Origin of the sequence: Citrobacter sp. CK198 (genome assembly GCF_030333295.1) — a bacterium.
GTDB lineage: Bacteria > Pseudomonadota > Gammaproteobacteria > Enterobacterales > Enterobacteriaceae > Citrobacter_B > Citrobacter_B koseri.
This window is the reverse complement of record NZ_JAOWGE010000027.1, coordinates 115,344-173,014: the sequence shown is the minus strand read 5'-3', so window position 1 is coordinate 173,014 and position 57,671 is coordinate 115,344. Positions and strand designations below refer to the sequence as shown.

The 57,671-nt window shown below is 54.1% G+C and carries 49 protein-coding genes (2 of these 49 cut by a window edge); 34 read left to right on the top strand and 15 right to left on the bottom strand.

From position 1 onward, the window contains the following. The 3 genes in view from flgK to OGY62_RS05820 are tightly spaced (at most 22 nt apart) and all read left to right on the top strand, a layout consistent with a single transcriptional unit that may run on beyond the window. Positions 1-770: the 3' portion of a flagellar hook-associated protein FlgK gene (flgK, locus tag OGY62_RS05830; RefSeq protein WP_012133692.1), read on the top strand. It extends 616 nt beyond the left edge of the window; only the last 770 of its 1,386 coding nucleotides appear in the window; its start codon lies off the left edge, out of view; it ends in the stop codon at positions 768-770. A 22-nt stretch (positions 771-792) separates the two neighbouring features. Then, positions 793-1,710 (top strand): flagellar hook-associated protein FlgL, encoded by a 918-nt coding sequence (flgL, locus tag OGY62_RS05825; RefSeq protein ID WP_075203780.1) that lies wholly within the window; start codon positions 793-795, stop codon positions 1,708-1,710. Between the two features lie 5 nt (positions 1,711-1,715). Next, positions 1,716-2,720, top strand: a complete 1,005-nt coding sequence (locus OGY62_RS05820; protein ID WP_115615036.1) for a hypothetical protein — start codon at positions 1,716-1,718, stop codon at positions 2,718-2,720. Positions 2,721-2,760: 40 nt separating this feature from the next. Here OGY62_RS05820 and OGY62_RS05815 read toward each other — a convergent pair whose 3' ends face one another. The 3 genes from OGY62_RS05815 to OGY62_RS05805 all read right to left on the bottom strand — a co-directional run bounded on the left by OGY62_RS05815 (position 2,761) and on the right by OGY62_RS05805 (position 5,713). After that, the gene (locus tag OGY62_RS05815) at positions 2,761-3,231 is read right to left on the bottom strand and encodes a hypothetical protein (RefSeq protein WP_248623437.1); all 471 of its coding nucleotides are present in this window, start codon (positions 3,229-3,231) and stop codon (positions 2,761-2,763) included. Continuing rightward, the gene (locus OGY62_RS05810) at positions 3,203-4,156 is read right to left on the bottom strand and encodes a winged helix-turn-helix domain-containing protein (protein ID WP_248623438.1); all 954 of its coding nucleotides are present in this window, start codon (positions 4,154-4,156) and stop codon (positions 3,203-3,205) included. The genes OGY62_RS05815 and OGY62_RS05810 overlap by 29 nt, the downstream gene beginning before the upstream one ends. Positions 4,157-4,450: 294 nt before the next feature. Then, a complete protein-coding gene (locus OGY62_RS05805; protein WP_000608644.1) occupies positions 4,451-5,713 on the bottom strand; it encodes an IS1380-like element ISEcp1 family transposase in 1,263 nt (420 codons plus the stop codon). 847 nt (positions 5,714-6,560) lie between these two features. On the opposite strand from OGY62_RS05805, the gene OGY62_RS05800 reads away from it, so the two are divergent. The 14 genes from OGY62_RS05800 (at position 6,561) to OGY62_RS05735 (ending at position 17,470) form a co-directional block, all read left to right on the top strand. Further along, positions 6,561-7,439, top strand: a complete 879-nt coding sequence (locus OGY62_RS05800; protein ID WP_024130628.1) for a flagellin N-terminal helical domain-containing protein — start codon at positions 6,561-6,563, stop codon at positions 7,437-7,439. A gap of 43 nt (positions 7,440-7,482) precedes the next feature. After that, positions 7,483-7,617, top strand: coding sequence for a hypothetical protein (locus OGY62_RS05795; RefSeq protein WP_269779992.1), 135 nt, complete (start codon positions 7,483-7,485; stop codon positions 7,615-7,617). 69 nt (positions 7,618-7,686) lie between these two features. After that, positions 7,687-8,580, top strand: coding sequence for a flagellin N-terminal helical domain-containing protein (locus OGY62_RS05790; protein ID WP_058668671.1), 894 nt, complete (start codon positions 7,687-7,689; stop codon positions 8,578-8,580). A 204-nt stretch (positions 8,581-8,784) separates the two neighbouring features. Further along, positions 8,785-10,113, top strand: coding sequence for a flagellar filament capping protein FliD (gene fliD / locus OGY62_RS05785; RefSeq protein WP_286459317.1), 1,329 nt, complete (start codon positions 8,785-8,787; stop codon positions 10,111-10,113). Positions 10,114-10,135: 22 nt separating this feature from the next. Beyond that, positions 10,136-10,528 carry a flagellar export chaperone FliS gene (gene fliS, locus OGY62_RS05780; RefSeq protein WP_012133681.1) on the top strand — a complete coding sequence of 131 codons (393 nt, stop codon included), beginning with the start codon at positions 10,136-10,138 and terminating at the stop codon, positions 10,526-10,528. After that, on the top strand, positions 10,525-10,830 hold the full coding sequence (locus tag OGY62_RS05775; RefSeq protein WP_012133679.1) for a hypothetical protein: 306 nt from the start codon (positions 10,525-10,527) through the stop codon (positions 10,828-10,830). The genes fliS and OGY62_RS05775 overlap by 4 nt, the downstream gene beginning before the upstream one ends. After that, positions 10,830-11,903 (top strand): flagellar hook-length control protein FliK, encoded by a 1,074-nt coding sequence (locus tag OGY62_RS05770; RefSeq protein ID WP_115609571.1) that lies wholly within the window; start codon positions 10,830-10,832, stop codon positions 11,901-11,903. The genes OGY62_RS05775 and OGY62_RS05770 overlap by 1 nt, the downstream gene beginning before the upstream one ends. Before the next feature lie 13 nt (positions 11,904-11,916). Then, a complete protein-coding gene (locus OGY62_RS05765) occupies positions 11,917-12,387 on the top strand; it encodes a flagellar basal body-associated FliL family protein (RefSeq protein WP_012133676.1) in 471 nt (156 codons plus the stop codon). A gap of 19 nt (positions 12,388-12,406) precedes the next feature. Further along, the gene (locus OGY62_RS05760) at positions 12,407-13,102 is read left to right on the top strand and encodes a FliA/WhiG family RNA polymerase sigma factor (RefSeq protein WP_012133675.1); all 696 of its coding nucleotides are present in this window, start codon (positions 12,407-12,409) and stop codon (positions 13,100-13,102) included. Positions 13,103-13,109: 7 nt separating this feature from the next. Next, on the top strand, positions 13,110-13,973 hold the full coding sequence (gene motA, locus OGY62_RS05755) for a flagellar motor stator protein MotA (RefSeq protein ID WP_012133674.1): 864 nt from the start codon (positions 13,110-13,112) through the stop codon (positions 13,971-13,973). Next, positions 13,973-14,920: a putative lateral flagellar export/assembly protein LafU gene (gene lafU / locus OGY62_RS05750; protein WP_012133673.1), complete on the top strand. Its 948-nt coding sequence runs from the start codon at positions 13,973-13,975 to the stop codon at positions 14,918-14,920. Before motA ends, lafU begins: the two co-directional genes overlap by 1 nt. Positions 14,921-14,936: 16 nt before the next feature. Next, positions 14,937-15,749 carry a C40 family peptidase gene (locus OGY62_RS05745; protein WP_308385075.1) on the top strand — a complete coding sequence of 271 codons (813 nt, stop codon included), beginning with the start codon at positions 14,937-14,939 and terminating at the stop codon, positions 15,747-15,749. Between the two features lie 43 nt (positions 15,750-15,792). Next, a complete protein-coding gene (gene parM, locus OGY62_RS05740) occupies positions 15,793-16,827 on the top strand; it encodes a plasmid segregation protein ParM domain-containing protein (protein ID WP_196491298.1) in 1,035 nt (344 codons plus the stop codon). Beyond that, the gene (locus tag OGY62_RS05735; protein WP_146235382.1) at positions 16,820-17,470 is read left to right on the top strand and encodes a hypothetical protein; all 651 of its coding nucleotides are present in this window, start codon (positions 16,820-16,822) and stop codon (positions 17,468-17,470) included. Before parM ends, OGY62_RS05735 begins: the two co-directional genes overlap by 8 nt. A gap of 80 nt (positions 17,471-17,550) precedes the next feature. On the opposite strand, the gene mtr is transcribed toward OGY62_RS05735, so the two are convergent. The 4 genes from mtr to OGY62_RS05715 all read right to left on the bottom strand — a co-directional run bounded on the left by mtr (position 17,551) and on the right by OGY62_RS05715 (position 22,925). Next, complete coding sequence (gene mtr / locus OGY62_RS05730) at positions 17,551-18,795, bottom strand: tryptophan permease (protein ID WP_024130622.1); 1,245 nt, start codon at positions 18,793-18,795, stop codon at positions 17,551-17,553. A 136-nt stretch (positions 18,796-18,931) separates the two neighbouring features. Then, a complete protein-coding gene (tnaA, locus tag OGY62_RS05725; RefSeq protein ID WP_012133668.1) occupies positions 18,932-20,320 on the bottom strand; it encodes a tryptophanase in 1,389 nt (462 codons plus the stop codon). Between the two features lie 125 nt (positions 20,321-20,445). Beyond that, complete coding sequence (tnaC, locus tag OGY62_RS05720) at positions 20,446-20,541, bottom strand: tryptophanase leader peptide (RefSeq protein WP_024130621.1); 96 nt, start codon at positions 20,539-20,541, stop codon at positions 20,446-20,448. 221 nt (positions 20,542-20,762) lie between these two features. Beyond that, positions 20,763-22,925: a TonB-dependent siderophore receptor gene (locus tag OGY62_RS05715; protein WP_286459314.1), complete on the bottom strand. Its 2,163-nt coding sequence runs from the start codon at positions 22,923-22,925 to the stop codon at positions 20,763-20,765. Positions 22,926-23,374: 449 nt separating this feature from the next. Between OGY62_RS05715 and OGY62_RS05710 the strand changes: the two genes are divergently transcribed. The 10 genes from OGY62_RS05710 to OGY62_RS05665 all read left to right on the top strand — a co-directional run bounded on the left by OGY62_RS05710 (position 23,375) and on the right by OGY62_RS05665 (position 35,820). Beyond that, a complete protein-coding gene (locus tag OGY62_RS05710; protein ID WP_058668675.1) occupies positions 23,375-24,202 on the top strand; it encodes an ABC transporter ATP-binding protein in 828 nt (275 codons plus the stop codon). Further along, positions 24,199-25,212, top strand: coding sequence for a FecCD family ABC transporter permease (locus OGY62_RS05705; protein ID WP_286459312.1), 1,014 nt, complete (start codon positions 24,199-24,201; stop codon positions 25,210-25,212). The genes OGY62_RS05710 and OGY62_RS05705 overlap by 4 nt, the downstream gene beginning before the upstream one ends. Beyond that, the gene (locus OGY62_RS05700) at positions 25,209-26,261 is read left to right on the top strand and encodes a FecCD family ABC transporter permease (RefSeq protein ID WP_286459310.1); all 1,053 of its coding nucleotides are present in this window, start codon (positions 25,209-25,211) and stop codon (positions 26,259-26,261) included. Before OGY62_RS05705 ends, OGY62_RS05700 begins: the two co-directional genes overlap by 4 nt. Positions 26,262-26,276: 15 nt before the next feature. Further along, a complete protein-coding gene (locus OGY62_RS05695; RefSeq protein WP_012133661.1) occupies positions 26,277-27,224 on the top strand; it encodes an iron-siderophore ABC transporter substrate-binding protein in 948 nt (315 codons plus the stop codon). 2 nt (positions 27,225-27,226) lie between these two features. After that, positions 27,227-28,120 (top strand): MurR/RpiR family transcriptional regulator, encoded by an 894-nt coding sequence (locus tag OGY62_RS05690; protein WP_012133660.1) that lies wholly within the window; start codon positions 27,227-27,229, stop codon positions 28,118-28,120. A 188-nt stretch (positions 28,121-28,308) separates the two neighbouring features. Beyond that, on the top strand, positions 28,309-28,875 hold the full coding sequence (locus tag OGY62_RS05685) for a TetR/AcrR family transcriptional regulator (protein ID WP_047458599.1): 567 nt from the start codon (positions 28,309-28,311) through the stop codon (positions 28,873-28,875). Positions 28,876-29,035: 160 nt separating this feature from the next. Then, positions 29,036-30,157, top strand: a complete 1,122-nt coding sequence (locus OGY62_RS05680; protein ID WP_012133656.1) for an efflux RND transporter periplasmic adaptor subunit — start codon at positions 29,036-29,038, stop codon at positions 30,155-30,157. After that, positions 30,157-33,264: an efflux RND transporter permease subunit gene (locus OGY62_RS05675; protein WP_286459309.1), complete on the top strand. Its 3,108-nt coding sequence runs from the start codon at positions 30,157-30,159 to the stop codon at positions 33,262-33,264. The genes OGY62_RS05680 and OGY62_RS05675 overlap by 1 nt, the downstream gene beginning before the upstream one ends. Before the next feature lie 3 nt (positions 33,265-33,267). Next, positions 33,268-34,632: an efflux transporter outer membrane subunit gene (locus OGY62_RS05670; protein WP_286459308.1), complete on the top strand. Its 1,365-nt coding sequence runs from the start codon at positions 33,268-33,270 to the stop codon at positions 34,630-34,632. Between the two features lie 18 nt (positions 34,633-34,650). Further along, a complete protein-coding gene (locus OGY62_RS05665; RefSeq protein WP_114847688.1) occupies positions 34,651-35,820 on the top strand; it encodes a multidrug effflux MFS transporter in 1,170 nt (389 codons plus the stop codon). Here OGY62_RS05665 and OGY62_RS05660 read toward each other — a convergent pair. Continuing rightward, positions 35,786-36,418, bottom strand: coding sequence for a LysE family transporter (locus OGY62_RS05660; protein ID WP_047458585.1), 633 nt, complete (start codon positions 36,416-36,418; stop codon positions 35,786-35,788). The two genes, OGY62_RS05665 and OGY62_RS05660, sit on opposite strands and share 35 nt — an antisense overlap. A 198-nt stretch (positions 36,419-36,616) precedes the next feature. Here OGY62_RS05660 and yahO point away from each other — a divergent pair, with 198 nt between their 5' ends. Beyond that, complete coding sequence (yahO, locus tag OGY62_RS05655; RefSeq protein ID WP_012133651.1) at positions 36,617-36,892, top strand: DUF1471 family periplasmic protein YahO; 276 nt, start codon at positions 36,617-36,619, stop codon at positions 36,890-36,892. 108 nt (positions 36,893-37,000) lie between these two features. On the opposite strand, the gene prpR is transcribed toward yahO, so the two are convergent. Next, positions 37,001-38,587 (bottom strand): propionate catabolism operon regulatory protein PrpR, encoded by a 1,587-nt coding sequence (gene prpR / locus OGY62_RS05650; protein WP_058668678.1) that lies wholly within the window; start codon positions 38,585-38,587, stop codon positions 37,001-37,003. Positions 38,588-38,852: 265 nt separating this feature from the next. On the opposite strand from prpR, the gene prpB reads away from it, so the two are divergent. From prpB to prpE, 4 genes are all read left to right on the top strand, one after another. Beyond that, positions 38,853-39,731 (top strand): methylisocitrate lyase, encoded by an 879-nt coding sequence (gene prpB / locus OGY62_RS05645; protein ID WP_024130618.1) that lies wholly within the window; start codon positions 38,853-38,855, stop codon positions 39,729-39,731. Positions 39,732-39,869: 138 nt separating this feature from the next. Beyond that, positions 39,870-41,039 carry a bifunctional 2-methylcitrate synthase/citrate synthase gene (gene prpC, locus OGY62_RS05640; RefSeq protein ID WP_047458582.1) on the top strand — a complete coding sequence of 390 codons (1,170 nt, stop codon included), beginning with the start codon at positions 39,870-39,872 and terminating at the stop codon, positions 41,037-41,039. 39 nt (positions 41,040-41,078) lie between these two features. Beyond that, positions 41,079-42,530 (top strand): bifunctional 2-methylcitrate dehydratase/aconitate hydratase, encoded by a 1,452-nt coding sequence (locus OGY62_RS05635; protein ID WP_071259950.1) that lies wholly within the window; start codon positions 41,079-41,081, stop codon positions 42,528-42,530. A 33-nt stretch (positions 42,531-42,563) separates the two neighbouring features. Beyond that, positions 42,564-44,450, top strand: coding sequence for a propionate--CoA ligase (prpE, locus tag OGY62_RS05630; RefSeq protein ID WP_286459307.1), 1,887 nt, complete (start codon positions 42,564-42,566; stop codon positions 44,448-44,450). 96 nt (positions 44,451-44,546) lie between these two features. On the opposite strand, the gene OGY62_RS05625 is transcribed toward prpE, so the two are convergent. Both OGY62_RS05625 and OGY62_RS05620 read right to left on the bottom strand, forming a co-directional pair. Then, on the bottom strand, positions 44,547-47,624 hold the full coding sequence (locus OGY62_RS05625; RefSeq protein ID WP_286459305.1) for a beta-galactosidase: 3,078 nt from the start codon (positions 47,622-47,624) through the stop codon (positions 44,547-44,549). A 121-nt stretch (positions 47,625-47,745) separates the two neighbouring features. Then, on the bottom strand, positions 47,746-48,828 hold the full coding sequence (locus OGY62_RS05620; protein ID WP_060815881.1) for a LacI family DNA-binding transcriptional regulator: 1,083 nt from the start codon (positions 48,826-48,828) through the stop codon (positions 47,746-47,748). Positions 48,829-49,249: 421 nt separating this feature from the next. Between OGY62_RS05620 and mmuM the strand changes: the two genes are divergently transcribed. After that, positions 49,250-50,176 carry a homocysteine S-methyltransferase gene (gene mmuM, locus OGY62_RS05615; RefSeq protein WP_286459303.1) on the top strand — a complete coding sequence of 309 codons (927 nt, stop codon included), beginning with the start codon at positions 49,250-49,252 and terminating at the stop codon, positions 50,174-50,176. A gap of 260 nt (positions 50,177-50,436) precedes the next feature. Further along, positions 50,437-52,233, top strand: a complete 1,797-nt coding sequence (locus OGY62_RS05610; RefSeq protein ID WP_286459302.1) for a hypothetical protein — start codon at positions 50,437-50,439, stop codon at positions 52,231-52,233. 468 nt (positions 52,234-52,701) lie between these two features. Here OGY62_RS05610 and fbpC read toward each other — a convergent pair whose 3' ends face one another. The 4 genes from fbpC to uhpC form a co-directional block, all read right to left on the bottom strand. Then, positions 52,702-53,748: a ferric ABC transporter ATP-binding protein gene (fbpC, locus tag OGY62_RS05605; protein ID WP_286459301.1), complete on the bottom strand. Its 1,047-nt coding sequence runs from the start codon at positions 53,746-53,748 to the stop codon at positions 52,702-52,704. Between the two features lie 11 nt (positions 53,749-53,759). Next, on the bottom strand, positions 53,760-55,838 hold the full coding sequence (locus OGY62_RS05600) for an ABC transporter permease (RefSeq protein WP_114847695.1): 2,079 nt from the start codon (positions 55,836-55,838) through the stop codon (positions 53,760-53,762). A 68-nt stretch (positions 55,839-55,906) separates the two neighbouring features. Then, complete coding sequence (locus OGY62_RS05595) at positions 55,907-56,938, bottom strand: ABC transporter substrate-binding protein (RefSeq protein WP_012133638.1); 1,032 nt, start codon at positions 56,936-56,938, stop codon at positions 55,907-55,909. After that, positions 56,935-57,671, bottom strand: partial view of an MFS transporter family glucose-6-phosphate receptor UhpC gene (gene uhpC / locus OGY62_RS05590; protein ID WP_024130613.1) — the 3' portion only. Its footprint extends 568 nt past the window's final position; only the last 737 of its 1,305 coding nucleotides appear in the window; the start codon falls outside the window, past its right edge; its stop codon occupies positions 56,935-56,937. The genes OGY62_RS05595 and uhpC overlap by 4 nt, the downstream gene beginning before the upstream one ends.

The following is a 57,671-nucleotide window of genomic DNA, read 5'->3' as shown; positions in this document are numbered from 1 at the left end:
TAAGTACGCTGGCGGACGTGAAGGTGACGGACGATGGTTCCAGCGGGTACACCGTCTCAATGGCGAACGGTCAGCCGCTGGTGAGCGGTAAGGTCGCCGGGCAGCTCAGCGCGGGGCAGGACGCCAACGGCAACTCCACGCTGACGCTGAAATTTTCCACCAGCGAGTTCACGCTGAACCCGTCGGCGGGCGGTCAACTTGGCGCGCTGTATGATTATGAAACCGGCACCCTCCAACAGATGAAAGATTCGGTGCAAGGGATGGCGGAATCGGTGGCAAAACTGTTTAACGATCAGCTGGCGAAGGGCTATGACCTGAATGGCAATTCAGGCAAGCCGCTGTTTACTTTCGATCCGAGCAATCCTGCGGGCATGTTGCAGGTGACGGATCTGAAGCCTGAAGAACTGGCGCTGTCCGGCATCCAGGCCGACGACGGCACGGGCGTACCGGGCAACGGCGATAACCTGAAGGCGCTGATCGAACTGAAAAACCAGAAAACGGATATTCCGGGTCTGGGAAATATGAGCCTGAGCGAAGGGGCTGCGGCGATCATTTCCACTATCGGTATTGCCAGTAAGCAGAGCAAAACAGAAATGGAAGCGGCGTCGACGGTGCGCGACCAGGCGCAGAATCAGCGCGATAACCTGAGCGCGGTAAACCAGGATGAAGAGGCGATTAATCTACAGATCTACATGCAGGCTTACCAGTCAAACATGAAGGTGATCTCCACCGGAAATCAGATCTTCAGCGACCTGCTGGGGATGTTTTAAGCGCCATCAGAGAATTTAAATTATGCGTATTAGTAGTCTTTACAACTCAAATGCCATGCTGGCGCAATTAGGCGTTAACGGCACGCGTATCAGTAAGTTGATGGAGCAGATGTCGACGCAAAAGCGCATTAATGTGCCGTCTGACGATCCTGTTTCCGCAAGTCGTCTGGTGCAACTGAACCGTGAGCAGTCTGCGATTAAACAGTATCAGAGCAATATTTCCAGCCTGAGCGGCGCGCTGTCGATTCAGGAGTCGAACATCACCGCGCTCAGTAACCAGATGCTGGCGGTCGGCGATAAGCTGAAGCTGGCGAATAACAGTACGCTCAGCCAGAAAGATATGGCGGGTTACGGCATGGAGCTTTCTTCAATGCTGGATTCGCTGGTCGCCACCCTGAACGCTAAAAATGAAAACGGCAGCTATCTGTTTTCCGGCACGCAGACCGACAGCCAGACGGTAACGTGGGACGAGGCGAAAGGGCAGTATGTGTATGGCGGCAATGACAGCAGCCGCGAAACGATTGTCGCGAACGGCGTCTCTATTACGGAAAACACCCATGTCGCTCAGGCATTCTCCGGTTCAGGAAACGACCTTGAGATGCTGAATAAATTGAAAGCGCTCAGCGACAAAATGCAGGACCCGAACGCGAATTACGCTGACTATAAAGACGAACTGGAGGAGATGATCGGTGTCGCGCAAAATACCAGCGATAACATCTCCAGCCTCTTCACCGATCTTGGCGGCCGTCAGAACCGCCTGACGTTGCTCAGCGATGCGCACAGCGATGTCAGCCTTGCGAACGATCAGGTTGTACGGGACCTGTCCGAAACGGACTGGGCGACCACCAGTATCAACCTGCAACTGTATACGCAGTCGGTGCAGATCACTAATAAGGCTTACAGTATGGTGAGTCAGCTTAACTTGTTTAGTCTGTTGTAATTGTTATGCAGGTAGGTTTAAAAACAACGTCCCTTACGACTTCCGCGCCCGCAACCGGGCGCGGAAGCATTGATGCGCCGCAAACGGTCGGCCGCGTCAACGCGCCAGAAATCACCGCGACCCGCAATGCGTTCCCCGAATCGGCGCTGTTGTCCCGCCGTCCGATGCGCTACAACGTACAGCTAAATCAACAACTCACGGCAGTGCAGCAGGCTGACAGCTATCTGGCGCAGACGGAAACACAATTGTTGCAGGTACGTCAGTCGTCGCTTCGCGGCGATGCGACGCAGCCGGCGAATACGCTGCAAAAACATTTGATGCGTCGGACGCAGCTTTCCGGCGGCACTGTCGATCGCCATCTGACCGCGTCGCTGGAGCAAAAAAGCACGGTTAACTTTACGCTTCCCGGCAGTGAGAGGCTTCTCAGCCTGCCGGGGGGAGAAACGCTGGTATTTTCACTGGGCGGGCGACAGCGTGAGATGACCGCCATTTCTTTGCCGGAAGAGGCGACGCCGCGTCAGACGTTGACCCAGTTGAATGTGGGGCTGGGCCGTCTGGGGATTCATGCGCGTCAGACGGCAAACGGGCAACTGATGTTCAGCGTGGATGAAAGCCGTTGGGAGCGGGTCAGCCAACAGCTCACCGTGCGCGGAGAGGGCAGGCATTTCCCCGCCGATGCGTTTACGTTGCTCACGCCACAGGCGGAAACGGCAAGCAGCGATGAGGTTGTTTCGCTGGCGACGCGTCGGGAAAGGGAAAGTCAGGTAAAGCTGCAAAATACGCTGGAGCACATTACCACCCAGCGCAGCAGGCTTCGTCAACAGCAGGAGCGCGTGGCGTCGCGCATCAATGATATGGCGACGGTATACAGCCCGGCGCAGGCCCGGGAAACCGCGCGCGGCCTGGGGGAAGCGCTGGCGAGCAGCGCCAGCAGCTACAGCACCCTCTCCAGGGCGCTGGGCGCGCAGGCAAACGTCAGGCTGGCGACGGTAAAAAATTTGCTGGGGTGATTATCGTAACCGGAAGCGGGCCTCCGCCTCCGGTTTTGACTTACTGCTGGATGGGGTAGAGAAAAATCGACCCGCTTTGCCCTACCACTAGCGGTTGCCCGTTAAATGCCAGCGGCTCCATCCAGAAATTGGTGTTCATCAGCATATCGACCAGACCATCTATCATCAGCCCCTTGTGCGTGGTGGTGTAGTAGATGGGCGTCAGGTAAAAATAGAGTTTGCCGTTTTTCCCTGACGTCGGCGTAAATTTTTCCTTTAGTACGAAACGATTGTCATCAGGGCTGGTAATGGTCGCCAGAATGGTGCCTTTCGTTGTTTTCATCCGTGAATTATAAATTTCTTTCGTCTGCGACATCAGGTCATAGAAACCAAGCTGGAAAGTCCCTTCCACATCCGTATTGGGGCGCTCTGCGCCGCCTGTGAGGGTGCTGGTGCCGAATGCGATGGCGAGAAGCATGGAAATACTCAACAAAATCACAAAATTAACTTTCTTTGCATGTTGCCATTTCATTCAGTTTTCTCCGGGTTTCACGCATAATCAGGTTGTTCAGCCGTGTCGGATCGATACGCCAGTGATAAATCGTCATCGCTAACTGCTTTTTGTCGCACTGGCTGGTAAGGGCGAACGTGTAGTTCAGCGATGAATTGGTGATGCTAAAGTAGACGCTCATCCTGACTGACTGCATTTTGATCTGCTGATTAATGGCATAAAAAGTGTCTTTCAGCTTGGTGTACAAGTTATTGGCGTCATAAGACGGCTCGCTGCTCGTCCCAATGGAATACAGGTTGATGTTGCTGTAAACGTTAGGCTGTATCTCCTGGGCGACCAGATGCTCATGACCTTTCAGTTTCATGTACCAGCCGGTAAAGAGTATGCTGCCGATCGCCGTCAGCGCGAGCAGTAAAAACACGGTGGTCCAGTGGATGGATTTTTTCACTGGCCTGGTCGTTGCAGGCGGCGTTACGCGGACGATATCGTTCGCTTGTTCCGCGACAGGAAGTGACGTCTCGTCGACAACCTCATATTCCCCGGCTAAATCGGAGGGGGCGTTTTCTTCCAGCGGAAGATGATTTTCTTCGGGATCGCGAACCTCGCTCTCTTCTTTTTCGATAAAGCAGCAATAATCAGGCTCAAGCAAATACCCTTTTTTAGGGATGGTTTTGATGATTTTTTGCTTTTTGCCGTCGTCTTCCAGTGCCGTACGCAACGCGTGGATGGCATTGGGCAGACTGTTATTACCGATGACGCGGCGTTCCCAGACCAGCGTGGTGAGTTCTTCACGCGTAAAGATCTTTCCCGCATCTTGCATGAGCGTTTCAAGGAGTTTGAGTTGATATTCTCCCAGACGTTTACGTTCCCCTGTTGTTAAATGGAGAATAGATCCCGAGGGGATATCAACCAGCCAGTTATTAACGGAGTAATAGCGTTTATTCATTTATTCATCGATGGATATACCACCCCAGTAAATGCAACGGCTAAATATCGCAAGAAAATATAGCCTGAACACGGATGTTGACTATCTCCTAAATTCCACGTGTGTTTTTTATTAGCTTCAAAAATCACTATTTCACGAAGAATTTAGACTGCTTCTCACACATTGTAACATTATTTACAACCACCTTTCAATCATTTTTGATAAATCATTGATTTCATCTTTGCTGCAATGATACTTAATAAACTCTGCAAGTTATCCACAGAGCAACACTCAATTTTATTGATGATATTCTTATTATACCAGACATTTTTCATACACTCCCTTGTACGGATAGTTTTCCGACAACTTCATGATTACATATCTTGCGGTTTTGATTATTTTTGCTGCAAGAAATACATACTTCAAACGAAAGGTCTTTATTTGCTGTCTGTATTCTGAAGAGTCCAAGGAATCAAACTTGAACAACAAAAATAGGTTATATGAAAGCATCATCATTTGAAACACGGCTTCATTCGCCCAAAATGACTTTAGCAAGAGATGACCCACCGCCATGTCGTATTTGGCTTCTTTGATATAGTTTTCAGCATTACCACGCTTTTCATAGTATATAACTACTTTTTCAGAAAGCAAGGTAGTATTTGTTACAAAGAAAAAGTAGTCGTATTCGGAACCTTCTAAAAGTGATAATTGTGCTCTTTCTTTTTCTGGTTTCAGTACGCGAGATACGACAAATCTTCTGTCTTTTTCCCATTTAACTAATTTTGTATACAGTTCTGTAGTTTCTCTACCTTCTTCTCCTTTAACGAATACAATTGATGAATTCGTTGCTTGTGAGGTGAGTGTAGAATAACTTTTGGCTTTAATTAAATATTTGCATCCAAGAGATTCTATCGTTTCGATAATTTTTTCATCAAAGTAGCCACTATCCATTCGAAATAAAATTTCTAAATCGTCTGATTTGATGTTAGCAACAATTTCTTTGATCATTTCCGCAGCACCGTTTGCAGTGTAAGTATTGCCACTTCTTACAAATCCGGTAACATATGCTTTTAATTCGTCGCAAAATGCAAATTGGATATTGTAGCATCGGTTTCCCAGTTTCTTAGGATTATATCCTTTTGACGCACCTTCTTGATGACCTTCTACGTTAATTACACTACTATCAATATCAATCGTAATGGATGTCAATTTACTTTTAGTGAGCAGTTTTTTAAAGACTTTAAAATTAATGTCTCTAAACATTTGGGTTGTCTTGAAGTTGAAGTTTCCTAGAAACCGTGACACTGTTTCAGGTTCTTTTACGGAAATATCAAACTCGTTGACGAGGGGATCATTTTGAAGTAGCTTTAGACGTTCTAACTTATCAATGCCAATGAAGTGACCGCAGAGCATGGTCTTTATATGATTCATCTTGATTTTATTTGTTGAGTCATTATCAAATACGAGGTCATTTTCAATAAAATCAAAAATCCCATTGCTTTTTGCATTCTCAAGGAGCAGAAAAAGACCTGCATTTGATGTTAGATTCTTAGCTTTGAAATCAATTTTATTAATCATAATTAGAACCCCTTTTTACTACTTTTCTTACTATTATTTTACCATATATCGAGTCATAAAAGCTGATAATTTAACATATTTTTGAGCACTTTTCTTTCACCCAATGGGTGAAAGCTGAATTTCGAAGGAATGCATATTTATCAAGGCTTTGATTATGCTTTTTGAAGTACTGACGTAGAATCTAGGTATCTGTTAATTCCATTTGAAATTCTTAATGAATGCCGCTTGCCTGCGGGAGGTGAGGAAACGAAAAGCGCTTTTGCCGATGACTGAGTTTGTTTTTCAGCCTGAACAGCACTCAGAAACAAGACACCAGCGGCCTGCTGTTGTTCTGATTATCGCGGAATCATCTTTTCCTGGCGCTCTTTTTACGCGATAAAAATGTGATGTGCAACCTCATTTGCAGTGAAAGATTCGCCTTATTATTAATTCTTCTGATTAAAAGTTAATCGAAATAGTTAAAAGATCCTTATGTAAAATCAGGCCATGCGAATGTGAAAAATTTGTGTTCATCAATCTCCTTTCATGGGGTGTGGGTATATTTTTTGGCAGATTAAAACAATAAACAAGAAAAAATAAAGGAGCGGAGTTAATTTTTTTATCGTTTGTGTCGCCTGATTGCATAATTATGGGGTTGGTTTTATTGCCGGGCTAAAGGTGGTTTATTGAGGATGGTATAATAAGAATAATTAATTGGATATTTTTCGTCTTGAAAAAAGAGGGTGACAAATCTTTAAATAAATTTTCATTAAATGAATTTAATTTTTCGTTGTGGTGGGTCGTTTTTATCAGTCAGCAACGACAAGAACCTGATAAAACAGACAGGTAATCCAAGGAGAAATATATTATGTCGCTTTCGATTTTCACCAGTGCTTCTTCTATGGCATCCACCAATGCCCTGAATAAATCCAACAATCTGCTGTCTACCGCAATGGAGCGTCTGGGCACCGGCAAACGCATCAACTCCGCAGCGGACGATGCGGCGGGCTTGCAGATTGCCACTCGCCTTCAGGGTCAGACCAACGGCATGGCCGTTGCGCAGCGTAACATCTCTGATGCCACCGCACTGCTGCAAACCGCAGAAGGCGCGTTCGACGAAGTGAGCAACATCATGTACCGCATGAAAGATCTCGCCACCCAGGCAGCGAACGACACCAACACCACCAAAGACCGTGATGCCATCAACGCTGAAATGAACGACCTGAATGCCGAACTGAAAAACATCATGGGCAACACGTCTTATGCAGGCGATAAATTATTCGGTACCGGCGGTAAATTTGCCGATTCCCTGAACTTCCAGATTGGTTCTTCCTCTGGAGAAACCATGACCGTGAGCCTGGGTGATGAACTGGGCGGTACAGCGAGTGGCCTGTTTAGCGCTTCTGGTTTCTCGGGTATCGGTGACTGGAACAATACCGCTTCCGGTATCAATATCGGGAGCGCCTCCGACGCTACGGCGATGATGAACTCTCTGGAAACGGCGCTGAATGACGTCGGTGCCGTGCGTTCCAAAATGGGTGCGAGCATTAACCGTCTGGGCCACACCGCGGCCAACCTGGCAAACATGAAAGACAACACCGATCTGGCGCTAAGCAATATTCAGGATGCGGACTTCGCCAGCGAAGCCTCCTCCATGACGCGTAACCAGATGCTGGCGCAGACCAGCATGTCCATGCTGAAACAGTCCAACAGCATGTCCAGCATGGTGATGTCTCTGCTGGGTTAACAGTAAGCCGCCGCTTGCCTGGAAAGGCAGGCGATGTGTTCTTATGACGCTGCATCCTGCACGGGGTGCGGCTTTTTTTGTGTCTGCTGTTGCCGTGCAGATCCTTTTGCCGTCTTTCTTCGCCATTTTTTTCCCCGGGTTGCCTGAAAAATGGTCATTCGAACGTCGTCGGATTTAATTTTCGAAATGGATGTGTCGTTTTGAATCAGTACAACGAATGAATGACCTGAATGAATAAGGAATATCTATGTCGCTTTCTATTTTCACCAGCGCTTCTTCCATGGCATCCACCAATGCCCTGAATAAATCCAACAATCTGCTGTCCACCGCAATGGAACGTCTGGGTACTGGCAAGCGTATTAACTCCGCAGCGGACGATGCGGCGGGTCTACAGATTGCCACCCGTTTGCAGGGCCAGACCAACGGCATGGCCGTTGCACAGCGCAACATCTCTGATGCCACTGCGCTGCTACAGACCTCCGAAGGTGCGTTCGACGAAGTGAGCAACATCATGTACCGCATGAAAGACCTTGCCACCCAGGCAGCGAACGACACCAACACCACCAAAGACCGCGATGCCATCAACGCCGAGCTGAACGACCTGAACTCTGAGTTGCAGAACATCATGAACAACACCTCCTATGCAGGTGACAAACTGTTCGGCGCTTCCGGTAAGTTTGGCGAAGCGATGAACTTCCAGATTGGCTCTTCCACCGATGAAACCATGCAGGTTGATCTGTCTAAAGAGCTGAAAGGTTCTGGCACCGACTCGCTGATTGATGCCAGCGGCGGTTTTGGCACGATTAGCGATACAGGCAGCAGCTACTACTCGGCCAGCGGCATCAACATTACTGACGCTGCCGGCGCGAAAGATCTGATGAACAACCTGGAAACTACGCTGAATGACGTCGGTGCCGTGCGTTCCAAAATGGGTGCGAGCATTAACCGCCTGGGCCACACCGCGGCTAACCTGGCGAACATGAAAGACAACACCGATCTGGCTCTGAGCAACATTCAGGATGCGGACTTCGCCAGCGAAGCCTCCTCTATGACCCGTAACCAGATGCTGGCGCAAACCAGCATGTCCATGCTGAAACAGTCCAACAGCATGTCCAGCATGGTGATGTCTCTGCTGGGTTAATCCTTCGCGGATATCTGCCCCTAAAACACCGCTGTATGGCGGTGTTTTTGTATCCGGCAATGCGCTTCCTTCTGCCGGAAATTGCGGAAGGGGACATTCCTCCTCTTACGTAACTCATTGATAAATACTTATTAAAAAATTGGCACGATAGTTGCTTTATCTACTGTATGTTGAAAGCGGCGCGCGTGCCCGGAGAAACCCACTATGTCTGATTTTGATCCAACGACACTGGCCACACAGTTGGCAGGCTATGACATTCTTGCGCTGCAAACCTCGCTGAAATCACAGACTTCCACGCTGGAAGCGCAGAAAAAAGCGCTTTCCTCGCTGCGTACCGCCCTGTCGGATTTCCGTTCGGCAATCACCGGGCTGAATTCCTCCAGCACCAGCGTGCTGAAAAATACCGCGACCATGAACCAGGAAGGGATCGCGACCATCACCGCCAGCGCGTCTGCCCGTAAAGGGACATACAGCCTGAACGTCACCCAACTGGCTTCTGCGCAGCAGAAAGGGTTTGACGGGCTTGATGATGAGGCGATTAAAAACGCCAGCGGTACGCTGAAGATCAATCTCAACGGCGAGAGCCTTGAAATTGAGATGGATGATTTAGACAGCCTCGCTGATTTTGCCGACGCCATCAATAATGCGGATTTCCCGAGCGCGTCTGACACCGCGACCTCTGACGACGGTCAGAACGGCGTTACCGCTTCGCTGATGCGTATTGATGGCAAGGTGACGCTGATGATGAGCAGCGATCAGAGCGGCGAGAAATACGATATTCAGCTGGATACCAGCGGCATGACCAACGGTCAGGATATCTTTAATGGCGAGAATGTGATTACCGCCGGTAAAGATGCCAAATTCACCGTTGGCGATTCCAGCACCGTTTACTCCAGCAGCTCCAATACCCTGGATAACCTGGTAGACGGCGTTTCGATCAAACTGACCGGCACCACCGAAGCTAACAAGCCGCTGGTTATTTCAGTCGACACGGATGCCACGGGGACAAAGGAGCAAATCCAGGCCTTTATCGATGCCTATAACACGTTGCAGGACACCATCTCCGGGCTGACGGCGACCGGCAGCAGCTCTGATTCGCGCGGCGCGTTTGCCGGTGATGCCAGTATCTCCTCGTTAACCAACGATCTGAGCAACATGCTGCGCGGCACCTTCGGCGATCAAAACATGACGAAGTTCGGCATTACTGCCGACAAAGACGGCAAGCTGTCGATCGACGCCGACACGCTCAATGAGCAACTGAAATCAAATCCGCAATCGGTCTCTGATTTCTTCAACGGGAATAACGGGCTGATTAAAGCGATGGATAAATCGCTGGATAAATACCTGAACACCAGCACCGGTTTATTAAAAGGTCGCCAGGAAACGCTCGACAGACAGCAGCGCGACATCGACACCAAAACCGAAAAAATGAACACGCGTTATGAGTCCTCCTATAACCGCTATCTGAAGCAGTTCACGCAGTTACAGTCGATCATGACGCAGATGAATAACACCATGAGTATGTTTAGCTAATTCTTAGGGAATTTAACTTTCAATGTACGGTAACGAGCAGGAAGGCTTCGGCCTCTATCACCAATCTGACCTGGCGATTCAGGCCGCAGCAGCGAATCCGCATCAGTTAGTGCTGATGTTGTTCAATGGCCTGATGGACGAACTGGTACGCGCGAAAAGCCATATTGCGGCGCGTCGCTACGAACGTAAGGCGCAAAGCATTAATAAATGCATCGACATCCTGAACGCGCTGACCAGCGCGCTGGATTTTGAAAAAGGCGGCGAGCTGGCATTAAGTCTGGCGAATCTTTATGACTACTGCGTTTACCGTCTCTATGACGCCAGCCACAAGCTGTCTGTAGAAAATATTGAAGAGGTGGAAGTTATCCTCGGCAATATTCAGGACGGCTGGGAAAAAATGGGTCAGGGAACATGAGCTATGCGTTGACGATGCGAACGCTGATGCAGGCGTTACGCCAGGCCGCAGCCGACCATAACTGGTCTGCCGTACGGAATGTTGACCTGAAGATTGCTGAATTGCTTACCGCTGTCCGGGGTAAACCCCTGGACGCGGCAGACAGCAAAGCCCTGGACGAGCTGCGGGAAATCCACCGTCAGGTGCGCGATTACTGTCAGGGGCAGAGCGACATTATTGCGAACAAAATGGCGCTCGCCATGCGCAATCGTGAAGGTGCGACGGCGTATGCCGCGTTTATGGACGCAGAGGATATGGGGTAATGGATATTCTCAATCTTTCTCAAAATGCGGGGCACGCTTCCGGTTTGCCGATGCAGGCGGAGACGATCGCCGGGCAGAGCGGCGCTCAGTCATCTGCCGGGCAGATGCAGCCAGGATTCAACGATGCGTTGATGAATGTTGTCAGCACGCTGATGGGCGGGCAGGGCAAAAATGCCCTGGGGATTACCGTCAGCGCGCAGCCGGTGAGTGTACAGGACGAGGACGATACGGGCGATCGGCATCAGAAGGATGCCTCTCCGTTGAAAGACGATGCGCAACAGCAGCTGTTGCAGGCGCTGTTGATGACCGGGCAGATGCCGGTTAAACCCGTCAGCTACGCGGGTCGTTCGCAAAACGAGATGAATGCGCTGACGTTGCAGACGCAGCCGTTACTGGCGGGACAGTTGCAGGATAAGGGGGCGTTATCGCCAACGCTGCGCCCGATGCTGGCGGCAGGGGTTAACGTAACGCCTGCGACCGAGTCGCCGCAGACGCCAACCGCAGGGTTGCAGCACATTACGCCGCAGCTTATGACCGCAGTCGCTGTGGCGACGCCGACAGTGAATGCGCAGCCGGTCTCCGTTGTCTCCACGACGCCAACGGCGGCGGTGACGCCTGATGCAATGTTTGCGCATACCTCGACATTAAAACTTGATACGGAAACCTCCCGCTGGACGCAGCAGTTGCAAAGCGCGTTGGGCGATCGTCTGCAACTTCAGGTGAAGAACCAGATCCAGCACGCCACTATCCGTCTCGATCCGCCTGAAATGGGCAAGATCGACATCTCGTTGCAGCTTGATAACGGGCGCGTACAGGTACAAATCAACGCCAGCCATGCTGAGGTCTATCGTGCGCTTCAGCAAACGAGCAACGATCTGCGCCAGAGCCTGACCGAACAGAACTTTGTTCAGGTAAACGTGCAGGTCTCCTCTCAGTCAGGGCAGCAGCAGGGCAAAGAACAGCAGTTCGCACAACAACACGCCATCATTCAGGCGGGAGATGAGATCGCGGCAGGTCTGCCGGAATCAGAAAGCACCCGCCGTGAAGATGATTCGGTATTACTGACCGTTTAACAAAAAGACATTTATGAACGCAAAAACAATCTCCTTTGGGCTGGCGATCGCTTTGGTTACCGCTTTACTGACGGCATGTTTAACCGTTGCCGGCACCTGGCTACTTCGCGCGGACACGGCATCGGAGAGCAATCCGTTGACGAGCTTATTTAAATCCTCCACGCCGCAACAGGTGGAGTTCGTGGAAATTAAAAACATCCTCATCACCCTGAAAGGGAAAGGTAATGCGGAGCGTTATCTGATGCTGGAACTGAACCTGGCGACCATGAGCGCGGAAAACGCGCGGACGGCGCAAGACATGATCCCTGCGATTCGCGGGGCGACCGTCAATTTGTTTTCTGAAATGGACTATGACGCCGTGCGTGCGCTAAGCGTCAGCAACCTGCACGACAAACTCAAAGCCGCCTATGCCGCCAGATTTGACAGCCTGAAGATGGACGTCCCCTTTGATGACGTCATCATCAGCAAAATGGTCTTCCAGTGATTGATAAGCCGTATTGGACATGATGGATTTTATCGCAAGTGAAACGCTGACGCCTGCGGATGAAGCGCGCTATGTCAGCACGTATCTGCCGCTCGTCAACAAAGTGGTGAAGCAACTCGCTTACCAGACCAGTAGCGTTATTGATCGGGATGATATGGAACAGATCGCGCTAATGGGGTTATTAACCTCGTTGCGCCGTTACGGTCATCCTGATGAGCAGTTTGCCGCTTATGCCATACAACGCGTTCGCGGCGCGGTACTGGATGAGCTGCGGTTGCTTGACTGGCGTCCGCGTCGTTTGCGACAGAAAACGCATAAGCTCAATGACGCAATCCGCGAGATTGCGCGTCAGCTGGGGCGTACGCCCAGCTTTGAGGATATCAGCCACCATCTTTCCATTACGGCTGAAGAGTATCAGGAATATCTCTTACTCGATTGCGCCAAAACGCTGGAGAGTCTCGACGATCTTTTGGGTAATGACGTATATGCGGGGGCGCTGGATAGCCGTCCGCTTGAAGAAGAGATCATCGTCAGCAGAACGTTACGCAACGCGTTGGCGAGTCTTGATGAGCGTGAGCAACTTATTCTCACGCTCTATTACCAGCATGAAATGAGCCTGAAGGAAATTGCGCTGGTCCTCAATTTAACCGAGGCCAGGGTATGTCAGCTCAATAAAATCATTGCGCAAAAAATTCAGTCTTTTTTCCAGAAGTGAAAGGTTTATGCAGAAATTCTTAGGTATTCTCATCATCATGGGGTGTGTTGTCGGCGGCTTTATTTTGTCAGGCGGACACCTCGCCTCATTCTGGCAGCCGGGTGAAATCATCATTATTCTTGGCGCGGGACTGGGGGCGATGGTACTGGCGAACCCCAAAGCGGTGCTGAGCGAAATGTACCGTCAGTTTCGCGGCATTATGCGCAAAAACGAATATACCGATGAGTATCAGCGCCAGCTGCTGATGCTGCTGTATGAACTGCTGGAACTGGTGCAGGACGGCGGCCTGAAGGTGCTGGATGAGCATATCGAAGCACCGGAAAACAGCGCGTTATTCCAGAAATACCCCCTCATGCTGCACGACAAAGCGCTGGTGACGTTCATCTCCGATAACTTCCGCCTGATGGCGATGGGGAAAATCAACGAGCACGAGCTGGAAGGGATTCTCGAACAGGAACTGGTGGCAATGGAAGAGAACCTTCTGCAACCGTCCCGCTCTTTGCAACGTACTGCGGAAGCGATGCCTGGATTCGGCATCTGCGCGGCGGTACTTGGCATCATCATTACCATGCAATCCATTGACGGCTCGATTGCGGTCATCGGCGTGAAGGTTGCGGCCGCTCTGGTGGGAACCTTCCTCGGCGTATTCTTCTGTTACTGCCTGATGGACCCGGTGGCGAACGCCATGGAGCAACGCACCAAAAAGCAAATCTCGGTGCTGGAGTGCGTGCGTACCGTACTGGTGAACCACGTTGCCGGTAAGCCGACGCTGCTGGCGGTCGATGCCGGGCGCAAAATGCTGCCGATGGACACGAAACCGACATTCGCGACGCTGGACGGTTGGGTAAACCAGATGATGGGTGATGCCTGATGCGTAACCGCAGCAAAGAACATACCACGATCATCAAACGCTCCTCGCGTAAGAGCCATGATGAATTTCATGGCGGCGCCTGGAAAGTGGCCTTCGCAGACTTCACGCTGGCAATGATGGCGCTGTTTATGGTGCTGTGGATCATGGGCGCGGTAACGGAAGAAGAACGTAAAGAGATTGTCTCCATGCTTAATGGCGAGTCGGTCTTTGAAGGCAACTCATTAACGCCCATTACGCAAAAAGAGGGGCAGGGCGGGCAGCTTTCGCTGATTGACAGCCGTCATCCGAAAACGCCTAAACCGTCGAAAACGGCAGAGTCGTCAAAACCGTTGACCGATGCGGAGAAGCAGGTTGCTCAGCAGGCGAAACAGACGGAAAGCCTGGACGACGTGAACGCCCGCTCGCGTAATGAGATTGAAGATCTGGCGCGCATTATCATGAAAATCACCTCGACGTACGATGCGCAAGCCAACCTGAAAATGGAAATTGTGCCGCAGGGGCTGCGTATTCTGGTCTCGGACGATCAAAAACGCGAGATGTTCCAGCGCAGTAGCGCAATCCTGACGCCGTTTTTCAAACGCTTACTGACGGAGTTTGCGCCGGAACTGAACAAGATCGACAACAAGATCATCATCACCGGCCATACCGATGCCACGCGTTTTCGCGATCAGGTGCTTTATAACAACTGGAACCTGTCCGGTGAACGCGCCATGCAGGCGCGGGCGGTTCTGACCACCGGGGGGCTGGATCAAAGCAAAATTCTGCAAGTGAGCGGCATGGCGGATCAGATGTTGCTTGACCCGCAACATCCGCTGAGTTCCGCGAACCGCCGCATTGAAATTATGGTGCTGACGCATTCCGCCAGTGATTCTCTGTACCAGTTCTTTGGGCAGCATGGCGAAAAAGTCATTAAACCGCTGACCGATAAACTGACGAAAAACCATTAATCAGATCGTTATTGCTGTGAAACGTTTCATCCGTTCTGTCCGTTTTGTACCTGCCCGGCATGTTCTGTGCCGCCAGGTACCTTTTTTTTCTCTCATCCTGTTATTGCTGATGCCGACGGGTTACAGCATCGCAAAGCCGAAGCCTGTAGAAGCGGGTATGACGCAGCAGGAAAACGCGTTGCAGATGCGGAAAAAAAATCGCGAGCGGCTGATGGCGAAAGTGAAAAAACGGACTGCCGTCGTACCGTTAACGCCGGAACAAAAGCAGCGGGAAACGGCGAAAAAACTGGCTGACCGCACTAAAAATCGCGAGATGCTGGCAATGCATGCCCGCTGGCAGCCCGGTAGCCTGGGCGGCTCCGACACACTGTGGAGTCAGGCGCGCAAAGGGAAGGACAAAACGGGGCGCATCAGCCCGAAACTGGCGTCCCGATTACATACCGTCATCAAGCGTCTGGAAGACCAGTTAGGTAAGCCCTATGTCTGGGGCGGTAAAAATCCGCTGGAAGGATTTGATTGCAGTGGCCTGGTTTTCTACGCCTTCAATCATGTGCTGGAGCGCAAGCTACCCCGCACGGCAAACGGCATGTATCAGGACCCCACTCTTAAACATATTCGCGTAGATAAACTCCGTCGCGGCGATCTGGTGTTTTTTAACATTAACCAGCGACCGGGCGCCGACCATGTTGGCGTCTACCTTGGAAACGATGAGTTTATTGAGGCCCCGCGTAGCGGGCTAAATATCCGCATTAGCCAGCTTTCAGATGATTTCTGGCAATCGCATTACCTCGGCGCTCGCCGCATTCTGACGGAAGAGGCGATGCTGTAAAAATGACCCTTAGATTGAGTTAAAACCCATGACCGCAACACGTATGAAATTCGCCATTGATGATGGCTCAACCAATGTGAAAATTAGCTGGATTGAAAACGGTACGCTGAAGACCGTTGTTTCGCCGAACTCCTTCCGTAAGGACTGGAAAAGCGCGGCGCTGCTGCGTGGTCAGTCGGTATACAACTACACCATCGGCACCACGAAATACACCTATGATGCGACCTCGGATAAAGCGCTTTCCACGACGCACATCGAATACCAGTATGACGATTTGAATCTGCTGGCGGTTCATCATGCGCTGCTGCAAACCGGCCTGACGCCGCGTGACGTTGAAGTTATCGTCACACTGCCGATTACGCAATTCTACAAGCCGGACGATTGCCAGCGTAACGATGAGCGCATCGAAGCGAAACGTCGCAACCTGATGCGTGAGATCTCGCTGAATAAAGGCGAGCTGTTCCGTATCGTTGATGTGCATGTTATGCCGGAGAGCCTGCCTGCGGCGCTGTCGCATCTGCTTAACTCCAACGTGAATGAATTCACCAAGTCGCTGGTCATCGACTGCGGCGGGACAACGCTGGATATGGGGGTGATTGTCGGCGAGTTTGACGATGTTTCCGCAATTTACGGCAACAACGAAATCGGCGTGGCGATGGTGACGGACGCCACGCGTAAATTACTGGCGGCGGCGGACAGCGACTCCAGCTACCTGGTGGCGAACGAGCTGATCAAGCGTCGCAACGATCTGGATTTTGTCAGAAGCGTCATTAACGATGAATCGCGGATTGACGAGATCCTTGAACGGATCGAGATCAAGATTCAGGAACTTGGCGATCAGGTGGCTTATGAAGCGAAGAAATTCGCTAAAAACCCTAACCGCGTTTATCTGGTCGGCGGCGGCGCGCATCTGATCGAATCCGCTCTGCGACAGGCCTATTCGACGCTCGGCGAACGCGTGGTGACGCTCGACAACCCGCAAAGCGCGCTCTCGCGCGAGATCTGCCTGTACCATGCTGAGTCAGGCGTTGAGCAGATTGATTCGCCGCAAATGGTTGAGGTAGGCGACGATGAGTAACAGGCAGATCCGCCGTGTTAACCTCTCATTGCATTTGTCGCCAGAGCGATCGCGCGCGGATTTGCGCGCGATGCTGCAACTAAAAAAATGGTATGGCGCAGTGCAGCGGGACGGAAGCGACGTCAATGACGCCAACATGGAGATCCGCCAGTTTCATCGCAATATCTATCTGTCCGGCCTGCAATTGCATCTTCTCAACCCGCAATTGTGCAGCCATGTTGCAGAATCCCTGAGCCGGGAAGGTTTGAGCCTCGAATCCCTTTGCGCGGAATTGCAGGAGAGCAATTTGCTGCCCGTCGCCCTCATGACCGGCGATGGCGATGCAGAAAAAGAGAAAGACTTCAGCGAACAGCAGCTGGCGCAAATGCGTACGCTGATGGCGCAGACCCTGCAAAAACAGCAGGTCGCCGCGGCGCCATCGGATAACACGCAGCATGAGGAGACGGCAAAACTGCGTGAAGAGGTCGCCCAGCTCAAAGTCTTGCTGGAACAGCAGCATCTGCTGTTACAACAGCTGCGCGTAACGGGGCGCACGTCAGCGGCGGAACCGGCTAAATCCGTAAATGCTGAAGAAGTCGATCTCAGTACCGTAGACGCGCCGACGCAGAAGATGAGTAAAGTGCGTCAGAAAGGGATCTTTTAGACTTTCGCACAGCGCGTCACCAGTGTTGAAAAGGGAACCCGGCGGTTCCCTTTTTATTTTATGCCGCCGCGCACGGCGTACTACCGGTATACCGGCAGAAGGTTAATGCTGGATAGAATATGGATAAGCGCGTTAGCTGCCCCAAAGCATAAAATCAGGACGATCATCGCGTTGCCTCCCCATACCCGATAGTGCGGGCTGTTAAAGCGTTTGCGCGATGCGCGCGCCAGCAGCGCCGGGACAATCGCCGCCCAGACGGTGGCGGCCAGCCCGGCAAAACCGATGGCGTAGATAAACCCATTTGGCCAGATTAAGCCGCCGGTGATGGGCGGCAGAAACGTGACCAGCGCAGTTTTGAAACGTCCTTTTGGCGAGTCGTCGAACCTGAAGAGATCGGCGAGGTAATCAAATAATCCCAGCGTAACGCCGAGGAACGAACTGGCGACGGCAAAGTTGGAGAAGACGGTCAGCAGCAGATCGAGCGTTGAGCTGTTCAGCAAACCGCTCAGCGTCTGTACCAGCACGTCGATATTGCCGCCTTTTTCGGCGATCTCAATAAACGCCGGACGCGGAATATTCCCCATCGTACCGACCAGCCAGATGATATACAGCACCAGCGCCATCAACGTTCCCAGTAGCAGGCAGCGGCGGATGGTCAACGGATCTTTGCCGTAATATTTCATCAGACTGGGCACGTTGCCGTGATAACCAAATGAGGCGAGACAGAACGGCAACGTCATCAGGACGTAGGGCAGGTAGCTGGGGCTGACTTCAGCGGTATTGAGTAAAATTGTTGGCTGGACGTGCCAGAGCAAACCGCCAAACGTCATAAAGAAGGTGAGAATTTTAGCGCCCAGCACAATGGTCGTCATACGGCTCACCGCCCGGGTGCTTAGCCAGACAATAAACGCCACCGCCAGGGCGAATAATAACCCGCCGAGCCTGGCCGGAAAGACGATCCCCATTTGTGCAAAGGTATGGTGAATAACCGAACCGCTGGCGGAAATATAGGCGTAAGTCAGAATATACAGCACGAACGCGACGGTCAGACCGTTAATAATATTCCAGCGATTTCCCAGCAGGTCTTTGGTAATCGTGTCGAAGCTGGCGCCAATATGATAATTCAGGTTTGCTTCCAGGATCATTAACCCGGAATGCAGCATACAAAACCAGGTAAAAATTAATGCCAGCAGTGACCAGAAAAACCAGGCGCCAGACATCACCACCGGGAGAGAAAACATGCCCGCGCCAATAATGGTTCCACCGATAATCATTGCCCCGCCGATCAGCGACGGCGCTTTATTTGCGACCGATAATGTAGCCATAGTGCGTTTTCCTCGCGTGGCTATGCCCGTCATTGTGCAGAGAAAAGGGCGATCCCGTTTTTCTCATGCCTGAATGCGTTGAATATCGTATTAAATAGCGGAATCGCGCTCCCGCAGGGGAGCGCGTATCAGAACGTTATTTCACCGGTTTCAGCCGGGCCACAAAGTGGCGCAGCACCGGCGGTTCATAGGTGAAAGTCAGCCCTTTGATCGATGCGGCGCGGGCTTTTACGGCGATTAACGCGTCCGCGATATAGTCCATGTGATCGTTGGTGTAGACCCGGCGGGGGATCGTCAGACGCAGCAACTCCATTGGCGACGGTTTTTGTTTGCCAGTGGCCGGATCGCGCCCAAGCAGCAGAGAGCCAATTTCCACGCTGCGAATCCCGGCTTCCAGGTACAGTTCGTTATTCAGCGCATGAGCCGGGAACTGTTCTGCCGGAATGTGCGGCAGCAGCAGCTTCGCATCGACAAATACCGCGTGGCCCCCGGTTGGATACTGGATTGGAATCCCCCCTTCGCGCAGTCGTTCGCCCAGGTATTCCACCTGGTTAATCCGATAGGCGAGGAAATCTTCATTCATCCCTTCTTCGAGGCCGATCGCCAGCGCTTCCATATCGCGCCCCGCCAGCCCGCCGTAAGTGACAAACCCTTCCATCGGCACGCAGCGAATGCGCACGTCGTTGAACAGATCTTCATCATCACGGAAGCAGCACAGCCCGCCGATATTGACCATCGGATCTTTCTTCGCCGACATGGTCAGCATATCCCCATACTGGTACATCTCACGGACGATCTCTTTCACCGTTTTATCCGCGTATCCCTCTTCGCGCTGTTTAATAAACCAGGCGTTTTCGCAGAAGCGGGCGGAGTCGATGACCACCGGAATATTGTGCCGCTTCGCTATTTGATACACCTCGCGCATATTGGCGATGGAAACCGGCTGGCCGCCTGAGCTGTTGCAGGTGACGGTGGTGATAATCGCCGCGACGTTTTCTGCGCCATGTTCCGCGATGGTGGCGTTGAGCAGGTCGATATCAAAGTTGCCTTTCCAGTCGTACCATGAGGTGGTGTCGAACGCTTTTGGCGTCACCACGTTGATGGCTTTCGCGCCGTTTAATTCGACATGGGCGGCGGTCGTATCAAAGTGGAAGTTGGAAATAAAGACCGGTTTTTCGGCGTTGCGGCGGGCAATCAGGCAGGGAAACAGAATTTGCTCGGCGCCGCGTCCCTGGTGCGTAGGGATCGTGAACGGGTAGCCGATCAGCTCTTTTACTTTGTCGCACAGATGGTAATAGTTGCGTGAGCCGGCGTAGGCTTCATCGCCCATCATCAGGCCTGACCATTGACGATCGCTCATTGCGCCAGTGCCGGAGTCGGTCAACAGGTCGATATATACATCATCGCTTCTGAGCAGAAAAGGGTTATATCCCGCTTCTTCAAGCGCTTTAACACGGTCGTCCCAGGTGGTCATACGAATGTTTTCTACCATTTTAATGCGGAACGGCTCAGGAATACGTTTCATATTATTTCTCCAATAGCATGTCGCGCTACGCGAACGTTATTTTTGTGCCTTTAACAGGCGCAAGAAATACCGACCAAACGTAGTGTTCAGTTAATTTTTTATTGATGTTGAACGGCTAAGGAGAATTAACGCGGAAAGTCGTTAGAAATACGCGGATCGAGGTTATACCAGAAGTGCAGACCGCCTGCGGCAATGAGGCGATAAAACGATTTGTGTTTCATTACATCGTCCTCCATGAGTGAAAGGGAATTTAAAAATAGCGGAAGATTAAAATTTATCCGCGATAAAAATCACAAAATGTTAAATCTGATACAGTTCAGTTAAGAAAGTTGATGAGGCGCGCATTTTTGCGTTCATTGGGCGGTGTGAGTTTATTCATCTTAATGTGAGGGAATAGCGGGAATACCCTGCCAGAATTGACAGGGTATTTGGACGAGAAGGATCAGAACTCCATTTTTACCGTGAACTGAACTTCACGAGGGTCGCCAATCTGATTACCCAGATTATTGGTGGCAATGGATGAGGTGTAATACGTTTTATCAAACACGTTTTTCACGTTGAGTTGCAGAGTCACCGGGTATTGCAGTTTCATCTTATAGGCTGCAAAGGCATCGGCCACAAAATAACCAGGCAGATAATAGTCCGCGCCGTTGGTGGCGGAACGACGGCTTACGCCATGTCCGCCGCCGCCAATGGTCAACGTATTGCCCATAAAGGCGTTGTGAATGTCATAGGTCAGGAACAATGAACCGGTATGACGCGGTACGTTAGGCAGCGGTTTCCCTTTGTAATCGGGATCTTCCGTGACTTTCGCTGCGGTATAACCGTAGCTGGCGATGATATTGGTATTGGGCGTCAGCGAGCCCGCGACATCCACTTCCACCCCCTGTGAGCGTACGCGCCCTGCGGTTTTCGCCACGGTTTCGCCATCCACGATTTCGTTGTACAGCACGTTGCGCTTATCAATATTGAACAGGGCGATATTGGCGGTGATGCCGTCAAAGAGATCGAATTTCGCCCCCACTTCATAGGCGGTAGAGGTTTCCGGCGGCAGATCGCCAATGTAGCTGGCAATAGAGTATTGCGGCATAAAGGCGCGCGATACGTTGCCGAACAGCGACACAGAAGGGGTCAGCTTATAGACCATGCCGAATTTCGGCACCCACTGCTGATCCGTGCTGTCGGTGTTGACGTTGAACGGGCGGCCCTTCCCGGCATATTCGGTGTAGTACTGATAGCGCATCCCGGCGACGGCGATCCACTTATCGGTCAGATACAGCGCATCCTGTACGTAAGCGGAATAGCTCTCCTGCTTAATCGTCTGGTCGCTGTCGGAGGCCGAGACGCTGGTGCATTTGCCGAGCGTACCGTAGACCGGATTGTAAATATTAAAGCCTTTCACGTTCTTACAGCGAATCATATCCGTGCGCAGCAGATCGTAATTCTCATAAGAGACGCCGGTCAGGATCTCGTTATAGAAACCAGCGATATCCACGTTTCCTTGTAAATCGGCGCGGGTCGCATGCATCCGTTGGGTGGAGCCTTGCGTCGCATCCACGCGGCGGGTCAGGTTCCCGGTAGCGGAATCATAAGCCATCACGCGAGCCTGGTTATCGCTGTATTTATCCTGGCTGAAGCTGTAATCAAACTTCGCCGTCCACGCGCTGTTGAAGCGATATTCGGCATTGAGCTGCGCCAGATCCGATTCGCCATCGGTGATATTGAATTTCTCATCAAAGCGAGTTTTCCGATCCACGTTAACCGGCTGTTTGGTATTGAGATCGAAAATGGTGCCGCGATCGAACGGGGCTTTGTAATTACGGTGCGAATAGAGCACGCTGACCGTCGCGTTGTCGCCAAACCAGGTCAGGGAAGGGGAGATGAAGCTGCTCTGGTTAGTACCATAGTTGCGCCAGTAGTCCTCGTGCTGATACTCACCGATCAGGCGATACGCCAGTTGGGTGCCTTCAATCGGCCCGGTGATGTCAAACTGGCCTGTGCCGCCGCCGAAGCTGGAGGAGGTGGCGGAAATCGAGCCGCCAAATTGCGTTTGCGGACGTTTGGTCACGACGTTAATCAGGCCGCCGGGATCGAGAATACCGTACAGCGTGGAGGCCGGGCCTTTCAGCACTTCCACCCGCGACGTGGCCGCGTTGAAACTGCGCGGCAATACGGTTTTAAGACCGTTGGTCATCACGGAACCGTCACGATTCGCGCCGAAACCACGGCGAACAAACGCATCCTGCGTTCCGCCCAGCGTGTTGGTTTGCACAACGTTGCTGACGTTATACAGCGCTTCATCGAGGGTTGTGGCGTTCTGATCTTCCAGCACTTTGTCGCTGACGGTATTGACCACCTGCGGGATATCCAGCAGCGGCATCGACGTCAGCGTGGCGGTGGACGAACTCAGCGGTTGATAACCTGACGTGACGGCCTGATCGGCAGAAGAGGCGTCTGCGCGCACGGTCATCGTCTCTTCATTTTTGAGCGGCGAGTTTTCTTTTTCCGCTGCCATGACCGCAGGAGCCGTCGTGATACCCAAAAACAGAGCGGAGCACAGCGCTCGCCCTTTCATCCCAGAAAAATAAGGAGTTAACTTAGCCATCTTTTATTTATTCCGCAAAATACCCTGCCAAAAACGGGAGGGTAAACAGGTTTATCCAGTTCATTGCCCGGCTTGCTAGCCATGCGTTTTATCCATCTTTTAACCAACGTAAACGGCGTCAGATGTGTAATTGAGAATCATTCAATCATGGGGGTTTGTAGTAGTAAACGTAAAAATGAAAAAGAAACTACAGCGGGATTAACGTCATAAAACCGTAGTGTTATTGCGGGAAAGTAATTTTTAATTAATTGATATTTATTGATTTTTATAAGTTTGTTCGTCTTTTTCTGCGGCGTTTTTGTTGCGTGCGTACGGTGAGGTAACTACAGGGCGTAATTGCTTGACTACTACAGCGCAACCCAGCAAGATCTTAAAGAGAATGAGTTTTATTTTTATTTGAAAGGCTGCGCGCGCTGGCTTTGCCAGGCTGCGACGGCGCAGGAGTGAACATGCCACAGCATGTGGAAAACACCGCCCACAGAACGGGCATTGAGCTGAAACAGCTTTCTGCTGGCTATCGTCAGCACGCCATCGTGCATGACGTCTGCCTCACTATCCCGCAAGGTAAAATGACGGTGCTGGCCGGGGCGAACGGCTCAGGCAAATCCACCTTATTAAGTACGATTGCCCGAATGCTGAAGCCGTTGGGCGGCAGCGTGCTGCTTGATGGTAAAGCGATTCATCAACAGCCGACCAAAGCGGTTTCGCGTCAGCTTGGCATCCTGCCGCAATCTCCGCTGGTGCCGGAGGGATTAACGGTTTTTGAACTGGTTTCGCGCGGGCGTTTTCCCTGGCAGAATTTTCTCCAGCAATGGACCGATGATGACGCACAGGCCGTAGAGCAGGCGTTGCAGCTCACCGGAACAACCGACTTCGCCCATTTGCCGGTAGAGAGTCTCTCCGGCGGGCAGCGGCAGCGGTGCTGGATTGCAATGGCGCTGGCGCAGCAAACGCCGTTTATTCTGCTGGATGAGCCTACAACCTTTCTCGATCTGCGTTATCAGGTAGAGATCCTTGAGCTTCTGCACTCCCTGACCCGCCATCATGGTCGTACCGTGGTGGTGGTGTTACATGATCTCAATTTCGCGGTGAATTACGGCGATATGCTGGTCTTTCTCAGACAGGGGCGGCTGGAGGGGATCGTACATGAAGGAGAGCACTGTACGCCGGAGCTGATCAAATCGGTGTTTGACGTCGATGTGCAGATGTCGGTGAATCCGTTGACCGGAAAGCCGTTCTTCATGCCGTTTCGTGCCAAGGCTGGAGCGGAAGAATGACGGATATGGTCATTGCATCAGGCCGCCGTCGTGGTCGATTTCTGCTGGCGCTTCCTGTCTTGCTACTGCTGCTGTTTATGCTGGCGGTGATTCATCTGGGCGTCGGGGCGCGTGCCGTCAGTCCGCAGACCGTCATTCAGGCGTTATTTCACTTCGATGCCAAAAACTTTGATCACCGAATCGTTATCTCTCTGCGTCTGTTGCGTATGGCTGCGGCCATGCTGGTTGGCGCGGCTTTGGGCGTAGCCGGCGTTCTGTTACAGGCATTGATTCGCAACCCGCTGGGTGAACCGCACATTCTGGGGCTGAATGCGGGGGCCGCGTTCTCCGTGGTGCTGTGTACCGCGCTGGGCGTCGCGGGGCTCAGTCAGTCACTGGTTGCGGCAGGGGGCGCAGCGGCACTCTTTTCGCTGGTGATGGCGCTCTCTTCCGCCGGGCGTGGCGGACTGACGCCGCTGAAGGTCACGCTCTGCGGCGTGGCGCTGTCGGCGATGGTGTCGTCGCTCACGGCGGCAATCCTTATTCTGGATGAGCAGACGTTGCTGGCGATGCGCACCTGGCTGGTGGGTGATCTCGCGGGGATGAGTTGGGAAAAAGTACGCCAGGCTCTCCTGCCGTCGCTGGTTGGCGTTGTACTGGCGATAGCGATAGCGCCGGGGCTGAATATTCTGGCGCTAGGCGACCGGATGGCCTGTGGGTTGGGCGTTAATATTCTGCGCATTCGTCTGATGGCGATGATCGCCATTGCGCTGCTGTGCGGCGCGGCGGTATCCGTCGCCGGGCCGCTGGGTTTTATCGGGCTGTTGGTTCCGGGCGTCATCAGACGTCTGGTGACGGAAGACATTCGCCAGATGCTCCCGCTGGCGGCGCTGCTGGGGGCGGCAGTGCTGCTACTGGCGGATATCGTTGCCCGAATCCTGCTTGCCCCGCAGGAGCTGGCTACAGGGGTGATGACCGCGCTGGTCGGCGCGCCGGTGTTTATTTTCATTGCGTCGAGATTTCTTAAATGAGCGTTGTTCTGGCGCGTGCCGGGCTGCGCTCATGGCGGGTGGGAAAATTCTCACGCCTTGTCCGGCTGAAAACGGTGTGGTGTGTGCTGGGGTTTGCCATGCTGGCCGCCGTACTGCTGGTTTCGGGCGTGTTGCAGGGGTCGCTTCCCGTTCCGGCTTCCGCCATCGGGCGTGCGTTGTTCTCTCCGCAGGCGTTAACGGAGCAGCAGCAGTATGTTGTCTGGGATGTCCGTCTTCCGCGTTTGCTGATGGCGCTGCTGTGTGGAGCAATGCTGGGGCTGGCTGGCGCGGCGATGCAGTCGATTACCCGTAACGGCCTGGCGGACCCCGGTCTTATCGGCGTGAAAGAGGGGAGTAGCGTGGTGGTACTGGCGTTAGTGCTGCTCTTCCCGTCGGTCAGCCTGGTCTGGCGACCGCTGGCGGGTATTGCTGGCGGATTACTGGTCGCCGCGCTGGTCATGCTGCTGGCCCGTGATTTCTCCCGCCCGCGATTTGTGCTGATCGGCATTGGCGTCTCGTGGTTCTTTGCTGCGGGAATGGGCGTTTTTATGACGACAGCCGATGTCCGCGATGTGCAAACGGCGCTGGTCTGGCTGGCCGGAAGCCTGCACGCCGCCACCTGGCCGTTGCTGTGGGTGGCGCTGGGGTGGGCGTTGCCTGCGGCTGTTCTGCTGTTTGTGACGGCGAGAGCATCGGATGTGGCGCTGCTGGGTAATCACACCGCGACCGGGCTCGGGGTGCGTCTGTCTCATCTGGCGCTGCTGCGTTTTATGGCGCCGGTATTTCTGACCGCCGCCAGCGTCTCCTGCGTGGGCAGCCTGGGGTTTGTCGGCCTGATGGCGCCGCATATGGCGCGTTTTTGCCTGCGCGGAGGGCAAATGGCGCTGCTGTGGGGCAGTGCGCTCATTGGCGCTCTGCTGGTGCTGCTCACGGATACCATCGGGCGTCTGGCCTTTGCGCCGCTGCAAATACCGGCGGGGATCGTGATTGCGCTGGTCGGCGGTCCTTTCTTTTTACTGTTGCTCTGGCGTCGTCGGGATCGTTTGTAATTTTTAAGAGGGTGTATGCGTTTACTTTTTTCGCTGTTGCTGCTGCTGGGGTGCTCTGTACAGGCAGAGGTTGCCACCAGGCCTTTTACCGACGATCTCGGACGCGTGGTGAACGTGCCGCTGCATCCGCAGCGCATTGTGTCATTACACGATCTTGATATCACCATTCCGCTGATTGAGCTGGGCGTTCCGCCGGTCGCCAGCCACGGCAGAACGCGTCCTGACGGCAGCCATTTCCTGCGTTCGGGCGCGCTGCTGACCGGCGTCGATTTTGATCATTCGACAATAAAGTTTATTGGTACGGCAGACATTGATATTGAAGCGATTGTCGCCGCGAAACCCGATTTGATCATCACCGAGCCGAGTCGCCATACGCCCATCGAACAACTGGAGAAAATCGCCCCGACGGTGAGCATTGATCATCTCGACGGCGGCGCGCCGGAAATTTACCGCAAGCTCGCGCAGCTTACCGGAACTCAGGCGCGACTGGCTATCCTGGAGCGTCGCTACCGGGAAGAGATTGACCGGTTGAAGCACACGGTGGATACCCAACACATCACGGTGTCAGTCATTCAGGCAAATCAGGGAAAAATCAATGCGTTGCACACCTATCATTCGTTAGGACGCGTCCTGCGCGATGCCGGGTTTTCCTTCCCGAAACTGATCGACAGCATTCCGCCTGGAGGGCGGATTGACGTGAGCGCGGAGCGTCTGCCAGAGATGGATGCGGATTTTGTTTTTGCCACCTGGCGCGGTGATACCGGTGGTAAGCCGCAGGATGAAATTGCCGCGATGGATGCCGTGTTGCCGGGCTGGTGCGAGTTTCTTACCGCTTGCCAGCGCGGGCACTACGTTTTGATCTCCCGTGAAGAGGCGATTTCGAACTCCTTTGCATCACTCAGCCTGATGGTTGCACAGGTACAGTCGCATATTGCCGGGCGCCACTTACCGGAGGGGAAATAACCATGCTGACGGCGAAGAAAGTGAAAAATCGTATTGATGTCTACGGCGATCGCTTCCGGGCGCGGGCGCATCTGCTTTCGCCGAGGATGCAGGCGGTGGCGCGTTATATCCATGAGAACCGGGAAGTGGTACTGGAATTTACGGCGATAGAAATTGCGGCCGCCACTCAAACTTCTGACGCGACGGTTGTCCGGGCGATTCAGGCATTGGGGTTTGCCGGGCTGCGCGATTTAAAACAGACCATCGAACACTGGTTTGGCCCGGGTATCACCTCGGAAGAGAAAATGACGACCACGGTGAATACGCTTTCCTGCGATGTAAATTCGAGCATTGATTTTGTTCTGCAAGGGCATCAGCGCACCTGCGACGTGCTGTCTACGCCGCAAAACCGTTACGCGATTGCGCAGGCGGTCGCACTGTTGGTGGAGGCGCGTCAGGTGGGGATATTTGGCATTGGCGCATCCGGGATACTTGCGGACTACACGGCGCGTCTGCTCAGCCGTATTGGCTTGCCGTCGGTGGCGTTTAATCGTACCGGGATTAATCTGGCGGAACAGCTGATTGCGCTACAGCGGGGGGATGTGCTGATTATGATGGCGCAGAAATCGCCGCATCGCGAAGGGTTGACGACCATCCGCGAGGCGAAGCGGTTGGGCGTGCCGGTGATTTTACTGACCAATGCGCTGGAATCACGTTTTAGCAAGGAGGCGGATGTGGTGATCAATGTGCCGCGCGGCGGTGAGAACGGGAAAATGCCGTTGCACGGTACGGTGCTGGTTTGCCTGGAAATGATCGTGTTGTCTGTCGCTTCGACAGCCCCGCAGCGTTCGATTAAGTCCGTTAAGCGCATCAATGAATTGTACCGGGGAATTGGAAAGTCAGGGGCAAAGAAATAAATTTAAATATTCTCTCCATTTGATTTTCAGATTTTTTTCATTAAATCTCCATAATCTCTCCATTATTTTCCTGGCAAATAATGCAGGAAAATAATAAGCAAAAAAATCCTTTTCAATGTGCGCAGGAGACGTATAATTAGCCAAAATGAGAACGATCATTCTCACTTTAGAGGTGACGAGGAGATGCGATGAGCAGCAAGCTGGAAATCCGCCAGAAACAACGACAGGATGAGATCATCAACGCCGCGCGCCAGTGCTTTCGCGCCAGCGGATTTCACGGCGCCAGCATGTCGCAGATCGCTGCTGAAGCCCGTCTCAGCGTGGGGCAAATCTATCGCTACTTCGCCAGTAAAGATGCCATTATCGAAGAGATGATCCGCCGTATTATCGACTATCGCATTACACAGATAGAAGATAAAACCCAGACGGAGCGTATCCCCGGAATCCTGGCCTGGCGGCAAACGCTGAGCGAGGATGATGATGCGCTGATGCTGGAGATGGCGGCTGAATCGACCCGCAATCCTCATGTTGCCGCGATGCTCGAAGAGGCGGATGCGCGGATGTTCGACAACGCCTGCGCGCACTTGAGAAAAACGTGTCCGCAACTTAGCGAGGTCCGCATCCGTTGCTGTGTTGAAGTGATTGCAACCATGATGGAAGGGGCGGTTTACCGTCGCCTGACGCCGCAAAAAAGTGACCCTGATGCGTTACAGGAGATATATCGGGATATCGTTACCATGCTTGTGAATGGCTGAATAAAGAATCTAATAATCAAAGGGAAATAAATTATTTCCCTTATTGTCGTTGTGAGAAATAGCTCATGACGCGATACCGCTGTACCTGAAATAACGTTCAGTCGCCTGGTGCTACCTTGTTAATTTTAACGGGGCAGGCGTTTCTCACCCTGGAAAAAAGATGAAATACATAACAACATCAATTATCGCGCTATTGTTATTATCCGGCTGTGATAATACGCAAACCGACAATACCGCTTCTCCGTCTCAGGAAGTGGGCGTCGTGACCCTTAAAACAGAACCCGTTTCTGTGGTCAGTGAACTGACCGGACGCACCAGCGCAGCGCTCAGTGCCGAAGTTCGCCCGCAGGTGGGGGGCATTATTCAAAAACGCCTGTTTAATGAGGGCGATATCGTCAAAGCGGGGCAGGCGCTGTATCAGATCGATCCTGCCAGCTATCGCGCCGCATGGAACGAAGCGAATGCCTCGCTCAGACAGGCGCAGGCGCTGGTGAATGCCGACTGCCAGAAGGCGCAACGTTACGCGCGGCTGGTTAACGATGACGGTGTTTCCCGCCAGGATGCCGATGATGCGCAGGCCACCTGTGCTCAGGACAAAGCCAGCGTGGAGGCAAAGAAAGCCGCATTAGAAAGCGCGCGTATCAATCTGGACTGGACCACCATTACCGCCCCGGTTTCCGGGCGCATTGGTATCTCATCCGTCACGCCCGGCGCGCTGGTGACGGCTTCACAGGAAACGGCGCTGGCGACCATTCGTGGGCTCGACACCATGTATGTCGATCTTACCCGCTCCAGCGTGGATTTGCTGCGCCTGCGTAAGCAGTCTCTGGCGACCAACAGCGATACCCTGAACGTGACGCTGACGCTTGAAGATGGCACGACCTATAGCGAAAAAGGAAAGTTAGCGCTGACGGAAGTGGCGGTAGATGAGTCTACAGGCTCAGTCACGCTGCGGGCGATTTTCCCCAACCCTCAACAGCAGCTGTTACCCGGTATGTTCGTTCGCGCCCGCATTGATGAAGGGATCATGAACGATGCGATCCTCGCGCCGCAGCAGGGGATCACGCGCGATGCGAAAGGCAATGCAACAGCGCTGGTGGTTACTAAAGACAATAAAGTGGCGCAGCGTACCCTGGAAACAGGCGATACCTATGGGGATAAATGGCTGGTGCTGGACGGTTTGCGTAGCGGCGACCGGTTGATCGTTGAGGGATCAAGTAAGGTCACGCCGGGTCAGCAGGTTAACGCCGTTGATGTACAACTGAACGGAGGCAAAGGCTGATGTTCTCCCGTTTCTTTGTGCGCAGGCCCGTTTTCGCCTGGGTTATCGCCATTCTGATCATGCTGGCCGGTATTCTGGCGATTAAAACGCTGCCGGTTGCGCAGTATCCTGACGTGGCGCCGCCGTCGGTGAAAATCTCGGCGACCTATACCGGCGCTTCCGCCGAAACGCTGGAAAACAGCGTGACTCAGGTGATTGAACAGCAGCTTACCGGGCTGGATAACCTGCTCTATTTTACCTCGACCAGCAGTTCCGATGGTTCGGTCAGTATTGATGTCACCTTTGAACAGGGCACCGACCCTGACACCGCTCAGGTGCAGGTACAGAACAAGGTGCAGCAGGCGGAATCCCGCTTGCCGAGCGAGGTTCAACAATCCGGCGTCACGGTGGTGAAATCGCAAAGTAACTTCCTGCTGATTGCCGCCGTGTATGATAAGTCCGACCGGGCGAGCAGCTCAGATATCGCTGACTGGCTGGTGAGTAACGTACAGGACCCGCTGGCACGCGTGGAAGGGGTCGGGAGCCTACAGGTGTTTGGTGCGGAATACGCCATGCGTATCTGGCTGGACCCGGCGAAACTGGCCTCCTATTCTTTGATGCCGTCGGATGTGCAGAGCGCCATTGAAGCGCAAAACGTTCAGGTTTCCGCCGGGAAAATCGGTGCGTTACCTTCCCCTGACACACAGCAATTGACCGCTACGGTTCGCGCGCAGTCGCGCATGCAGACGGTAGAACAATTCAAAAAGATCATTATCAAAAGCCAGTCTGACGGGGCCGTGGTACGCATCCAGGATGTGGCGCGCGTGGAGATGGGCAGTGAAGACTACACCGCCATCGCTAAACTCAACGGTCATCCGGCTGCGGGGGTTGCGGTCATGCTTGCGCCGGGGGCGAACGCGCTGGATACCGCCACGCTGGTAAAAGATAAAGTCGCTGAATTTAAACGGGATATGCCGCAGGGCTATGACGTAGCGTATCCGAAAGACAGCACCGAATTTATTAAGATCTCCGTAGAGGATGTGGTTCAGACGCTGTTTGAAGCCATCATTCTGGTGGTCTGCGTGATGTACCTGTTCTTGCAGAATCTTCGCGCCACGCTGATTCCGGCGCTGGCGGTTCCGGTCGTGCTGCTCGGTACTTTTGGCGTGCTGGCGCTGTTTGGCTACTCCATCAATACGCTGACGCTGTTTGCAATGGTGCTGGCGATAGGTCTGCTGGTCGATGACGCCATTGTGGTGGTGGAAAACGTCGAGCGTATTATGCGCGATGAAGGGCTGCCTGCGCGCGAAGCCACCGAAAAATCGATGGGAGAAATCGCTGGCGCGCTGGTGGCTATCGCTCTTGTTTTGTCTGCGGTATTCCTGCCGATGGCGTTCTTTGGCGGCTCTACCGGCGTCATTTATCGCCAGTTCTCTGTGACGATTATCTCGGCAATGCTGCTCTCGGTCGTGGTGGCGTTGACCCTGACCCCAGCCCTGTGCGGTTCGATTCTTAGCCATACCGCGCCGCATAAAAAGGGCTTCTTCGGGATATTCAACCGATTCTATAGCCGAACTGAACAGGGTTATCAGCGCGGCGTCCTGCATGTGCTGCGTCGCAGCGTCAGCGTGATGGGCGTTTATGCGCTGTTATGCGGGGCGATGGCGCTGGCGATGTGGAAGCTGCCCGGCAGCTTCTTACCGACCGAAGATCAGGGTGAAATTATGGTGCAGTACACCCTGCCCGCAGGGGCGACGGCGTCGCGAACCGCAGAGGTCAATCGTCAGGTGACAGACTGGTTTCTCAATAAAGAGAAAGCCAATACGGACGTTATTTTTACCGTCGATGGTTTTAGCTTCAGCGGCAGCGGGCAGAATGCCGGGATGGCGTTCGTTTCGCTGAAAAACTGGTCGGAGCGTAAAGGCGAAGAAAATACCGCACAGGCTATTGCGCTGCGTGCCAGTAAAGAACTGGGCACCATTCGCGATGCGACGCTTTTTGCGATGACGCCGCCGTCGGTTGAGGGGCTGGGGCAAAGCAACGGCTTCTCTTTTGAGTTGATGGCGAATGGGGCGACCGATCGCGATACCCTGTTACAGATGCGTAATCAGCTGATCGCCCAGGCAAACCAGAGCGATATTCTGCACGCCGTGCGCGCAAATGACCTGCCGCAAATGCCGCAGCTTCAGGTGGATATCGACAGCAATAAGGCCGTCTCGCTGGGGCTTGGCTTAAGCGATGTGACCAGCACCTTATCCAGCGCCTGGGGGGGAACCTATGTCAATGACTTTATCGATCGCGGCCGCGTGAAGAAGGTCTACATTCAGGGCGACAGCGAGTTCCGTTCTTCACCTGCGGATCTGGGCAAATGGTTCGTGCGCGGCAGCGATAACAGCATGACGCCCTTTTCCGCCTTCGCCACCACCCGTTGGGAGTACGGCCCGGAAAGTCTGGTGCGCTACAACGGCTCTGCCGCCTATGAGATTCAGGGAGAAAACGCCAGCGGTTTCAGCTCCGGCGCCGCGATGGACAAAATGGAAGCGCTGGCAAACAGCTTGCCTGCTGGCACCACATGGGCGTGGAGCGGGTTGTCATTGCAGGAAAAGCTGGCCAGCGGTCAGGCTATGAGCTTGTACGCCATCTCTATTCTGGTGGTTTTCCTCTGCCTGGCGGCGCTGTATGAAAGCTGGTCGGTACCGTTTTCGGTGATTCTGGTCATCCCTCTGGGGCTGTTAGGCGCAGCGCTGGCGGCCTGGATGCGTGATTTAAATAATGATGTTTACTTCCAGGTCGCGCTGCTGACCACCATCGGCCTGTCGTCGAAAAACGCCATTCTGATCGTCGAATTTGCCGAAGCTGCGGTTGCGGAAGGCTATTCCCTGAGCCGGGCTGCGCTGCGAGCGGCGCAGACCCGTTTGCGCCCAATCATTATGACCTCTCTGGCCTTTATTGCCGGGGTTACGCCGCTGGCTATCGCCACAGGGGCCGGGGCGAACAGCCGTGTGGCGATCGGGACCGGAATCATCGGTGGGACATTAACCGCCACGCTGTTGGCTATCTTCTTCGTCCCGCTGTTCTTCGTGCTGGTTAGGCATCTGTTTACCCGCAAGTCCCGTCGTCAGGAGTAAGTTATGTTGCGTATTTTTCTCTTTGTTTTCGCTCTCCTGAGCGCAGGGTGTGTGTCGCTTGATCCGCACTACAGCACGCCCGATGCGCCGGTTCCGGCAAGTTTACCGGGCGCGCAGGGGCAGGGGAACGCTGTCAGCCGCGACTGGCAGCAGATTGTTAACGACGCGCGGCTGCAACAGGTGGTGAACACCGCCCTTAACAGTAATCGTGATGTCCAGAAGGCGATTGCCGATATCGACTCCGCACGGGCGTTGTATGGCGAAGCGCGTGCCTCGTTGTTCCCGACGGTGAATGCTTCACTCAGTTCTACACGCAGCCGTACGCTGGCGAACGGAACCGGAACGAGCGCTGAAGCCGATGGCGCGGTGTCCAGCTTTGAGCTGGATCTGTTTGGCCGCAATCAGAGCCTGTCGCGGGCGGCGCGGGAAACCTGGCTTGCCAGCGAATTTACCGCGCAGAACACCCGTTTGACGTTAATTGCCGAGATCAGCACCGCGTGGCTGACCCTGGCGGCAGATAACAGCAATCTGGCGCTGGCCAGGGAGACGATGGCCAGTGCGGAAAACTCGCTGAAAATTGTTCAACGTCAGCAGCAGGTCGGGACAGCCGCCGCAACGGATGTCAGTGAAGCGATGAGCGTTTACCAGCAGGCGCGCGCCAGCGTAGCCAGCTATCAGACTCAGGTGGCGCAGGATATCAACGCCCTGAACCTGCTGGCGGGCACAACGCTGCCGGAAAGCGTGCTGCCCGGTACGCTGGAAAGCCTTGATGCGCAGGTGATTACGCTGGTGCCCGCTGGCGTCTCTTCTTCCGTGCTGTTGCGTCGGCCGGATATTCAGGAAGCGGAACATAACCTGAAAAGCGCCAATGCCGATATTGGCGCGGCGCGAGCGAATTTCTTCCCGACCATCTCCCTGACGGCAAGCGCCGGTGTTGGCAGCGATGCGCTCTCGTCCTTGTTCAGTCATGGCATGAAGGTGTGGTCGTTTGCGCCTTCCATTACGCTGCCGCTGTTTACCGGCGGCAGCAACCTGGCGCAGCTCCGCTATGCCGAAGCGCAAAAACGGGGACTCATTGCTACCTATGAAAAAACGGTGCAAAGCGCGTTCAAAGATGTGGCTGATGCGCTTGCCCGGCGTGCGACGCTGGATGAACAGCTGGATGCCCAGCGCCAGTATGTCGCCGCAGAACAAAAAACGCTGGATGTCGGGATGCGTCGTTATCGCGCCGGGGTCGGGGATTATCTGACTGTACTGACGGCGCAACGCACGCTGTGGTCGGCGCAGCAGACGCTTATCGCCCTGCAACTGACGGACAATGAAAACCGCATAACGCTCTGGCAGTCGCTCGGCGGCGGGTCCCGGTAATCAGAGGGAGGTGTTTTTATGGCGCGCGTGTCGCTTTCGTGGGTGCTGATCCTCGGTTTGTTAACCGGGATCGGGCCGCTGTGTACCGATCTTTATCTGCCCGCTCTGCCGGAGATGTCCGAACAGCTGGCAACGACGACCACCCTGACGCAACTGACGTTGACGTCTTCGCTGATCGGTCTTGGGCTTGGGCAACTGCTGTTTGGCCCGCTCAGCGACCGGATTGGTCGTAAGGTTCCGTTGATCCTGTCGCTGTTGCTGTTTATTGCCTCTTCGGTACTGTGCGCGACAACTCAGGATATTCACTGGCTGATCGTCTGGCGTTTTGTGCAGGGCGCGGCGGGGGCCGGTGGTTCGGTGCTCTCGCGCTCTATTGCGCGGGACAAATATCAGGGCGTGACCCTGACCCAGTTCTTCGCGCTGCTCATGACGGTGAACGGCATCGCCCCGGTGCTTTCTCCGGTTCTGGGCGGCTACATTGCCACCGCGTTTGACTGGCGTATGTTGTTTTGGGTAATGGCGGGGATTGCGACACTGCTTTTGCTCTGCTGCATCCTGTTTATCAGTGAGACGCTGCCGCAGCGAACGCGCGGCGCATCGTTATTTTCGACCGGGCGCAGCGTGGTGAAAAATCGTCTCTTTATGCGCTTTTGCCTGATGCAGGCCTTCATGCTGGCGGGGTTGTTTGCTTATATCGGCTCTTCGTCATTTGTGCTGCAAAGCGAGTATGGCTTAAGCCCGATGCAGTTCAGCCTGCTGTTTGGCCTTAATGGGATCGGGCTGATCGTCGCCTCGCTGATTTTTTCCCGTCTTGCGCGTCGAATCACGGCAATGACGCTGCTGCGCGGCGGCTTGCTGTTGGCCGTCATCTGCGCGTTAATCACCTTGCTCTGCGCCTGGCTACAGCAGCCGGTTCTGGCGCTGGTGGCGCTCTTTTTTACCGTCGCCTTTTGCAGCGGAATTGGCACCGTGGCGGGCGCAGAGGCGATGAGCGTGGTGGCTGTTCAGGAGTCAGGAACCGCCTCCGCGCTGATGGGGATGAGCATGTTTGTTTTCGGTGGCATCGCTGCGCCGTTGTCGGGGCTGGGCGGCGAAACCATGCTGAAAATGAGTCTGGCGGTGGCGCTCTGTTATGTGGCCGCTCTGCTACTGGCTAGCGGTGGTTCACGCCTTCGTAAATCAGCCTGAGGGCGAACACGCCGATGATCGCGCCAATCACCCTGCTGGCAATGCGCTGAATTCGCCCGTAAGCGCGGCGTACCGCCGGTAGGGAAAAGGCCTGGCTCAGGAAGATGCGCCAGATGACGGAAGAGAGCATGATGCCGGCCCAGGCCATCAGTCTTGCCCATGTCGGGGTTTCCGCGCTGAGCGTGACCGAGAAAATACTGATGAAAAACAGCACCGTCTGCGGATTTGACAGATCGGTTAACAGTCCCCGGCGGAAGAACACGCTCCAGGGGGCGGAAATGGGCTGTTGCAGAGTCGGCATTTGCGGGGTGGCCTGATGGCGGATGCTGTTCCAGGCAAACCATAACAAATATGCGCCGCCGACGATTTTGATCAGCGAGAAAATTTCTTCGCACTGGGTAATCAGGGTCGCCATGCCAAACAGTCCCAGCCCGGAATAAATCGCATCGCCAAGCGCCACGCCCAGCCCTGTTAATACACCGGCCCGACGCCCGGAGGCGAGGCTGGTTTGTACCACCACAAAGAGGTTTGCGCCGGGGTTAAAGAAGGTTAAGACGAACAGGCTGACGGTCAGGACAACCGCGTGCAGAGGTTCCATAGTGAGATTTCCAGGGCCTGATAGTTAACGCCATACTATTTATAGTAAAAGTGCAGGGGTGAGAGAAAGATCACAAATTATGATACATCCGGCTGACTGGATTTTTCCGCTAATCTCAACTAGTTATTTAATCACTCAGAACAGAGCATCCGTTCCGAGAAGGCGATGATAGCGTAATAACACAACCGGAGCTTTTATATGAAGACAGGATATAAAGTATTGATTGGTGCGTTAGCGTTTGTCGTAACCAACGTCTATGCCGCGGAGCTGTTGACAAAGGTCGAGTTTGAGAAAGTGGAGTCGCAATACACGAAGATAGGCACCATTAATACCAGCAATGAGACGTCAACTATGGAGGCAAAAGAGGATCTGCTTAAAAAGGCCGATGAAAAAGGGGCTGATGTGGTCGTACTGACCTCCGGGCAAACCGATAATAAAATTCATGGTACTGCGGATATCTACAAGAAAAAATAAGCTGTCATCGTGCCGGATGGCGACGTAAACGTCTTATCCGGCCTACGGTTCAGTGCTGCTCGTAGCTCGTAGGCCGGATAAGCGCCAGCGCCATCTGGCGATAAACCTTCACTCTTTTAATCGTCGCCAGAATGTCGTCCGGCTAATACCCAGATATCGCGCCGCCGCGGTTTTATCGCCGTTAAACTGCGCCAGAACCTGCTGCGGCGTAAGCGCTGATGGCGCTTCGGGAATTGTCGCCAGCTCGGGTAAAAACTGCTGTAAAAACTGGCTATCCAGACTGGGCTGCGGCTCGACGCTTAAAAAAAGCGCCAGGCGCTCCATCATATTCCGCAGCTCGCGAATATTGCCGGGCCAGGCATAGCGCAGAAGAATGGTCTGGCTTTGCGCCAGCCCCTCGCGCACCGATTCGCCAAACGGCGCGTCTAATGCCGCCAGGGACTGTTTCAAAAATCCCTCTGCCAGCGGCACGATATCTGACGGGCGCTCCCGAAGGGGCGGAAGCGTCAGGCGCAGAATGCTGAGACGATAAAACAGATCGGTGCGAAATTGCCCCTGCTTTATCGCCTGTTCCAGATTGCAGTGCGTGGCGCTGATAACCCGTACATCCACCGGGACTGGCTGATGCCCGCCAACGCGCGTCACCTCTTTCTCTTCCAGTACGCGCAGCAGACGAGTCTGTAAGGGCAGGGGCATTTCCCCGATCTCATCCAGAAACAGCGTCCCGCCGTGGGCGATTTCAAACAGACCGGCGCGTCCGCCGCGTCGGGAACCGGTAAATGCCCCCTCCTCATAACCGAATAACTCTGCTTCAAGCAGCGATTCGGTAATTGCGCCGCAGTTAATGGCCACAAACGGAGGCGTTTTTTTACCGCTGCGCTGGCCCCGACGGGCAAAAAACTCGCGGTGAATCGCCTGCGCCGCCAGCTCTTTACCGGTGCCGGTCTCACCCTGAATCAACACCGCCGCGCTGGAGCGGGCGTACAGCATGATCGTATGGCGAACCTGCTCCATTTGCGCGGAATGGCCGCGCATATCTCCCAGATCGTAGCGGGTGCGCAGCCCGTTGCCGGAGGCATATTGGCCGCTATGTTGCAGCGTCAGCCGGGTCATATCCAGCGCATCGCTAAACGCCTGACGCACGGTGGCCGCAGAATAGATAAAAATGCCGGTCATCCCGGCTTCTTCCGCCAGATCGGTAATTAGCCCTGCGCCGACTACCGCCTCAATGCCGTTGGCTTTCAGTTCATTAATTTGCCCACGGGCATCCTCTTCGGTGATGTAGCTGCGCTGTTCCAGACGCAAATTAAACGTTTTTTGAAAGGCGATCAGCGCGGGGATCGTCTCCTGGTAGGTGATAACGCCAATGGACGAAGTCAGTTTGCCGGCTTTCGCCAGCGCCTGGAGCACGTCGAATCCGCTGGGTTTTATCAGGATCACCGGTATGGAGAGGCGGCTTTTTAAATAAGCGCCGTTGGAACCCGCCGCGATAATGGCGTCACAGCGCTCGGTCGCCAGTTTTTTACGGATATAGTTCACCGCTTTTTCAAACCCAAGCTGGATGGGGGTGATGGTCGCCAGATGGTCGAACTCCAGGCTGATGTCGCGAAACAGCTCGAACAGACGCGTTACCGAGACCGTCCAGATCACCGGCTTGTCATGATTATCGCGAGCGGGAAGGTGCGTGTCAGCCATAGCAGTTGATGTTGTATTGAGGGACCGAGATTTTGTTTTAGTCGTGTTTCATAAATGTTGCAATGAAACAGCGCGAACCGTTTCATGAAACGTTAGCTGACACGCTTTTGTCCTGATGAATGGTATGGTTAAGTTTGTGTTTTTTGTTATTTATATGAATTATAAGAAAAAACAAAATTCTCTCTTTTTCAGCGATCGCTCTGGCATTCCCTTTGCTTTATGTGAATCAACATTAAATAACAAGTTGATAACAAGAGGACGGGATATGTCTCTACACTCTCCGGGCCAGGCGTTTCGCGCTGCGCTCACCAAAGAAAACCCCTTACAGATCGTCGGCGCCATCAATGCCAATCACGCATTGCTGGCCCAGCGCGCAGGCTATCAGGCGATTTACCTTTCCGGCGGCGGCGTGGCGGCGGGATCGCTGGGTCTGCCTGACCTGGGGATCTCCACGCTGGATGATGTGTTGACCGACATCCGCCGTATTACCGACGTCTGCCCGCTGCCGCTGCTGGTGGATGCCGACATCGGCTTTGGTTCCTCCGCCTTTAACGTGGCGCGCACGGTGAAGTCGATGATCAAAGCCGGCGCCGCTGCGCTGCATATCGAAGATCAGATCGGCGCGAAACGCTGCGGCCATCGCCCGAATAAGGCGATCGTGTCCAAAGAGGAGATGGTGGACAGGATTCGTGCGGCGGTGGATGCGCGTACCGATCCTGACTTCGTGATCATGGCGCGTACCGATGCGCTGGCGGTGGAAGGATTAGAGGCGGCGATCGATCGCGCGCGGGCTTATGTGGAAGCGGGGGCCGACATGCTATTCCCGGAAGCGATTACCGAGCTGTCAATGTATCGCCAGTTCGCCGATGCCGTACCGGTGCCGATCCTGGCGAATATCACGGAGTTTGGCGCGACGCCGCTGTTTACCACCGACGAACTGCGCAGCGCTAACGTGGCGATGGCGCTCTATCCGCTGTCGGCATTTCGCGCCATGAATCGCGCTGCCGAGCGTGTCTACAACGTGCTGCGCCAGGAAGGCACGCAAAAAAACGTTATCGACATTATGCAGACCCGCAACGAGCTGTACGAAAGCATCAATTATTACCAGTACGAAGAGAAGCTGGATGCGCTGAACCTGAAGTAGACCCGTAGGCCGGATAAACGAAGTGCCATCCGGCAATGCCCGATGGCGGCTGCGCCTTATCAGGCCTACGGCTTACCCGGCCTACGGCGGCGAAACGTACACCCTCAATACCCTACATATAACAATGACGAGGACAACATGAGCGATACGACGATCCTGCAAAACAACACCCATGTCATTAAGCCCAAGAAATCTGTCGCATTATCGGGCGTTCCGGCCGGAAATACCGCGTTGTGTACCGTGGGAAAAAGCGGCAACGACTTACACTATCGCGGGTACGATATTCTCGATCTCGCGGAGCATTGTGAATTTGAAGAAGTCGCGCATCTGTTAATTCACGGCAAATTGCCCAATAGCGATGAACTCCATGCCTATAAAAATAAGCTGAAAGCATTGCGTGGATTACCGGCCAATGTACGCACCGTGCTGGAAGCATTGCCTGCGGCGTCGCACCCGATGGACGTCATGCGCACCGGCGTGTCGGCGCTCGGCTGTACGCTGCCGGAAAAAGAGGGGCATACCGTTTCCGGCGCGCGCGATATCGCCGACAAACTGCTGGCCTCGCTCAGTTCCATCCTGCTCTACTGGTATCACTACAGCCATAACGGCGAACGTATTCAGCCGGAAACTGACGACGACTCCGTTGGTAGCCATTTCCTGCATCTGCTGCACGGCGAGAAGCCGTCGCAAAGCTGGGAAAAGGCGATGCACATCTCGCTGGTGCTGTATGCCGAGCATGAATTCAACGCGTCCACTTTCACCAGCCGGGTGATTGCAGGGACGGGCTCCGATGTCTACTCCGCCATCATCGGCGCGATTGGCGCGCTGCGCGGCCCGAAGCACGGCGGGGCGAATGAGGTATCGCTGGAAATTCAGCAGCGTTATGAAACGCCGGAGGAAGCCGAGGCGGATATCCGCAAACGCATTGAAAATAAAGAGGTGATCATTGGTTTCGGCCATCCGGTCTACACCATTGCCGATCCGCGCCATCAGGTGATCAAACGCGTGGCGAAACAGCTTTCAGAGGCTGGTGGTTCGCTGAAGATGTACAACATTGCCGACCGTCTGGAAAACGTGATGTGGGAATCGAAAAAGATGTTCCCCAACCTCGACTGGTTCTCGGCGGTCTCCTACAACATGATGGGCGTCCCCACCGAAATGTTCACCCCGCTGTTTGTGATCGCCCGCGTCACCGGCTGGGCGGCGCACATCATCGAACAGCGTCAGGACAACAAAATTATCCGACCTTCCGCCAATTATACCGGCCCGGAAGATCGCGAATTTATTCCGCTGGATCAGCGCCAATAACTTTATTTCTCTAACGATAAAACGCAGGAAATGTACCCTATGTCCGCACAAATAATGAACATTCGCCCGGAATTTGACCGTGAAATCGTGGATATCGTCGATTACGTCATGAACTACGACATCACCTCTAAAGTGGCCTGGGACACCGCCCACTACTGCTTGCTCGACACGCTGGGTTGCGGTCTGGAAGCGCTGGAATATCCGGCCTGTAAAAAACTGCTGGGGCCGATCGTTCCGGGCACCGTCGTGCCGAACGGCGTACGCGTACCGGGCACCCAGTTTCAGCTCGATCCGGTGCAGGCGGCGTTTAATATCGGCGCGATGATCCGCTGGCTCGACTTCAACGATACCTGGCTGGCGGCAGAGTGGGGCCACCCCTCTGATAACCTCGGCGGGATTCTGGCAACGGCAGACTGGCTGTCGCGTAATGCGGTTGCCGCAGGCAAAGCGCCGCTGACCATGAAGCAGGTGCTGGCCGGGATGATCAAAGCCCATGAGATTCAGGGCTGCATCGCGCTGGAAAACTCCTTCAACCGCGTCGGCCTGGATCACGTACTGCTGGTCAAAGTGGCTTCGACAGCGGTTGTCGCCGAAATGCTGGGGCTGACGCGTGATGAGATCCTCAACGCGGTGTCGCTGGCGTGGGTGGATGGTCAGTCGCTGCGCACCTATCGCCATGCGCCAAACACCGGAACACGTAAGTCCTGGGCGGCGGGCGATGCCACCTCCCGCGCGGTGCGTCTGGCGCTGATGGCAAAAACCGGTGAGATGGGCTATCCGTCGGCGCTGACGGCGAAAACCTGGGGCTTTTATGACGTCTCTTTCAACGGCGAGCCGTTCCGCTTCCAGCGTCCGTATGGTTCTTACGTCATGGAAAACGTGCTGTTCAAAATCTCCTTCCCGGCGGAGTTCCACTCGCAGACGGCGGTTGAAGCCGCCATGACCCTCTTTGAACAGATGCAGGCGGCGGGCAAAACGGCGGCGGATATTGAGAAAGTGACGATTCGCACCCATGAAGCCTGCATTCGCATCATCGACAAAAAAGGGCCGTTGAATAACCCGGCCGACCGCGACCACTGCATTCAGTACATGGTGGCGATCCCGCTACTGTTCGGGCGCTTAACGGCGGCGGATTATGAGGACGGCGTAGCGCAGGACAAACGCATTGACGCCCTGCGCGAGAAGATAACCTGCTTTGAAGACCCGGCGTTTACCGCCGACTATCACGACCCGGAAAAACGCGCCATCGCCAACGCTATCACCCTTGAATTTACCGATGGTTCACAGTTTGCCGAGGTGGTCGTGGAGTACCCGATTGGCCACGCTCGTCGCCGCGCCGACGGCATTCCGAAGCTTATCGATAAATTCAAAATCAACCTGGCGCGTCAGTTCCCGACCCGTCAGCAGCAGCGCATTCTGGATGTCTCCCTGGACAGAACTCGCCTGGAGCAGATGCCGGTCAATGAATACCTCGACTTATTTGTCATCTGAGCCAGCAGGCAGTAAGTTCAACAGGAGAGCTTCATGTCTTTTAGCGAGTTTTATCAGCGTTCCATTACGCAGCCGGCGTCGTTCTGGGCCGAGCAGGCCCGACGTATCGACTGGCAGCAGCCGTTTACTCAAACGCTGGATCACAGCCATCCGCCTTTTGCCCGCTGGTTTTGCGGCGGAACCACTAATTTGTGCCATAACGCTATCGACCGCTGGCTGGACAAGCAGCCGGAGGCGCTGGCGCTGATTGCCGTCTCTTCTGAAACGGAAGAGGAGCGCACGTTTACCTTCAGCCAGTTGTATGACGAAGTGAACGTGGTGGCGTCGATGCTGTTGTCGATGGGCGTGCAGCGCGGCGACCGGGTGTTGGTTTACATGCCGATGATTGCCGAGGCGCACATTACGCTGCTGGCCTGCGCGCGGATTGGCGCGATTCATTCGGTGGTGTTCGGCGGTTTTGCCTCGCACAGCGTAGCGGCGCGAATCGACGACGCTAAGCCGGTGCTGATTGTCTCGGCAGACGCCGGGGCGCGCGGCGGTAAGATTCTGCCGTATAAAAAGCTGCTGGATGATGCCATCGCGCAGGCGCAGCATCAGCCGCGCCACGTTTTGCTGGTGGATCGCGGGCTGGCGAAAATGGTGCGAGTACCGGCGCGCGATCTCGATTTTGCGTCGCTGCGTCAGCAGCATCTCGGGGCGCGGGTGCCGGTGGCCTGGCTGGAATCCAATGAGATCTCCTGCATTCTCTATACCTCCGGCACGACCGGAAAACCGAAAGGCGTACAGCGCGACGTCGGCGGCTATGCGGTGGCACTGGCAACCTCGATGGATACTATCTTCGGCGGCAAAGCGGGCGGCGTGTTCTTTTGCGCGTCGGATATCGGCTGGGTTGTGGGGCACTCCTATATTGTCTACGCGCCGTTGCTGGCAGGCATGGCAACCATCGTTTATGAAGGGTTGCCGACGTACCCGGACTGCGGCGTCTGGTGGAAGATCGTAGAGAAATACCGCGTCAGCCGGATGTTCTCTGCGCCAACCGCCATCCGCGTGTTGAAGAAGTTCCCGACGGCGCAGATCCGCAATCACGATCTCTCCTCGCTGGAGGTGCTCTATCTGGCCGGTGAGCCGCTGGATGAGCCGACGGCCGCCTGGGTGACGGAGACGCTGGATGTGCCGGTTATCGACAACTACTGGCAGACCGAGTCCGGCTGGCCGATTATGGCGATCGCCCGCGCGCTGGACGACCGGCCTTCACGGCTGGGCAGCCCTGGCGTACCGATGTACGGCTATAACGTGCAGTTGCTCAACGAGGTCACTGGCGAACCTTGCGAGGTGAACGAGAAAGGGATGCTGGTCATTGAGGGGCCGCTGCCGCCTGGCTGCGTTCAGACTATCTGGGGGGACGATGCGCGTTTTGTGAATACCTACTGGTCGCTGTTCTCGCGTCAGGTGTACGCCACTTTCGACTGGGGGATTCGCGACGCGGACGGCTATTATTTCATCCTCGGGCGCACCGATGATGTGATCAACGTCGCCGGGCACCGTCTGGGCACGCGCGAGATCGAGGAAAGCATTTCCAGTTACCCGAACGTGGCGGAAGTGGCGGTGGTGGGGGTGAAAGATGCGCTGAAGGGACAGGTGGCGGTAGCGTTTGTGATCCCGAAACAGAGCGACACGCTGGAGGACAGGGACGTGGCGCAAACGGAAGAGAAGGCGATTATGTCGCTGGTGGACAGTCAGATCGGTAATTTTGGCCGCCCGGCGCACGTCTGGTTTGTTTCACAGTTGCCGAAAACACGTTCTGGCAAAATGCTGCGTCGTACGATCCAGGCGATTTGCGAAGGCCGCGATCCGGGCGATTTGTCCACGCTTGACGATCCCGCTTCATTGCAACAAATTCGTCAGGTGATTGAGGAGTAACCGAGGTGCCCGATGGCGTTACCGCTTATCGGGCCAGGAAGAAAATGTATCGCAGGCCGGATACGGTGCTTGCACCGCCATCCGGCAATTTCCCTTTTACCGCCAGCTAATCTGGTAGTGGTAGCGCCCGGCGCTGAGCTGATATTCCGCTGAGACGGAAGGGCTCCAGGAGTCATCGCCGCCCACGCCCATATGGAAACCGTCAATATTGAGCCAGGTGCCCGCTTCCGGCTGGAGCAGATGGCGGTGGCTGGTTTCCATCAGCTGTTTCTGGCCGTAGCGGCTGATGTTGAACTGAAAATCGCCGCGCCACTGATGCGCGCCATAGCGCAATTCACGCGTTCCGCAGCGCAGGCCGTTTTCGCTCGGGAAAACATACGGGGTGTACATCTCTTCCAGCGGCAGATCCCAGCGATCAAAGCAGGCGGCAGAGAGACGATCCGGGTAGTTCTCGTGCGGGCCTAACCCCAGCCAGTTGACCCGCTCCGCCACCTGCGCAAGCTGGCAGCTCAGGCCGATGCGCGCCGGATGCGGTGTCCCGCTGGCGACATCAACATCTACCGTTATCTGCATTTCACCGTTGCCGTCGATACGGTAGGTTTTCCGGCTGATGAACAGCGTCTCGCCCTGATACTGCCAGGCGTGGGCGGTGGTAATCAGTACCGCGCTGGCAAGCGTGTCGGCATCGCATTGCAGTAATACCGCTTTAGCCTGGTAATGGCCGGCGGCCTTCCAGCGTTCAACCCAGGCGTTAGGGTCGATGCGGGTTGCCTCGCTCACGCCGATGTCGTTGTCCAGCGGCGCGCGGGTGAACTGATCGACAAGCGGAGTCAGCAACTGTGCCTCTTCGCCAATCCAGAACTGCGTTAATACGCCCAGTTGGCGGCTGAACTCCCAGCGTTTCTCGCCTGCGACAATACGGAATGCCGTCCCGCTGCTGGTGAGCTGTGGCGCGTTGCCAGCGTGCTGCGGCCACTGCGTAGCGAGTTTTTCGCTGAGCTTCCACTGTTGCCAGGCGCTGATATGTCCGGCTTGCGACCACGCGGTTGCCTGCGGCTGTTCAACGCGTACCGTCAGCCATAGCTGGCCTGCGGTTTCCGCTTCCGGGAGCGCTGGCAGCGCGATGATCTGACGTCCCTGCGGCGGGATATCCAGCGTCACAACGCCTGCGGTCAGCGGGTTGCCATCCAGCGCCAGTGACCAGTGGAGCACTTCGTTATCGCTATGGCGGAACAGGTATTCGCTGGTCACTTCAATCTGGCATTCGGCTCCCGGCAGCAGTGTAAACTGGAAAAACTGCTGCGCGTGTTTGGCTTCATACAGTGACGGATGCGGCGTTCGGTCGGCGAACACCAGGCCGTTCATACAGAACTGACGGTCGTTAGGCGCGTCGCCAAAGTCGCCGCCGTAGGCTGACCACGGCCGACCGTCGTCGTCATATTTGATAAGCGACTGATCCACCCAGTCCCAGACAAAACCGCCTTGCAGGCGCGGATACTGGCGAAACGCCTGCCAGTATTTCGCGTAACCGCCGAGGCTGTTGCCCATCGCGTGGGCGTATTCACACAGGATCAGCGGGCGCTGCTCGCCCGGCATCGACAGCCATTTTTTGATCGACCATTTCGGTACGGCGGGGAAGGGCTGATCCTGATCGACGCGGGCGTACATCGGGCAAATGATGTCGGTTGCCGCCGTATTCGCGCCGCCGCCTTCATACTGCACGGGACGGGAGGGATCTTCCGACTTAATCCAGCGGTACAGCGCGTCGTGGTTGGCACCGTGCCCGGACTCGTTGCCCAGTGACCAGATAATAATGCTCGGATGGTTGCGGTCGCGCTGTACCATCCGCGTCACACGCTGGCTCATGGCGGGCAGCCAGACCGGATCGTCGCTCAGGCGATTCATCGGCACCATGCCGTGGGTTTCGATATTGGCCTCATCCACCACGTACAGGCCGTAGCGATCGCACAGGGTGTACCACAGCGGGTGATTCGGATAATGGGAGCAGCGCACGGCGTTAAAATTGTTCTGCTTCATCAGCAGAATGTCTTTAATCATGGTCTCTTTATCCATCACCTGGCCGTTTTCCGGGTGATGTTCATGGCGGTTGGCGCCGCGGATCAGCAGCGGCTTACCGTTTAACAGCAGCAGACCGTTTTCAATGCTGACCTGACGGAAACCGACGTCGCAGGCTTCGGCTTCAATCAGCGCGCCATCGGCGGTGTGTAGCTGTACAACGGCACGATACAGATGCGGGGCCTCCGCGCTCCACAGCGCCGGATGTTCGACATTCAGACGAAGGGTTGTGCGATCAGGGTAAGCGCCGCGCTCATCAATGATCCCGCTGCCGAGCGGAGCGGTTTTTTCTCCGACGAATGTTTCGCTATCCCACAGCTGCACCGTCACGCGTAAATCATCGCGTCGTTCCCCCGTCGCTCTGACCTCCGCTTCCAGCACTGCGCGGCTGAAATCATCGTTGAAGCGGGTGTTGATGCGCAGGTCACGGATTTGCGTTGCCGGTTTATGCAGCAGCGAGACGTCGCGAAAGATGCCGCTCATCCGCCACATATCCTGATCTTCCAGATAGCTGCCGTCACTCCAGCGCAGCACCATTACCGCGAGGCGGTTTTCACCCTTAAGCAAAAAATGCGTGAGATCGAATTCAGACGGCAGACGGCTGTCCTGACCGTATCCGACCCAGCGACCGTTGCACCACAAATGGAAGGCGGAGTTCACGCCATCAAAAATGATCCGCGTCTGGCCTGCCTGTAGCCAGTCTGCGTCAATACTGAATGTGAGCGAGTAACATCCGGTTGGGTTATCTGCCGGAACGAACGGCGGGTTAACCGGAATGGGATAGGTGACGTTGGTATAAATGGGGGCGTCGTAACCGTCCATTTGCCAGTTAGACGGCACGCGCACGCTATTCGCCTGTTGCAGATCGCTTGTCCGCCAACTCTCTGGTACTGCTTCAGGCGCCGAAAACCAGGCAAACGTCCATTCACCGTTCAGGCTGCGCTTGTGTGCGGAGTCACGGTTCTCGCGGGCGTCATCGGCATTACGCCAGCTGCAAAAAGGAGGGTGCGCCTCCAGGCGATTAAGTTGCGTTACGCCAGGGTTTTCCCAGTCGCGACGTTTCAGAACGACGGCGAGTGAATCTGTATTCTGGGGCATAGCGGTATCCTGATTGGGTTTGTTATTCGCTCACAATTTCAGTCAAAATACGAAGAAGGGATTTCTGCTGTAAAGGACAGGAGGTTCAATGGGTGAACTGACTCACACAATTGTTATGCGTTCACATTTTCGGCGCTAACAGCGAAACCTGCCGAGCCAGTTGGATCAGGGAGTCGGCCAACGCCTGCGGAGAAGTGACCTGAGCATTGGGGGGCTGCACGGTTTTACGCTGAACCAATGAAACGGGGAGTCGCTGGTTATCGGTGGCGGGTTCGCCACGGGAGAGTTGCAGCAGTTTGTCGACGCTGGTTGCGCCAAGCAGGGGGAAATTCTGTCTGATGGTGGTCAGCGGTGGGATGTAGCAGGCGCTGTCTTCGGTGTCATCGTAGCCTATCACCGAGATATCCTGCGGGATGCGCAGGCCAAACTCGGCGATCGCCCGCATGGCGCCCAGCGCCATCTGATCGTTAGCCACCAGTATTGCGGTGGGCATCGTTCCGTCATTGAGCATCTGCATGGTTTGCTGGAAACCGGACATCGCGCTCCAGTCGCCTTCCGTTTCTGCCACCGGTCGCAGCTGATAGTGGGTCAGATATTTATGCCAGCCCGCCAGTCTTAGCCGTGCAGAGACGGACGAGCGCGGCCCTGTCAACAGCGCGATGCGCTGGTGCCCGTGTTCTACCAGATGCTCAACGCCCAGACGCGCGCCGTCGTCATGGGAAAAAATAATGCTGTTAACGGGGAACCGATCGGACACGTCGAGAAACAGTACCGGCACGTTGCCGCAGGCGGCGGCAACGGCAATGGCATCGTTCTCATCAAGCGGGTAGTTGATGATCAACCCGCTTACCCGCTGTGCCAGCAGGTTATGTACCGCCGCTTTGCAGGCGTCTACCCCGTTGCGCTCCACCATCGCGATCACCACGCTGGCGCCTGACCTGTCGGCGCGGGATTTAATCGCCGCGACAATTTGCGACGGCGCGTGCAGCGCGAGGTTAGCGGTGGCGACGCCGATGAGCGGGGTTTGTTTACCCGCCAGCTGCTGCGCGACGCGATTGGGAATGTAATTCAGCTCCGCCATCGCGGCTTCGACTTTTTCACGGGTTTTGGCGGAAACGTGGCTGGCCTGATTCACCACGCGAGAGACGGTCTGATAAGAGACGCCTGCACGGTCTGCAACATCATAGAGCGTTACCGGTTTCACATTCATCACCCTGAATTTGTTGTTATCTGCGCGTTATGATGCCACACCCTGAAGGTTTTTCGCCATTCTGCCGGTCTGACGTCAGTTGGTCGGCTGATATCGACCCCGGTTCCTGACGTTGTCCTCATTCCGTCGTATGAGTGGGGACGGTATGTTCCCACTTCTGTCTGAGCGCCGGTGCGCCGCCTTGTTGCCAGAGTTGTAAGAGATTCTGGCAGCGGAGGCATTATGAGCTGGCGACCCTTTCTTTATCTCATTGTTACTCCTCACCCGGTGCTGAGCGCCCGGCGCGCGCGTTTGCGGCTGGTACAAGGCTGACGGGTCTTTAATAATTGCGTAGCGCTCCCGATTACCGCCCGGCGCGCTGTGTTATGGTACTTGTTTCATTGCCGATTTCATAAGCAGAAACAGGAGCCAGACTATGTCGCAACATAATCCGTTGAGCGCCATCCTTGATAAACAGGATTTCCTGTTGCTGGACGGGGCGATGGCGACGGAACTGGAAGCGCGCGGCTGTGATTTAGCCGATAGCCTGTGGTCAGCGAAGGTGCTGGTAGAAAACCCGGCGCTGATCCGCGAAGTCCACCTTGATTACTACCGGGCGGGGGCGCAATGCGCGATTACCGCCAGCTACCAGGCAACGCCCGCAGGACTTGCCGCGCGTGGGTTTGATGACGCGCAGTCGAAAGCGCTGATCGGCAAGAGCGTGGAACTGGCGCGCAAAGCGCGGGAAGCGTATCTGGCTGAGAACCCGCAGGCGGGCACGTTGCTGGTGGCGGGTTCCGTCGGGCCATATGGCGCGTATCTGGCCGACGGTGCGGAATATCGCGGGGATTACGTATGTACTCCCGAAGCGTTCCAGGCTTTTCATCGCCCGCGTGTGGAAGCGCTGCTGGATGCGGGTGTTGACCTGCTGGCCTGCGAAACGCTGCCGAATTTTATTGAGATTAAAGCGCTGGCTGAGTTGTTAACCGAATATCCACGGGCGCGGGCATGGTTTTCGTTTACGCTGCGCGACAGCGAGCATCTGAGCGACGGTACGCCGCTGCGTGACGTGGCGACGTTTCTCAACGCCTGCCCGCAGGTTGTGGCGACAGGCGTAAACTGTATCGCGCTGGAAAACGTCACCGCCGCATTGCAGCATTTGCACGGGCTGACCGCGCTGCCGCTGGTGGTTTACCCCAATTCGGGCGAACGGTACGATGCGGTAAGCAAAACCTGGCATCATCACGGCGAAGCGTGCGCCACGCTGGCGGAGTATTTACCGCAGTGGCTGGCGGCGGGTGCGAAGCTGATTGGCGGCTGTTGCCGGACGACGCCGAAGGATATTGCTGCGCTAAAAGCGTGAAACGATACTGAAATTGGAAAAGGTTTTAATAGTTCTGCTATTAAATAGTGAAATCGATGAACTTGATCTGGTTATTAATAAAAAGAGGAATGTAATTAATTTTCTCAATAAATAAAGCGTTAAATATTTGATGCCTGAATTTCTCATAATGAAATTCAGGATTTTTACTTTATTTGCGAACATGGTCACAATAATTAAACTATAAATAGTCTGATATTATACATTCCTTAGCATGGATGTCTAAAATAAGGATTTAGTGTATGAGTTTTTGGGATGGAGAATTGAAGGGCTTTCTATTGTCTCAGGGCGATAGAACAAGTTGCGGTGGCTATATTTTAGGAAATAAAGATTCTCCTTTTATTCTAGGGATGGAAATAGCATGTGAGGGAGACGAATATATATGTGGTTTAGATGGTCAACGATACCAAATTGTTGGGGGAGTACCAAATGGATCACATATAGAAGCAGGCCGTATATTATTTAGAGATATCTTCAAAAGTCCATTTGATGATGATATCGATCATGAAGGTCGAAAAATAACACCCGTCTCAGAAAGACAGAGGAAAATGCAAGAGGAAATGGGTTTACAAAGACGTTCACATAATTCACTAAGGGATCTTGATGAACGATTTGAACACGATGACTTTATCGGCATGGCTGGAGGGAGAATACAAGGACGAAAAATAATCGTTACTGGAGAAAAAAAAGATAGGTTCTCAACTCCAAATCTTAATACAATGTTCCGAACAAGAATCTCTAAGAGCCAATTTGATCTCTATTTAAGAACGGGGCAAGATTTATCAAACTATGAAACTGAAATTATATGCCTTTTGGCTGGTTCCGCACATAGCAGAGGTTCATGCAACTGTCATTGTAGATTTACGCCACGCTTAAATATAATATACAAATATGATGAATATCTTTTATCCATTTTTCAGTCAGTAAATAAAACCAGTAATTTAAAATCTGAGATACTCCCTGTTCGGCAGCACCGGGTTCAGAAAACAAGACAATCAGTTGAACCTGGTTTTTGTATAGTGCCAGATCAAACATCACCTAAGAAGTATGAATGTGAGTTAATAGTCAATCCACCATCAGGGGTAAAGGAGTTATACCGCAAGCTAAATCCAGAAATGGAAAAAAAACCAGGCTCTATATTGATTGTTGTTGATCCTGAAAAGCAAGATCAGAAGCAAATTCAAACTCTGCAAAACGCACGAGATAAAATTGATAAAGCCCTTGAACCTCTTACTTTACAGGAAGCAAAATTATTGCATGACAACAGAGGGGCAGTAGATGCATTTTCATATCAACTTTTTGGGGAATACTTAGGAAATGCTGGTGATGGTTTTGGATATATCAGTGAAGCAGGTAAAAGTTATTATGAAGAAATCAATAAGACGTTAATTGAAATTCAAGAATTATATAAAAAGACATATGTGCATAATAATGGAATTATATCTGGGGAAGAATTTTTTGGTCAACGGGCGAGATTATTTAAAAAGTTAGATGCTATCTTAAATAAATTTTCTAAAACCCAACTTAATCTGGAAGAATATAATAGCATTAAAAAAACTTTAGGTTTATCAATAAGCTCAATTATGCATAAATGGGATAAAACTGGAATAAATAATATTGAAGGGTATGCTACGTATATTGAAAACTCAGCTAAATTAATGAAGCTAATGAAAACCGTTGGTTTTGTGGGAATAGGTTTAGATTTTGCTGGGTACACATCAAATGTTTATGATGCTTGTGCAAAAGGTCGTGAAAGTGCTTGCAAAAAAGCCGCCATTACTGAATACAGTAAGTTTGGTTTCAAACAGGCTAGTAGTATGCTGACTGGTTTAGCCGCTGGAAGTGCCGCAAATGCGGTTTGTACATGGGTATTAGGGCTATCTACAGTAGAAGCAGGAGGCGTAGGTGCCGCTTTATGTTTTGTTACTGGAGTTGGTGTGACTATTGCATCAAGCAAGTTCGTAGAAAAATACGGCGAAAATGCTGGTGAATATGTGGGAGAGCATATTATATATGAAAACATTTTTAATTCAAAATGATGGATTAATAAAGAATATGTTTTGTATTGCATTTGTGGTGGATGTTTTAATATTCCTGATTTGCTATTTTTACAATAAAAATGCATATAAAAAAATAGTTAAAATCTATGAGGAAAAAATAGGGGGTGTGCCTCTTGATACTATTTTATGTAAAAATGCCAGTGTTTTTTCTACACCATATTTATATGGTTCAAAAGTTCGATTTATAACAAGGAGTCTGAATTTTAAGTATAATAATCATTTACATCATGATGTGAGCATTGAAGGTTATAATTTGATAAGGAACCTACCTAAAAAATTAACGCTAGGCTTCAGAATTGAAACATTGTCATTATTAATCTTTATCCCAATAATGATTGGCATTTGCATTCTATTCTAAGAATAAAAGGGACTTCAACGGAGTCCCTTTTCAACGATGCCTTGCTATTTATACAGCAATCCTCGTGTCAGCCTCCCACTCGGAATTAATTACGCCGCATCCGACAGGATAAACATCCCGTACGGGTGGATTTCGAGGTAATAATTTTCCCCCACGTCCGGCTGCAATCGGGTGGCGTTAACCTGCAATAAAATCTCCTGTCCGTGCCACGCCACCGTCACCTCATACTGCGGCCCCATATAGGCGACATGCTGAATCACACAGCGCTGGCTCTCTTCGCCGCGATCGCTCAAGGTAATCGCTTCCGGGCGCACGCCAACGGTGCCGGAACCCTGGGCGGCAAAGTGCGCCGGGCGCGGCAGCCGGTAGCCGTAGATATCCACATACTCCTGACTGAACGTCGCCGGGAACAGGTTGGCATCGCCCATAAAACTCGCCATAAAGCGTGAGGCAGGTTGACGGTAGAGATCCTGCGGCGAACCGATCTGCATAATATGCCCCTTGTTCATCACCAGTACGGTATCGGAAACCGCAAAGGCTTCGCTCTGATCGTGGGTAACGTACAGCGAGGTGATATCAAACTGCTTTTGCAGTTCGCGGATCTTGTCGCGCATGCTGCGACGCAAGTTGGCGTCGAGGTTACTTAACGGCTCATCAAACAGCAGCACCTTCGGCTTGAGGATCAGCGCGCGCGCCAGCGCCACGCGCTGCTGCTGACCGCCGGAGATCTGATCAACATAGCGGTCTTCGAATCCTTCCAGATCCACCATCGCCAGCGCCTCTTTCACACGGGCTTTCACTTCGCTGCGCGACACGCCAAGCATCTTCAGACCGTAGCCGACGTTTTCCCCCAGCGACATGTGCGGGAACAGGGCATAAGACTGAAAGACCATACAGATATCACGCTGCTGAATAGAGCGATGGGTGACGTCTTCGCCATCAATGAAAATCTGTCCTTCGCTCGGTTTTTCCAGCCCGGCCACCAGACGCAAAATGGTCGTTTTGCCGCAGCCGGAAGGGCCGAGCAGCGTCACCATTTGCCCCTGCGGGATGGTGAGATTGATATTATCGATAACCGTGTTGCTGCCGAATCGTTTGGTGACGTTGCGCAGTTCAACAAAATTTTTCTGACTCATAGTGCGCTCCATTACGCCTGGTTTTTGGCTTTTGAACGGGAGATACGCGCTTCCCCGATCAGCCAGTCAAAGATGAAAATAATCGCCAGCATCACCACGATCAGAATCGAGCCGTAGGCGATCGCCACGCCGTATTCGCCGTCTTCCACGCGGTTGAGGATGTAGGCCGTCGCCACGCGGGTGTCTGGCGTGACGAGGAACACAATGGCGCTGACGGTAGTAATGGCGCGCACAAAGCTGTAGATCAGCGCCGAGAGGATCGCCGGGCGCAGCAGCGGCAGCAGGATGTGCGTGATGGTGCGTAAGCTCCCGGCGCGCAGGCTGAGCGACGCTTCATCCAGCGATTTATCGATCTGGCCTAATCCGGCGATTCCGGCGCGAATCCCAACCGGCACGTTACGCATCACCATCGAAATAATCACAATCGCCGCCGTTCCGGTGAGGTACACCGGGGCGCTGTTAAAGGCGAGGATGTACGACACGCCCGCCACGGTGCCCGGTACGGCGAAGCACAGCATGGTGGTGAACTCGATAGTCTTTTTGCCTTTGAACTGCTGGCGTACCACAATCCAGGCGATCAGCAGACCGAAGATGGCGGTGATCGGCGCGGCAATTCCGGCGTAGAGCAACGTATCAAGCAGGGAAGGCCACGCGCCGTCGCTCATTCCCTGGCCGAACAGCTTGATAAAGTTCGCCAGCGTCAGGGTGTAATCCACGCCCCAGTTGACGGTGAAGCTACCGTAGAAAATGCTGCCGTAGAGCAGGGCGTTGAAGGCTATCCACACGGCCAGAATGGCGATGACGCTCCACACCAGGGTGACCGGCAGCGGCTGGACGTCGCCACGGTACGATTTCCCGGAGACCGTGACGTAAGAGCGCTTACCGATCCACATATACTGCACACAGAACACCAGCAGCGAGAACAGCAGCAGGAACGCGCCCAGCGTACTGGCGGCCTGATAATCAAGCTGCGAACCTGTGATATAGAAATAGATCTGCGTCGCCAGCACGTCGAAGTTACCGCCGAGCACCAACGGGTTACTGAAGTCGGCCAGCGACTGCACCACCACGATCAGGAAGGCGTTCGCCAGCGCCGGTTTCAGCAGCGGGACAAACACGCCGTTAAAGGTCTGCCAGCGGCTGGCGCGCAGGGTGTACGAGGCTTCTTCCAGCGATGGATGAATGGTTTTGATCGCCCCGTCGAGGATCATAAACGCCATCGGGGTGAATGCCAGCACCTGCGCCAGCCAGATGCCGGTAAACCCGTACAGCCAGTTGGTGTTGGTCAGCCCGAACCACTCGACCATAAATTCGGTGACGTAGCCGGAGCGTCCCATCATCAGCGTAACGCCTAAACCCACTACGAACGGCGGCGTGACGATTGGCAAAATCGAGAAGATGCGGCCAATAATGGCGCTGCGTTTGGCAATGCGGGTGGTGTAAATCGCCAGTACCAGGCCGAAGAAGGTACAGCCCACGCCCACCGCAATCGACAGGGCGATGGAGTTGAGGATCACCTGGATGATATGCGCCTGCGACAGCACCGTCATAAACGCCAGCGGCGCGAATTCCCCGGCGTCGTTGGTGAACATCGGGATGAAAATCGCGATACTCGGCCAGACGATAAAGATGCCGATCAGCGCCACAATGGCGGTAAGTGAGCCGATCACGAAGCGGTCGCCGCCCAGCCATTCCAGACGGGTCAACGCCAGCGTCATGATCGCGCCCAGCGCGACGAACAGCACGATAGTGGCGTAGCCTAAACCACGGCCTTCAACGGTGGCGCTGACGACGATAAAGGCCATACACAACAGCGCCCAGCCCGCATCAAGGTAATGGCGGCTGCGCTGTTCGCGCCTGGCTTCATGGAACGGGCGAATCAGCAGCAGGCTTGGCAGCAGATACCACAGCCAACTGATATTGAGCTGTGACCAGCCGTAGGATTCAAGGATTTCATCGCCCGTGGACTCCAGCAGGCCGTAATCCAGGCTCCAGCTTGGCAGCAGGGCAAACGCCAGCCAGCCCAGCAGAACCCAAAAGAATATCGCATCCCGTTTTTTCACGGGATGGTGTGCAAGTGTGTGTGACATAGCGGTTCCGGTATTGTGGGCCGGGTACGGCGTTACGCCGCCACCCGGCAAATGAACGCAATGTGGGCTTATTTACCCATCTTCACTTCGCTAACCCACTTATTGATAAGCTGCTTACGGACGTCGGTAGAACCGTATTTATCCATGTCGTAATTGATGAGCTTCAGGTCGTCGAGCTTCAGCGAGTTCGGTGATGTTTCCGCTGTGGTGTTGGTCAGGATCTGATAAGACTTGCCTTTCTTCCACGCCAGTTCTTGTGCTTCTTTTGACAGCACCCAGTCCACGAACAGTTTGGCGTTGTCGAGGTTGCGCGCGCCTTTCAGGATGCTGACGCCGCCAATTTCATAGCCGGTGCCTTCGCACGGAGAGATCAGCTCCAGCGGCGCGCCCTGTTCTTTTTCCAGCGAATAGTCGTGCAGGAAGCCAATGCCGATAGCGGTTTCGCCACGGGCGGCGTTACGTGCCGGGGCAATACCGGATTTGGTGTACTGAGACACGTTGGCGTTGAGCTGTTTCAGGTAATCAAAGGCCTGATCTTCGCCCCACAGCTGGGCGAAGGTCGCCAGTGCGGTATACGCGGTGCCTGAACTTTGCGGGTCGGCAATCTGAATCTCGCCTTTGTATTCCGGTTTGGTCAGATCCTTCCAGCATTTTGGCACCGGCAGATTTTTCTCTTTCAGACGCTGGGTGTTGACGCCAAAACCGAGAATACCGACATACACCGCTGAAGAGAGGTTGCCTTTTACTTTCGCCGGATCGCGGAATTTCTCCATGACCTGCTCAAGATTGGGAGACTTGTAGGGTTGTAGTAGCCCCATTTCACCCGCCTGGGACTGAGGGTCCAGCGTCCCGCCGTACCAGACGTCCGCCTGCGGGTTTTTCTTCTCGGCATCCACTTTCGCCAGCGTACTGCCGGAGCCGTTGCGAATGAACGAGGTTTTGACGTCATATTTGTCGCCAAACGCTTTGGTTTCTGCTTCGCACATTTCGTTGGTGGCGCTGCAATAAACCACCAGGCGGCCTTTGGCCTGCGCGGCGCCGGTTAAGGTTGCCAGCGCAATGCCGGATGCAATCAGGGTAGAGGTAAGCGTCAATTTCATTGTTTTATCCTTTGACTGAGCGAGGTGGTGATGCCCGCCATCAGCAGCGGCATCAGCAATAAACCCATAAGTACCGCGGCGACCGAGAGCAAACTGAACATGCCCGACCAGCCGTAGCGTTCAATGACCAGCGACAGAGGCCAGCCCGCCAGCGCTGCCCCCAGATAGGCGAACAGGCCGAGAAACCCGGTGATGGAACCGGCCGCCGCTTTGTGCCCACACTCGACGGCGGCAAGGCCAATCAACATTTGCGGGCCAAAAACGAAAAAGCCCACCGTGAAGAAACAGACCGCCAGCAGTGCGTAATGGTGTACCGGCGCTAACCACAACGCGGCGACGGACACCATCAGCCCCAGCGTGAACAGCAAAATCATCGGCGCGCGCTGGCCGCTGAACAGCAAATCCGACCCCCAACCGGCGAACAATGCGCCGAGCAGACCGCCAACTTCAAACAGCATCACCGTGGCGTTGGCGCTGAGCAGATTGACGCCGTGGCTTTCCGTGAGCCAGATGTTGCCCCAGTCGTTGAGGGCGATGCGAATCAGATAGACCAGCACATATGAGACGCCCAGCAGCCAGATCATCGGGTTTTTCAGCATCGTGGTGCGCAGCATCTGCCACAGCCCCATCGGCGGGCTTTGCTGCTCCTGGCGCAGCTCCAGCGGGTCATGACGCCATGCGCCGACCGTTGGCAATCCTTCTTCCTGCGGCGTGCCTTTCAGCTGTAGCGTGA

Coding starts and splice junctions, on each gene's coding strand:
- flgL (WP_075203780.1), top strand. CDS start 793: ATGCGTATTAGTAGTCTTTACAACTCAAATGCCATGCTGGCGCAATTA.
- OGY62_RS05820 (WP_115615036.1), top strand. CDS start 1,716: ATGCAGGTAGGTTTAAAAACAACGTCCCTTACGACTTCCGCGCCCGCA.
- OGY62_RS05815 (WP_248623437.1), bottom strand. CDS start 3,231: ATGAAATGGCAACATGCAAAGAAAGTTAATTTTGTGATTTTGTTGAGT.
- OGY62_RS05810 (WP_248623438.1), bottom strand. CDS start 4,156: ATGAATAAACGCTATTACTCCGTTAATAACTGGCTGGTTGATATCCCC.
- OGY62_RS05805 (WP_000608644.1), bottom strand. CDS start 5,713: ATGATTAATAAAATTGATTTCAAAGCTAAGAATCTAACATCAAATGCA.
- OGY62_RS05800 (WP_024130628.1), top strand. CDS start 6,561: ATGTCGCTTTCGATTTTCACCAGTGCTTCTTCTATGGCATCCACCAAT.
- OGY62_RS05795 (WP_269779992.1), top strand. CDS start 7,483: ATGACGCTGCATCCTGCACGGGGTGCGGCTTTTTTTGTGTCTGCTGTT.
- OGY62_RS05790 (WP_058668671.1), top strand. CDS start 7,687: ATGTCGCTTTCTATTTTCACCAGCGCTTCTTCCATGGCATCCACCAAT.
- fliD (WP_286459317.1), top strand. CDS start 8,785: ATGTCTGATTTTGATCCAACGACACTGGCCACACAGTTGGCAGGCTAT.
- fliS (WP_012133681.1), top strand. CDS start 10,136: ATGTACGGTAACGAGCAGGAAGGCTTCGGCCTCTATCACCAATCTGAC.
- OGY62_RS05775 (WP_012133679.1), top strand. CDS start 10,525: ATGAGCTATGCGTTGACGATGCGAACGCTGATGCAGGCGTTACGCCAG.
- OGY62_RS05770 (WP_115609571.1), top strand. CDS start 10,830: ATGGATATTCTCAATCTTTCTCAAAATGCGGGGCACGCTTCCGGTTTG.
- OGY62_RS05765 (WP_012133676.1), top strand. CDS start 11,917: ATGAACGCAAAAACAATCTCCTTTGGGCTGGCGATCGCTTTGGTTACC.
- OGY62_RS05760 (WP_012133675.1), top strand. CDS start 12,407: ATGATGGATTTTATCGCAAGTGAAACGCTGACGCCTGCGGATGAAGCG.
- motA (WP_012133674.1), top strand. CDS start 13,110: ATGCAGAAATTCTTAGGTATTCTCATCATCATGGGGTGTGTTGTCGGC.
- lafU (WP_012133673.1), top strand. CDS start 13,973: ATGCGTAACCGCAGCAAAGAACATACCACGATCATCAAACGCTCCTCG.
- parM (WP_196491298.1), top strand. CDS start 15,793: ATGAAATTCGCCATTGATGATGGCTCAACCAATGTGAAAATTAGCTGG.
- OGY62_RS05735 (WP_146235382.1), top strand. CDS start 16,820: ATGAGTAACAGGCAGATCCGCCGTGTTAACCTCTCATTGCATTTGTCG.
- mtr (WP_024130622.1), bottom strand. CDS start 18,795: ATGGCTACATTATCGGTCGCAAATAAAGCGCCGTCGCTGATCGGCGGG.
- tnaA (WP_012133668.1), bottom strand. CDS start 20,320: ATGAAACGTATTCCTGAGCCGTTCCGCATTAAAATGGTAGAAAACATT.
- tnaC (WP_024130621.1), bottom strand. CDS start 20,541: ATGAAACACAAATCGTTTTATCGCCTCATTGCCGCAGGCGGTCTGCAC.
- OGY62_RS05715 (WP_286459314.1), bottom strand. CDS start 22,925: ATGGCTAAGTTAACTCCTTATTTTTCTGGGATGAAAGGGCGAGCGCTG.
- OGY62_RS05710 (WP_058668675.1), top strand. CDS start 23,375: ATGCCACAGCATGTGGAAAACACCGCCCACAGAACGGGCATTGAGCTG.
- OGY62_RS05705 (WP_286459312.1), top strand. CDS start 24,199: ATGACGGATATGGTCATTGCATCAGGCCGCCGTCGTGGTCGATTTCTG.
- OGY62_RS05700 (WP_286459310.1), top strand. CDS start 25,209: ATGAGCGTTGTTCTGGCGCGTGCCGGGCTGCGCTCATGGCGGGTGGGA.
- OGY62_RS05695 (WP_012133661.1), top strand. CDS start 26,277: ATGCGTTTACTTTTTTCGCTGTTGCTGCTGCTGGGGTGCTCTGTACAG.
- OGY62_RS05690 (WP_012133660.1), top strand. CDS start 27,227: ATGCTGACGGCGAAGAAAGTGAAAAATCGTATTGATGTCTACGGCGAT.
- OGY62_RS05685 (WP_047458599.1), top strand. CDS start 28,309: ATGAGCAGCAAGCTGGAAATCCGCCAGAAACAACGACAGGATGAGATC.
- OGY62_RS05680 (WP_012133656.1), top strand. CDS start 29,036: ATGAAATACATAACAACATCAATTATCGCGCTATTGTTATTATCCGGC.
- OGY62_RS05675 (WP_286459309.1), top strand. CDS start 30,157: ATGTTCTCCCGTTTCTTTGTGCGCAGGCCCGTTTTCGCCTGGGTTATC.
- OGY62_RS05670 (WP_286459308.1), top strand. CDS start 33,268: ATGTTGCGTATTTTTCTCTTTGTTTTCGCTCTCCTGAGCGCAGGGTGT.
- OGY62_RS05665 (WP_114847688.1), top strand. CDS start 34,651: ATGGCGCGCGTGTCGCTTTCGTGGGTGCTGATCCTCGGTTTGTTAACC.
- OGY62_RS05660 (WP_047458585.1), bottom strand. CDS start 36,418: ATGGAACCTCTGCACGCGGTTGTCCTGACCGTCAGCCTGTTCGTCTTA.
- yahO (WP_012133651.1), top strand. CDS start 36,617: ATGAAGACAGGATATAAAGTATTGATTGGTGCGTTAGCGTTTGTCGTA.
- prpR (WP_058668678.1), bottom strand. CDS start 38,587: ATGGCTGACACGCACCTTCCCGCTCGCGATAATCATGACAAGCCGGTG.
- prpB (WP_024130618.1), top strand. CDS start 38,853: ATGTCTCTACACTCTCCGGGCCAGGCGTTTCGCGCTGCGCTCACCAAA.
- prpC (WP_047458582.1), top strand. CDS start 39,870: ATGAGCGATACGACGATCCTGCAAAACAACACCCATGTCATTAAGCCC.
- OGY62_RS05635 (WP_071259950.1), top strand. CDS start 41,079: ATGTCCGCACAAATAATGAACATTCGCCCGGAATTTGACCGTGAAATC.
- prpE (WP_286459307.1), top strand. CDS start 42,564: ATGTCTTTTAGCGAGTTTTATCAGCGTTCCATTACGCAGCCGGCGTCG.
- OGY62_RS05625 (WP_286459305.1), bottom strand. CDS start 47,624: ATGCCCCAGAATACAGATTCACTCGCCGTCGTTCTGAAACGTCGCGAC.
- mmuM (WP_286459303.1), top strand. CDS start 49,250: ATGTCGCAACATAATCCGTTGAGCGCCATCCTTGATAAACAGGATTTC.
- OGY62_RS05610 (WP_286459302.1), top strand. CDS start 50,437: ATGAGTTTTTGGGATGGAGAATTGAAGGGCTTTCTATTGTCTCAGGGC.
- fbpC (WP_286459301.1), bottom strand. CDS start 53,748: ATGAGTCAGAAAAATTTTGTTGAACTGCGCAACGTCACCAAACGATTC.
- OGY62_RS05600 (WP_114847695.1), bottom strand. CDS start 55,838: ATGTCACACACACTTGCACACCATCCCGTGAAAAAACGGGATGCGATA.
- OGY62_RS05595 (WP_012133638.1), bottom strand. CDS start 56,938: ATGAAATTGACGCTTACCTCTACCCTGATTGCATCCGGCATTGCGCTG.